The sequence below is a fragment of the Novipirellula artificiosorum genome, assembly GCF_007860135.1.
In the GTDB taxonomy this organism is placed as follows: domain Bacteria; phylum Planctomycetota; class Planctomycetia; order Pirellulales; family Pirellulaceae; genus Novipirellula_A; species Novipirellula_A artificiosorum.
This window is the reverse complement of the sequence record NZ_SJPV01000010.1, coordinates 231,676-289,346: the sequence shown is the minus strand read 5'-3', so window position 1 is coordinate 289,346 and position 57,671 is coordinate 231,676. Positions and strand designations below refer to the sequence as shown.

Here is a 57,671-nt window from a genome sequence, read left to right as displayed (position 1 = left end):
GCCAAAGCGAGCTGATCGAATTGGCATTGACCTACGGCTTCCGAGGCATGGACGTCGATATGGCTGACATGCTTCGCCGTTCACAGCGAACGAGTTTGGAGGATGCGACGAAGTATTTGCGTGCTGCTGAAATCAAAATTGGTGGTTTTGACCTGGGAATCAACTTGGATGCGGACGACGAGGCATTCACGACTCAAGTGGCTACGCTGCATCCGATGGCCGATATTGCCAAGGAACTTGGGACCCAACGAGCGTACGTGAAGTTGCCGGCAGCAACTGATCGCCTGCCCTACCACGAGTATTTCGAGATCCAGCGAGCTCGCTTAAATCAAGTTGCCGAAGTGCTCGTGCCCCGTGAAATTAAGCTTGGCGTTACGTTCGCGGCAGGAAAAGAGCTTGAAGAGGGCAAGCAGTTTCCTTTTGTCCGCGATGTCGAAGGCTTCAAGGCTCTGGTCACCAGCATTCCGGCGGCAAACGTGGGCTTCATCATCGATACATTCGATTGGGTCGTTGGATCGGGATCAATGGACCAGTTGACGGAAATTCCCGCCGACAAGATCGTAGGATTGCGACTCGGCTCGGTTGCCTCGGATGCCGAAGCGTCCACGGCAAAGACACTCGACCGCGTGTTGCCGGCCAAAGAAGGGCTGTTGAACCATGTTGAAGTGATCAAACACTTGCAATCGATTAGTTACAACGGACCGATGAGCCCGACGGCCTCCTCGTCGCGATACAAAGGCCAGACTCGCGAAAGTACCGTTCAGCAGGCTCAAGAGGCCATTGATTCGATTTCGAAAGACGCGGGCATTCCTGTCGCACCGCTACCAATGGACTTGATCGAAGATATCCCCTACGAGCCGACCCCAGCGACTTAGGGCACTCGGTGGGGGATCCGCAGCCGGGGACGCGTTTTGTTGAGGCAGGTTGAATTCCCGCGCCCCACGCTCAAGACCGCTGCAGAGAACCGAACGACTTGACCACTGCGGCAAGTCGTTCGATGTCTTCCTCGTTGTTGTAGGCATGGACGCTCGCGCGTACCCCGCCGCCTCGACAACTGACCGCAACGTGCTGCTCAAGGCCACGTTCGCGAATCCGTACTGGATCGACACCTTCGACAAAAAAGGTGACGATTCCGCTGCGGTTTGCCTCGGATGTTGCGAGTGTCGTTGTTGCGCCAGCCGCTCGCAATTGGCGATCTAACAAGCCTGCCAGCCCAACGACCCGTTGTTCAATTGCAGCGGGGCCATGATGCTCTGCCACCGTCAGAAAGATCTCCATGCTGGCGGCCAGCCCCGTCAAACCGACCATGTTGGCTGAGCCCGATTCGTAACGCGCCGCTTCATTCCGCAGTTCCATTTTGGGTTCGGTATAGTTGTGTGCGTTCTTGACCGACCCCCAGCCGATATTCCCAAGCCGCAATTTACTTAAATGCTCCGTTCGGATCATCGCAACCCCGGCGCCCTCGGGCCCGAGTAGCCATTTGTGGCCGTCGGCGGCGAGAAAATCGACCGGGACGCGCTGAAGGTCCAACGGGTACATCCCTAAACCTTGAATCGCGTCCAGGAAAACGAGGACCCCCCGCCGATGAGCTTGTTCGACTAATTCGGCAACATCCAGCCGAAAACCGCTAGCGTATCCCACCCAACTGGCGGCGATCATGCGCGTCGAACCATCCACCGCATCGATCAAGTCGCTGACATGGACCTCCTGAGACCGCCCGTTGTCGGAAATTCGTCTTGGGACGACTCGCAGTTCGACGCCTTTGACTCGCTGATTCATCCAAGGGAACAAGTTGCTTGGAAATTCTCCCTCAGGGATCACCACATTATCGCCGGGTTGCCACGGCCAGCCCTCCGCGACGTAGTTGATGCCGGTTGACGTGTTGGGGATCAAGCAGACTTCACGATCGAGACAGCCGATCATTTTTGCCGTGCTTTTCCGTAGTTGCTCGTTCCGAGCGGCCCACTGCGGCCACACCGTGTCGCCAACCTGAGCCGCTTGTTCGGCGAATTTCGCGATCGCGGACGCTGCTGGTTGGCTAAGGGGTGCTACGGCCGCATGGTCAAAATACGCCCACGGGTCGGTTACCGGCATCAGCCCCCGCCACCAGGTCCAAGGAGCCGTTTCGACGCCGCTTTGCCAATTTTTCACTTTTTCAACAACCTATGGGGTACGTTTACGAGGACAACGAAATAGACTGTGGGACTTCGTCCTCATTCTCGTTCTAACCTGCACAGCCCCCATTGTTGTTCGCAAAACGTCCATTTTGCTATGGGGCACAGGTCTGGGGGATTAGGCAAAGAGCAACTATACTCTGAGGCACCCACGCTAGTTTTACTACTTTGATTACCACCCCCTGTCTCCTATTGCGAGGTTTTCGATGCCCAAGGCTCTCTGCTTGATCAGCCTTGTTGCGTCGATCCTGATCCTGGTTTTGTTTCTCGCTGACGCTGCGATGGGACTTCTCGGGATGCAGGACATCGCTCCGCTGCGCTCTGCCAGTTTGCTGATGGATATCACCTTTGTGGTCATCGGAGCGATCATGGTATGGTTGAGTTGGAGCACTTACCGCGAGCAGCGTTAAGAACCTGTCCGAAACGGGGTCTGAGCGTATCGGTAGCGATTCGATTGGAAAACAGCGAGTTTTTGAGCAATCGAAACGTCGGTCGACAAAGGGTCAGACCCCTTTTCGGATAGGTTCTAAGGCTTCTTTCTTGCTCCGTCTGCAAACTCGTGAAAGACAGGGTCTTCACGGAGGCTTGCGGACATTCCGTCGTGTTGTCTCGGTTCGACATGATGTTGCCGCAATTCAACATCGCCCAGCGTTTTAATCGTTACTTGGCGATCAATGTCTGTCGGTAAGCCCTTGGCAATAAACAACTTAGGTCTATTTCGGCAAGGTAGGTCCCAAATCCTTCCCAAGCAGGAACGACAAGTGCATTGGATGGAATCGTTACTCTTTTCCACCCTTTTGGAACCTGTTTCATGCATTGCGTCCTGCTTGCCGATTTGGCCGCCCTTGTTTCCCAGCACGCCGATGCGATTTCGCTAGGCGACGACCAGGAAATGGCGGATTCGGTCACCCACTATTGGACCAGCACTCGGAGCCGGTTGGAACTCTGGCATCAGGTGATCGCGCGTTACCGCCGTGCCGAGTCAGTTGGGGACAGCATCACGATGAGTCAATGGTGGAATCTGCACATGACGGTTCTCGAGGAGATCCTCGTAAGCGAAACACTTTGCCGGGTCATTGCGGCCGTCGGCAAAGCTCTCGACGAAAAAAACGGTCGGGATGATGTCGCGCCGATCACCGAAACCGTCTTTCAGTCCCACCTTGAAGTTCGCGCCAGGGTCCATCATTTGATGCTATTTGGCCGCGGCAGCACCGTCCGCAACGCCGTCCGGTTGAATCGATTACGGAAGGGGGTCGAGCGTTGGACCGACGCATTGCTTGGCCGAATGATACCTCGTTGCAGCACCGCTGCGCGTTACACCATCGATACCAACCGCGCCAACGCCTATGCCGAAGAATGCAGCGGTTGGGAGCCTCTGCCGGAACGGGAAACGGCATGCTGGCTATTCAACATCGCCATGCACGACATGTTGATGCGACGAACGACCAACCGCCCGGCGCTACCAAGGTCAAACCAGCGGGTTGCCGATAGCGTTTTGAGAATGTTCCCGCGAGTTGGATTTGACAGTCTTGGAACGATGAAATCGCACTGGCTACGTCAGCTCGAAAGGGGCACCAAAACGTCCGAACATCAACCGTCCAAGCCGATTTTGGAAACGAAACATCATCCCATCGACGCCACTCGGGTATCGGGCGAAAGCAAACCCAGCTCACAGCGCTGGTACATCTAAAGCACTCGTTTTCGCAAGTTGCAACGAGGGGAATGCGGCGACCAAGCGTTCAAGACGAGAGGCGATTTTCGTGCCGGTCAATCACCAACGTCACCCCACTGCTCCGCAACAAACCGTTGTTGGTGCCGATAGCGGGCTTTGTAATTCAGATGACGATTCTCGGCGACAAACATCCCCAGATAAACGAAGGGGCGATCGGTTTCGTTCGCCCATTGGATTTGCTTCAAAACCGCGTAGGTCCCCAGGCTATAGACGCTTTCCTCCGGTCGAAAGTGCGTGTAGACCGCCGAGGTGCTCTCACGGCCAACGTCGACAATCGACAAGGCGACAAGTTTTTCTCCACGGTAGATCGCCAGTTCGCGAGTGTCGCAACAGGTGTTACAGAGAAATGCTCGATAGCCATCCTGGTCGACGGGTTCGTCGAAGCCCCCCAAGCTTCTCACCTGGCGATGGTCATTGAACATTTCAACTCGATTCGAGTCGACACTTGGGTGGCCCCAGCGACAATTGAGGTCCCGGTCGCCGCGTTTAAGAACACGGCGTAGCGACCGGGTCCATTCAAATTCGGCCACTTTGACGCGAGTCGGCTGACACTCACGACATTCGGGGCACTCCGTTCGATACACGAAATCGCCGCTGCGGCGAAAACCCATCGCAAGCATTTTGTCCATGATTTCTGGCGTGACATTGCCAATTGGCAACCTCAGCGGCATTCTCGCGACGACACCCTCGCGATAGGGACAAGGCTGCGTTTGGTCCTGAATGACGACCAAGCGACACTCGTCGTTTGGCAATCGAAACTCAGTCGGCCGACTCATGGCAATCCACAGACGCTACGCAGGAAAACAGATACGTCACTATCCTAACGTCGGCCGGCATCACCGTCGCGATGCAAATCTCTGCTCAGCAACCGAAACTCAGTCCCACCACCATTGACCACTGCCTAGTTGCGTGGGCCCGGCTTCGCTTTTCGCTTTGACGACCATGCCATCGGTGTCCCGAGTCACATGCTCGTCTTGAAGTGCCATCGTGGGATGGATGTGAACACCACCTCCCAGTGGCGTCATCAACGTAGTGCCTCGCCAAATCGCGTTGACCGCCGATTCCACTTGTTCAGGAGCGGTATAGGTTTCGACAGCCACCCTCGATTCATCCGAGAACACGGGCATCGACCAGTCCGATTGACCGTAGAAATCTTGCTCTTGGATATAAGCCGCTACGACCGCGACATCGATCAATTGACCTAGTTCCGCATAGACGCGAACCTGTTTGGCGATCGCTGGAAACGCCCGTGTGAAATCGTTACAGAACGCTTCGCTGGCGTGATTGGGTCGCCCAACGGCTCGCGTCCGCACACCATCGATGACTCGCTCGTTTTCCCCCACCAACTCAACGCCACGGTCATTGATTTTCATCGCCAAGCCATCCTCGCTTACCGAAATGGCGTCGTAATTCGGTTGGAAATACCACCGTGTCAACGCGTTCGCGGCAACCGTGCCCGGATTGGCCCGATCAACATAACTGCGAACACGGACCGGCAATTGCTCGAGTCCAATACCTACCATTTTCATTCGATAGTCGGCTTCGACCAAAACGCGAGCGAAGTGAGTCGAGTTGGGGATTCCTCGAAACGTAACCGTCTGCAACCCAAGATTGTTCTTCAACCCCATCGCGACCGCCTGAGCATCATTCGGTCGTACCCGCCCAGCAATCGACGTCAAAAACTGCTGCATCCGCTGCAAACCTTCGCTCGTCGGATCAATCGAAACACTGATCAGAGAGGTCGGTTTCGAATTTGGAGCGTATGCACGCATCGCAGTGACCAAGTCCTCGAGCAATACCGTTGGTTGGCCCGTCCGCAATCCGACAAACCGATCAGTTGGGTCCGCAACGAAACCTTCCGCTGGCCCCGCGATCACGATGTCTTTCGTGTCGGGGTAGTAAAAGACGTAGTCGATTGAGGTCAGCCCCGCGAGCGCTTTCATGTCCTCGGTGATTGTGCCGCCCGATTCAAGTTGACGAGCCAATTCGGCTTCAAGCCGTTGGAGCGACACTTTGCGAAGCGGACTCGGTTGCATCACCTCGCTGTTCACTCGCATGCGAGCCTCAGCCAATCGTTGCTGGGCCAACCGAGGGTCAAATTGGCGAACCCGCAGAATCCCCGTCGCATCCACGTCCACCCCAGCAATCGGTTGCCCGAAAATTTGTGCGGAAGCGGTGCGGACCGTACAGGTCATCGCAACGAAAAGAGACAGCAGGAGAAGGAAACGAGTCGTTTTTTTCATCTGTCGGCCAGTTGAGCGTCTTTGGCGAAAGTGGATCGTAGCGCAGCGTCACCGCAGCTTTCCCTTGACAATAATCGCAGCCGGAGCATTCATCAACAAATGAAACCTGTATATCCAGGAAAGAAGGGCGGTTTAGGACGGAATTGCCGGTTGATGCAGTCGTCAGGACCCAGCAGCAAGGGGGCGGCAGCGTTTCGAGTGGCGAAGATGCCGCCCGGAAAGGTCCGAGCAGGACGTGGGGTGGCAGCCCAGCCAACTTGACCGCCTGGGAAAGGAGCCTCCCGAGAAGGAGAGGTTCCAGGCTATTTTCGGCCAAGAGAGCCAAGAGATAGGTTTAAATCATGGCATCCCTTGCTGTGAAGGGTTGGATCCACGAAAATCACCCAAGAACGCCTAGCGGCCGGGGCGGACCGTGGGAATTCATGCTATCGAACGTGCCCTCTTAATCGGAACCGGTACGCTCGATTTGTTTGTTACAACGTGAAAAGTCGAACTGAAACCAATTGCCAATCTGGACTCGCCGAATCACGATGCGTCATTCGGTTCTCTTTTTGCTTTCCCTCTTGCCACGGTTCCCGTTCTTTTTCAAGAACTCAACATCATGAACGATCTTGCTATTGTCGGCCTCGGTTACGTTGGACTGCCCCTTGGGCTTCAATTCGCCAACAAGGATTGCCAAGTTCTCGGACTGGACATTGATCCAGAAAAGGTGGATGCCATCAATGCGGGAAAATCCTACATCCACCACATTTCGTCCGAATCGATTGCGAAACAGGTTGATTCGGGGCGGTTTAAGGCAAGCACCGACTTTTCGCTCATCGCCGAAGCGGCGGCCGTAGTCATTTGCGTGCCAAGCCCGTTAAACAAGAATCGTGAACCAGACATTTCGTACATTCTGATGACCGGTGAAGCGATTGCGCCGCACTTGCAACCGGGCATGTTGGTCGTGCTCGAATCGACAACCTACCCCGGCACAACCGATGAAGATCTGCGTCAGGTGTTGGAAAAAGGCTCGGGACTTACTGCTGGCGAAGACTTCCATTTGGCGTTTTCGCCCGAACGCGAAGATCCAGGCAACCCCGACAGCAAGGTCGCGATCATTCCGAAAGTCGTCGGTGGGCTGACCCCGTCGTGTTTAAAGAAAGCAACCGAACTCTATTCACGAGCGGTCCAGCAAGTGGTGCCGGTATCAAGCTGCCGTGCGGCGGAGGCCACCAAGTTGCTCGAAAACATCTTTCGCAGCATCAACATTGCCCTCGTCAATGAGCTAAAAGTTGTTTACGAAGCGATGGGGATTGATGTTTGGGAAGTGATCGAAGCAGCAAAAACCAAACCCTTCGGGTACATGCCATTTTATCCCGGCCCGGGACTCGGCGGGCATTGTATCCCGATTGACCCGTTTTACCTGACTTGGAAAGCTCGCGAATACGGCCAAGCCACTCGGTTTATCGAACTGGCGGGCGAGATCAACACGTCCATGCCCCAGCATGTCGTTCGCAAGGTTGCCGACGCACTCAATCTCGACAAAAAGCCGATCAATGGCAGCAAAATCTTGCTTGTCGGATTGGCCTACAAAGCGAACGTCGATGACGATCGCGAATCGCCAGGCTACTTGCTGCTGGAAATGCTAAAGGAAGCCGGTGCGGACGTCGCCTTCTATGATCCGTACATCCCTGTGATTCGACCGACCCGCGAGCACGCTCATTGGGCAGGAACTCAGTCAATTGGCTTTGACAAGAAAACGATCGCAAGCTTTGATGCGGCGATCATTGCGACCGCGCACGCCAATGTCAACTACAAACAACTCGCCGACTGGTCGCATTTGATCATTGACACTCGCAATGCCATGTCGGGTATCGAAACGAAGACCAAAGTGGTCAAAGCCTAAACCCCTCCGTTGTGACTGTCACTCGACTTCGTAAACGAACGAAATGGGTGCATCGATGCTAGGATGCAGACTTTGGTGCACCGGGCATTTTCGTGCAGCGGCTTCCAATCGTTCACGCATCTGTAGATCGTCGACGCGTGCGGCAGGAATTGTCACGATCGATTCGAGTCGTCCGATACGGCGAACGGGTTGGGCGACCATTTCCTTGGTGACGCTCACTGTCGATCCCGACAAATCAATTTGGTGACGTTCTGCCACCAGTGCAAGGATCGTCAACAAACAGCTTCCAAGGGCGGTCGCGACTAAATCGGTGGGTGAAAAGTCGGATCCTCTGCCACCGTTGTCAACCGGCGCATCGGTCGTCAAGACACGCTGGCTTGGACCGTGGGTGGATTGGACACGAAGTTCGCCGAGATAAACCGATTGAATGGCAACGGACATTTTTCTAGCTTCTCAGGTTATAGGTTTGCTTTGGATCGTCGGCGATATTGACCAGGCGTCATGTCGGTTTCTCGCCGGAAGACCACATGCATGTACTCGGGGTGATCGAAGCCGCAGAGCGACGCGATTTGATCCATGGGCAGATCGGTTTCCGTAAGCAAATTGCGAGCTCGCTTGATTTGAACGTGCCGGATCTCTTGCTGGGGCGAACGGCCAAGCAGCTTTCGCAATTGCCGTTCCAAAGTACTGCGAGACAACCCGCAATGTTTCATGACGTCTTGTACCGTAATGTCACTGCAAGCATGTTCGCGAATGTACGAAAGCGCTGCCGCAATCGATGGATCGTCAATGGCCATCACATCGGTCGATTGACGGGTTTCCACACCGAGGGGCGGCACCGTGTTGACCATGCTTTCAGCTTTGCCGCCCGACATCAGTTGCGTCAGCAGCGTAGCGGCACGAAAACCGATTTCCTCGGGGTCGACACGAACACTCGATAAGGGGGGGTCCGATAATTGGCCGAGTAGTGGATCGTTGTCGACGCCGATCACCGCGACCTCCTCGGGAATCGAAAAATCGGCTCGTGCACACGCGTCGAGTACATGTTGTCCACGACCGTCGTTACAACAAAAGACCCCAACCGGCTTGGGCAACTTTTTCAACCACTGCACCAGCGCCGTTTGCTCGTCTTCCCAAGACCGCGAATCATCGCCGTACCAGGTTGATCGATAGACCGCGCAGTCTTTGACCTTGGGTTTTGCCTTGACGGTCTCGATAAAGGCCTCCTCGCGACGACTCGACCATCCCTCGTTATCGAATCCACAGAACGCAAAATTGCGAAAACCGCGACTCAGCAAATGATCGGCAGCCATCCGGCCTACCATTTTGTCGTTGGACCGAATCAAGGGAAAACCAAAGTCTTCACCTCGGTCGGTCAACTCAACAACGGCAACCCCAGACGCTTTCGCCGCTGCAGCGAGTTCCGCCGTCGTTTGCCGAGAAATGATCCCGTGCCCTTTCCAATCCAGCAACCAAGCGGGCGGCTTCCGAGCCAGATCTCGCTGCTCTAGAAACACCGACCAGTTGTGATGCGTCTTCAAAAAACGAATGATGCCTTCAAGCAGGTCACGACCGTAACTGCTTGAGGTCTCGATCATCAGGACAACACGATATTTCTGAAGCATGATTTTTGTTTTCGAACACCGGGTAAACCGAACCTCGCGGTCCAAAAGTATCGCGATTTCGCTACAATAGCGATAGCCTCAACTCGATCCCCAAGGCCATACCTTTCTTGTGACAGCAACGCGCTGAAAAGCCCTGTCCTATTGCGGAGCGTACTGTTTGTGCACACCCCCCGTCGGGGTCTGCTCGCCCGTAGCCACTTCAGCCGCGATAAACAAAGTACCATAATCGTTCGGTTTGCACCGCCACTTGCCCCCCTTGCTTGTCCCGTCACCCATGGCGCTCCCTGTTCATGCGAATCCTTGACCTTGTCTCACCGAAACAACTCTCGCGAGTCGCGTCGCTGCAATTGCTTGCGCGTGGGATTGTCGAAGGATTCTGCTCGGGTAGGCACCGTTCGCCCCATAGGGGGTTCAGTGTCGAATTCAAGGAACACCGCCCCTATGTTCGTGGTGACGAACTGAAGAACATTGACTGGAAAGCGTTTGCCAAGAGCGATCGACTCTACATTCGAGAACACGAAGAAGAAACGAATCTGCGGTGCACCCTGTTGGTCGATCGGAGCGGATCGATGTTGTACCGAGGTGACCGTGGCGGCGGGTTAAGCAAAGATGACTACACCCAACGGCTCGCCGCCTCACTCGCCTATTTGATGCTTGGGCAACAAGACGGCGTTGGTGTGATCACCTTCGACAGCATCCCACGCAACATCGTCGCAACACGTAGTCGAGCGTCTCATTTGAAAGCGGTGTTGGCGGCGCTCGTCGGTACTCCCGAAGGCATTGAAACGGATCTCGGTGGTGCCTTGGCGACGGTCGTCCCCAAAATGGGGCGACGTGGATTGGTGGTGATCTTGTCGGACGCGATGGGTGACCTTGAATCGCTCGGCCGTTCGCTCGCACAGATTCGTTCACGAAAACACGAAGTCGTGTTCTTTCAAGTTCTCGATCCTGATGAAGTTGATTTTCCGTTCTCGGGACGGATTCAGTTTCGCGACTTGGAACAAACCGCTGAGGACCAAACCGTCGATGCCGCGTCGATCCGATCGGCCTACCTCGATCGGCTTGACACCCACCTCACTCAACTTCGCGATTTGTGTCGGCGCAATCGAGTTGACTTGGTGCCACTGCGTACGGACCAATCCTTCGATGATGCATTGCATCAATACGTTGCCCTGCGGAGACGAATTGGATGACGTTGATTAACAGCGTACTTGCGTTGGGTGCAGCTGCATTCACCATCCCGCTAGTCATTCACCTGTTTTACCGAAGTCGTTTCAAAACGGTTTCGTGGGGCGCAATGCATTTGCTTGAGCCCGTGGTCCGAATCAATCGACGCCGATTGCAATGGACACAGCTACTGCTTTTGCTGATGCGCTGTTTACTACCCATTCTGCTGGCATTCTGTTTAGCACGCCCCGTCCTGACGCACTTTCAAGCCTTGCCCGGTGACGCCCCACAGTCGCTTGTGATTGTTGTCGACGATACCCTTAGTATGTCCGCGCGCGATGAGTCGGGATTGTCTCGAATCGATCGACTCCGAAACGAACTCACGGCGTTGCTATCTCGTCTGTCGCGACGAGACGAAATTGTTTGGATCCAGACAAGCCAAATCGATCGCTTACCGGCGACTATGGGAATCGAGGATGCGATTCAACGGGTCAAGAGTTTGCAGAACACAAACGGCCCGTTTGATGTCGCGCAGACGATTCGAACCGCGGTGGCTGCCGCCGAGCAGGCTTCGCACCCGCAGCGTCGCGTCTTGATCATTTCCGATTTCCAGGACGCGAATTTTGATGCTGCTTCGAGCGAGATGCTAAGTGCATTTGCCGTTGAGCTTCGCGACAATCCTGCATCACCGACCATTCAGTTTTGGAATGTCGGTGCTGATCTGGAATCGCTTTCCAACGTTTCGGTTGACTCGGTCGAAGCACTGTCCCCCGCAATCGTTCCCAATCGCCAATCTCAGTTTGCCGCACGCGTGCGCAACGCCAGCGATCAGATGCTGAATGACCTGCGTGTCACTTGGTCAGTCGACGGACAGGAACAACCATCACGATCGATTTCACTTCCAGCTCGATCGACAGCTCTGACGAATTTCGTTCATTCGATTTCTGAGGCGGGAACGCATGAAGTCGCCGTTGCGGTTGAGTTCGCCGACGCCTTGGTCGAGGATAATCGACGCAGCATTGCGGTCGAGGCTATCGAGGAGATCGAGGTCTTGTTGGCGGATGGGCAACCGAGCAAGGCGTCGCTTGGGAGTGAAACTGATTTCTTGGCGATTGCGCTGAGCCCCTTTGCTTTTGCTCAACAAGACCAGGTGGATACGGTCAAAGCAACGGTCGTTCGGGTCGACCAGTTGTCCGAGCAAATGCGAAACCAACCGCCAGACATCTTGATGTTGGCAAATGTCGCTCCGCTTGATGCCGCGCTACAGAAAAGGATCGCCGACTTTGTCTTCGCCGGCGGGTCCCTGGTCCTATTCGATGGCGAAAACCTGAACCAAGCGGACGATCGGAGCAACGTGGATCGTGATCCTCCAGCGTTGGTTCTTCCTGCCGAAATCGGAAAAATCGTCGGCGACCGGATTTCGGGGAAGGACCATCCGATGCGAATCGGAGCCGTAAACTCAAAGTATCAACCGTGGCAACGGCTCGCCGTAGGGAATCAGCGTCCTCTCAGCGGAGTGGACGTCTATGCGTATCGGAAATTAACGTTGAACGGCCGGTCGTCTGAAGCAGAAAAAGAATCCAGCACGGTGCTGCTGTCGATGAACAATGGTGACCCGTTGGTCGTTTCGGCTCGCCGAGGACGCGGGCGAATCGTGCAGTTCGCGATCCCCGCGGATGCCAGTTGGTCGTCGCTTCCACTGCGTCGCGTTTACCTGCCGATGATGCAACAGCTGGTGCTGGATCTAATTGGAAGCAGTAAATTGATGACCGTCATGACGGGACAACCCATGGTGGTTCCGCTCAACGAGTTTGCTGGTGAAACTCTCGCCAGCGGGGACACCCCGGGCGACCATCGCAGAATACCGCCACTCCATCAGCGACGCTTTACCGTCCAACCCCCCAACTCTTCGGAGTTTGCCGTGGAGGTCATCGAGACAGATAAGGAAATCGTCTGGAAACAAACCTCGGCCCCCGGCGTGTACCGGTTCCGTCAATTCGCGAAGCCGAGCGAGGCCGAAGTGAACATGACGTCCACGGTGCGAGTGGCAGAAATCACAGCGGCAGAGTCCCGTTTGAGAGCGATTGCGCCGGCGCAATTATCGGCGCTCGCGGAACGAGTTTCAGCGACAGTCTACGAAAGAGCAGATGAAATCCAATCGGCTGAACAGACGCGTCGTTTTGGACGCGAGATCTGGCGCGGCTTGTTGGTCGCGCTGTTGATTGCCATGATCTTGGAGATGGTGATTCAACAGGTTTCGACACCCAAGCGTTTGCCCCCCAAGCCGCCATCGGCCGGCCCCAATGATCCGCTTCGGGTTGGAGAGCTGGCATGATCTTGCTATTTTTCCCGTTGCCGCTCGGATCGCTTCGGTTTGCTGGTGACCTGCCTGTCGCGGGAGTCGTTTGCGTCGCACTTCTTGCTGCAGCCGCCGTGATGGCGTTCTACCTACGCGAAACGCGCCACCTCGCTGCCCCCCATTCCTATCTATTGCCTGCGTTGCGAGGGGCTGCGGTTGCCTTGGTGATCTTCATTCTGACAGGTCCAATTTGGCACCGGCGCCAGATTGTTGGAACATTGGGAAAAGTGGTTTTTGCCATCGACACCTCCGAGAGCATGTCGGTGACCGACAGCGTTGCAACCGCGTCTTCACCTTCGCGGCTGGATCGGGCGATCCGGTTGTTGGTTGGCAATGAGCAGTACCCTGGTTTGGTCGAAGCACTGAGGCGAACACACGACGTCGAACTGGTCACGTTCGACGAGTCGCGTGTTGCATCGGTTTGGTCGACCATGATGGATCGCGAACCGTTGGAATCGGCGATCAGTCTTAACGCTTCCGGAACCCGTACGAATCTGGCTTCCCCACTTGAGTCTTCGTCGAGAAAGATCAATCGAGACGCCAATCGCTCCGATCCATCCGTTGTGCAATCCGCCATCGTGATCATCAGTGATGGCCGCCACAATACGGGAGCGTCGCCAAGCGATGCAGCACAGCGTTTGGCGTCGAGTCAGATGCAGGTCATGACGTTGGGGATGGGATCCGAAGATGAACCCGCTGACGCAGGAATCGCTCAAGTGATCCGGCCTGATTCGGTGGCTGCCGACGGGCAGTTGGCGGGACACATCCTCGTCAAACACGTTGGGCTCTCCGGTAAGCCCCTTGATATTCGAATTGAACACTTAGGGGAGGTCGTTTGGTCGCAACAGATCACACCGGATGTGGACGGTGACCAGGAAGTGCCGTTTACACTGGATGTTGAACCGCTCGTCAAGGCAGCGAGAGGGGATGTGCCTCGCGGCGTCAGTCGTGGTGCGGTCCCGTTGGACTTGCGAGCGATCGTCGATGCGGCGGGTGTAAGCCCACGGCTCGTTGTGGGGCCGGAAAGCAGCCCGCAGATCCTCTCCAAGAACAACGCGATGGCGTTTCGCGTTGCGGCGTCAACGCGTGACCGTCGTTTGTTGATTCTCGACGGGTCAAGTCGTTGGGAAATCCGTTACATTCGCAACCTGTTCGAACGCGATCCTGCTTGGAAAGTGGATACGTTGATTTTTGGACCGGGGACGGATACGCCCACGCTCAACCGAGGCGAAGGTGCCGGCGAGTTCCCGTCGACGATCGAAGCGATCTCGGCTTATGACGCGATTGTGTTGGGTGAGCTGCCGACCGATCAAGTCCGTGATGCAGACGTAGACTTGATCCGGCAATTTGTCACACGCGGTGGTGGGTTGGTGATCATCGATGGTCGATATGGCCGAGTACGAGAATTGGCACAAACGAAGTTGCAGGACCTGATTCCCGTCAATTTTGAACTTGGTCCTGCGACACGACGTGCGACAAAGGTCGTTCCAACCGGCGTCGGGATCGAGAGCCCCGTGCTCAACCTTGTCAATTCACCTTTCGAGGCGTCAACCTTGTGGGATCATTTGCCGGCGCCACAATACGCTACACCCGTGAGGGCTCAGGCGGGTGCCGAAGTTTGGGCCAGCGTGATTCTTTCCGACAACTCGCCCTCGCCCTGGTTGGTCACGCGGTTGTTCGGAGCCGGACGAGTTGTCTACCTCTCCTCGGACCAAACGTGGCGGTGGCGATACAAGGTAGCGGACCAATTGCACGCCAGGTTTTGGAACCAATTATTCGCCGCGGTGATGCAGCCTCCCTACTCTGCCAGCGATGCTTTTGTGGCTCTTGGGACCGACAAGGTTGAATATGGAACAGGGGAATCGTCAACGATCCGAGTGCGTTTGCAAGACCCCGCAGGCAAACCGATGGGCGATTCGACGGTTGATGCCTTGTTGATTTCTGGTGAGCAGATCGTGATGACCGTCCCCTTGGTCAGCGACAACCCATCGCGTGGAACGTACCAAGGTCAGACCGGGCCACTGCAAGCAGGTGAGTATGAAATCCGCATTCGCGCGAGCGGCTTTGACTCCACCGCCCTGCAAGCATCCGCTCCGATTTGGGTCGGCACGGCTGACACTCGCGAGTTGACTCGCGTTAGCCTTGATCGAAACTCGCTGATGCAAATCGCCGAAAGGGGCAACGGCCAGTACTTCCATGAATCCTCGGCGGAGGAGTTGCTCGATCGCCTCAAGCCGCTTTCGAGCGGTTCCATTGTCGAATCCGATATTTTGGTCTGGCAATCTTTTTACTGGTTTTGGCTGATCGTATCCCTGTTGACGATGGAATGGCTATTACGCAAACGGGTGGGGTTAGTTTAACCAAGATGTCAACCGTAGAACGTCTCATTGATGATCACACCGATCTGGATCCGATCACGGCAGATACGCTTGATGAATTTGCAAGGCGCCGGCGATGGTTGGTCGCAATTCGATGCTTCGCAGTCGCGGTTCTCGCGTTTTTTTCTTCCATCCTCGTTGTGGCCTTGTGCGATTACCTGTGGTTGGTTCCTGGTTATGCTCGATTTCTGTTGAGCCTTGCTGCGTATGCTTTCACCGCCACCATGCTATGGTTTTTCGGACTTCGCTACTTGCGGCGTCCTAGTCCAAGTGACCTGGCGAGGCAATTCGAAGCAACGGAGCCACGCGTGCGCGATGACTTGTTGTCTGCCGTCGAGTTGGCGGATCCGCAGTTCGCAAATGGGTCGGCCCAACTGCGAGATCGATTGCAATCCATCGTGGCACGGCGGTTATTGCTGCTGGATATCAAGAAGCTGTTGCCGATGCAGCTCGTTCGACGATGGCTCTTGGTTGGCGGCGGCGTGTTCGCTGTCTGTTTTCTACTAATGTCGGTGCCGTCGCTGCAATTCAGCCGTCGCTTGGCTCGCGCCGCATTGCCGATCGCTGCGATCGAGCGTGCCTCGCAAACGCGAGTCACGATCCTCGAGCCCTCGCCACCGAGTCGCTATGTGGCCCAAGGTGATGCCGTTGCAATCGTCGTTCAGATTGGTGGCAGAACAACAAATGAGGTAACGTTGCAGTGGGAGACTGAGGACGATTCCTTCGATGCTCCCATGTTGTCCCGCCAATCGCGTCTTCGATCGATCACTTCGACAACGGACGCATCGACCCAGAATCGCGAACAAGGTGCCACGGAAACGGAAGGTAACTCGAACCGAAACGCCCAGTTCGCCGCGAATGTTGGAGTCGGCTCCAGCGAAGTTCGCTATCGTGTGCTCGCTGGTGATGCCGTGACCTTGTGGCATACGCTCAAGCCACTGCCTCGGCCTCGAGTGACACGATTTGAAAAACGGTATGAGTTTCCTTCGTACACTAAGATCGAAGATGTACTAGAGACAAGTGAGCACGGTGACCTGAAATCACTCGCGGGAACGACAGCCCATCTGACCGTCCATTTTGATCAGCCTGTTCGTGATGCGAGCTTTCGATTTGGAAACCGAGGCGTGATCGTCGAGTTGGAATCCCTCGACTCGTCCAATCAAACGTTTACGGGCTCACTGCCCATCAAGACGCCGGCGCAGTACCAAGTGGATGCTATCAGTATCGAATCGGAACTCGACAACCCCTTTAGCCCTCAATACACGATCACCCCCGTCATGGACTCGCCCCCGATCGTGCGATGGAAGGAGCCAACCCCATCAACAATGCTGGTGTCGCCTCTTGATGTATTAACGTTTGCTGCGTCGGTTCAGGACGACGTACCGATCGATCAAGTTCAACAAGAATACTCGGTCAACGCGGGGCTGTTTACAGAACAGCGACTTGCAGTGAGCGAGGCAGCGATGGCATTGACGGTCGAGTGGAAATGGGACCTGTTGCATCGTGACGATCCGATTCAAGAATCGGAGAAATTCAAACATGGCGATTTGATTCAATTTCGTCTTGCCGCAATGGATCGCCGTGGCCAACGCGGCGTCTCGAGCTTAGTTCAGATTCTGATTCTCGACGAGACCTTTGACAAAGATCGTCATGCACGAGTTGATGCGCTACATGACCTTGTCAAGCAGACAATCGCATGGGCCAACAGCGGGAAACAGCTTGCTTCGCAAGGGTTGCTGCCGTCTGGTCGACAACCAACCAAGGACGCGTTGATCGACGGGGAAACCGACGCCAAGCCATTCGACCAGTGGAGACAAAGTAAAGAGGCTCTACTGGGCAATTTGAAAACCGCACTTCTTGGCAGCGTCCATGATGCAGAAGCCACCAATCTGGAACTCCTCGGTCGTGCCGTGATCGATTTGGAATCAAAATTCAGGTTGGCGACGTTCCAATCGAAACAAGAAGCGTCACAGTCGGACGAGCGTTCCGAGAAGCGGCGGACTGATCTTGCAGGACAACCGAAACGAATCAGTAACGAGTTGACTCGGCTCGAGAATCTCGCTCGCTATCTGTTAGCCCAGCAAGTCGCTGTGGGCACACTCACCGACGTTGCGTCGTTGTACCAGAGTCTATTGCCAATCGTCGATGATGAAACCTCCATTTCGACGAAACGTCTTCCTCGATACGTCAAATTGGCTCAAGCTCGACTTGAATCGATCGATCGCTTCATCGATCAATATCGTGAGGAATTACCCGATTTTACTTTGGATCGGCTCGGTACGTGGTTCGATCACTCCGATTCGTGGCAGATCCAGTTTCGCCACGCTTTAAGCAACCCGCCCGGCGACGAAAACCTACGAGCTCTGGTGAAAGATTTCCTCGAGCAATTGGAAGATCGTCGCGACGACAGCATCATTGATGGCGACTTGTCATCAAGGCTTCGCAACGAGATCCGCGATGTCAACCGGCAGATTGCCTCCACACGCGACTTGGTCAATCGATTCAATGAGGCCGGGAGAGAATCGATGTCGGCAAGCGATCAAATCAAGTTGTCTGACGATGCCGAGCAAATTGCAGTTCTCTCTCGAAAAGCGAATCAGGAACGCGAGTTGTATCAATTTCAGCTCACGGATTACCTTAGTCGGCTTGAGCAGAATGAGAGACTGCATCGGTCGCGACCCAATGTTGATCTCCCGTATGCTGCCGATAGCGAATTGATGCAACGCGCATTGAAGAATGTGAACGAGAACGGGTTTGTCGATTATCGCGGGAATGCTTTGGCTCCGATTCACGACGAACTTGCCAAGGCGTTCGCCTTAATACAGAGCGTTCATGATGCAAAAATATGGCACGATGAATTGAGCCTGCTGCTCGCAGCGGAACGGCGTTTAGCGGCTTACGCGGACGCACGCATCGAACATCCGCATTGGATCGAACGGATTCGTATTGGGCTAGAAGATGGATCGCAGCGGATGCGGCACAATGGCGTCGATCCATCCTTGGCAGAAGCGGTCAATCGCATTCGTAACAGTGGCGCTTACAACCAGGCAAACCATCAAATCACGCAGCGTCGATGGTCGGGAGACCCCCCGCTTTCCGCCGAACTCTGGCTCAACACCATTGCGGATGATTTGGCCGAAGCCGTCAAGGACTTGGAACCGGCGGCCGTCAACGCTCGTGATACGATCATGCGGTACGTTCCGACGCTCGCCGAACAAGCTCGCCGTGCCGCCGAACAGGCAGCCGAAGCCAAGCAACGCACCGACGACCGGCCAGACGATTCGCCACAGACGGTGCAGCAGCTTTCCAGTGAACAGCAGGCCGCCGAGCAAGCTGCTGCCGAAACGATGCAGGCGCTTGCCGACCGAGCCAACCGCACAGACATGACCGAAACCTCCGAACGGGAACTCGCTCGCGACGCGGATGCCGCATCGGCACAAATCGGTGACGCTCTTCAACAAGCCGAGCAAAGCATGGCAGCGGCACAGCAATCACCACAAGACACACAGCGTCATCAGAATCTGGACAAGGCCTCCGCCGCACTCGAACAACTGAAGCGATCATTGGAGCAGACGGCAGAACATTTCGAACGTGCCGATGCTGGCGAAGATGTTACGCGGTCTCGTCAAACAATCCGAGAAGCGGCCGATGCATTGCAGAGTGATCAGGAGTTGCAACAGAAGTTCGACCAAGCAGAGGCGATGGCCAAAACGGCCAGTAGCTCGCCGGAGGAACTGCTCAAGCGACTCGAGGATGAACTCAAACGCAATGTGCCGATGCAGGAAGAGTTATCAGGAATCGCCGAGCAGGCTGTCCAAAATGCCGCCAGAACCCTCGGCAACGCAGCACAACAAGAGAAAACGCTCAACAATGAATTTGAGAAATCGGATCCACTACTGCGAGAGCGAAAAACGCGGATGCAGCAACGACTCGAGGCACTCGCCTCTCGGCTTGGCACCGTTCAAGATGCACTGCTCAATCGCGCGGATCGAGCGACAGCAATGGCCAAGCAGGACGCACTTCGCCGACGAGTGATCGATGCCAGAGAAACGCTTCAACAAACCACGCAAACGATGCGACGTGAAACGTCGGGGGATCGGCTGCTGTCCGAGATCGAGCAGGCAGCGCTGGAAGCAAGTGATGCGATTGATGCCACCAGGGAAACGATGGCCGGTATTAAAGAACAGGCACAAGAATCTGCGGCGGAGCCTGTTCACGAGCGTCCGGAGGCTCGGGATCGCGCCGAACGCGATGCCAAACAAGTACAAACGGAGTCTCGCAACCAACGCAGTCGTGAAGCCCAAAACGAAGCCAGCCGGTGGTCGCGACATCAGAATGATGCAAGACGACGTATCAGCGACACACAACGTGAGCAGCGTGAAGCGAAACAAAGCATCCAAAACTCGCAAAAGCAACTCGAAAAGAATAGCGATAACCCATGGCATCGGGACGAACTCGTTCGTGCGAACCAGCGACTGCAACAAGCAGAAGACGCAGAACAGGCAGCAAGAGAATCGCAAGACTTCGCAAAACAAATGCAGCTCGATGCTGATCGTCGCAAACGCGAGATCGAACAGCAGCGGATTGAGCCGCTACCGAGCGAGAACCCACCGGCAGAAGTGGCGGCCAGATTAGTGGATCAGGTTGAGGAAGAGTTGGCAGAGATTCAGGATGAGATCGCCACAATTGCCACGCAAGCAGAAGACATTGATTCCTTTCGCGTGAGTACTCCATCGGCCACATCCGCACAGCAGCAGCAAGCCTTCATTACCGAACAAACCGAAGCGGTAACGGAGCAGCTAGCCCGGGCGGCGCGACACGAGGGAAGACTCGAGAAGCCTGAAATGCAGCAAAGGTTGAGACAAGCGGCTGAGTCGGTCAAGACCAACGCGGTGGCAAGCTCCGAAAAGGCCGAGGCGAGCATCGCTGCGGCAGCGCAGGATGCCGAAGCATCGCCGATCGCCGATCGACAGATCGCGGAAACAACCCAAAAATTGCAAGCAGAGGCCGATCAATTGTCGGCGATGGGATCGCCGACCGAGGCTCAATCTCAAGACGCCGCCCAAGGCATGAAGACATCATCCGACGACACTCTCCAACAGCGGGCCCGACAATTGGCAGAAACGCTCGATGATCTCGACCGATCCCTGTTTGCTCAAAACTCGCAAGCGGACAACTCTCAAAACGGCCAGCCGCAGCAAGCTCAAAACGGCCAATCGAGTCAACAAGGTGACTCGTCCGGCGAGGGACAGCCCGGCCAGCAACCCAGCGCTGCAGACAAATCGCAGACGCTTGCCTCCGCGATGAATCAACAGAATCAACAACTGGCCCGAGAGCGTCAGCGTCAGATCGACGCCTCCTCCCTATCGTCAGCACAGGACCGCGACTCCAATGCCGCTCGGCAATCCTCACCATTGCCCGACCCAACCACGCGGTCGACATCGACCACGATCGCTGGCGACAGTGGTATGCTGGATGCACGCGGCGTTGACCGTCAAGGAACTCCATGGGGACAGCTACGCGAGCGACGAACGGATGATGCGATTGAAAGCGAGGCCTCGCTCGGGCCACCGGAATATCAATCGCAGATCGAAGCTTATTTCAAGGCCGTTGCCCAACGTGCTGCGGCACAAGAGTGATCCATGACGCATTCAACCTTCAATCGTCGGCATGTCCTTCAATCCGTGGTCGCTGCGAGTTGCGCAAGAGCGTTTTGGATCGGTCATTCCCCCGTCAAGGCTCAAGAACCCCTCAGCACGCTGTACATTGCTGATGGAGTGGACCGAGCGGTGCAGCAAGGGGCAAACCACTTGGCCGCCAGCCAGCGGGACGACGGAGCCATTGCCGATCGCAGTCACCATGTCGCGATGACCGCATTGGCGATCATGGCGATGGCGTCGATTGGAACTCAACCGGGTGATGCATCGGCGCTGGGCAAGGCGATGCAAAGAGCGATCGATTTCGTCCTGCTGCCGAATCACCAAGATGCGAAGGGCTACTTCGGAGAATCGGATGGATCGCGAATGTATGGCCACGGAATCATCACCTTGATGCTGACCGAAGTGCTCGGGATGGGAGCGACCGTCCAACAGAACACTCGCATTCACGCTTCACTGGTCCCAGCATTGCAACTCATTTTGGCCGCCCAGCAAGAGCCTAAGCCCGAATCGCATCGAGGTGGATGGCGATACACTCCGACCAGCCACGATTCGGACTTAAGCGTATCCGTATGGCAACTGATGGCGCTGCGGAGTGCAAAGAACGACGGTTTGGATATTCCCGGCGAAGCGATCGATGCTGCGATCGGTTACTTGAAAGCTTCCTACGCAGGTCGCCGGGGGCGCAGCAATGAGGTTCCCGAGGTGAGCGGGTTCACCTACACACCGGGGTCGCACCAACCCACGTTCACCATGACGTCCGCCGGCTTGCTCGCGATGCAGGTGTGTGGTTTGTACGATTCCCCGATGGTTTCCGGCGCGGCGGAGTGGTTGCTACAGCATCCGCCGCAAACCAATGAACGGTTTTTCTTCTACGGAATCTACTATTATGCTCAGGGCATGCATCAAGTAGGTGGCAAAGCCGCCAAGACGTCCCAATTGATGGTCGAATCACTGCTCCTAGACGCTCAACGCAACGACGGTTCCTGGTGGGCCGCGGGTGGCGAAGAAAAAAATTATGGGACCGTCTACGCCACGTCATTGGCCGTGCTCAGTTTAAGCGTCCGCTACCATTACCTTCCAATCTATCAACGATAATTTATGTTACAGCATCGAGTCGGAATGACTTCAGCAACCCCTGCCAGCGGGATGTTCCGAGCCAAATCGGGGCTGCATCCCCTTCGCGTCGAGCACCTTGAAGGAACCGGCGAGCAATCGCTCGAACTGCATCTCGAACGAATCGAGGGTGATGATTCGAAGGCAGCCGAGCTTTCTATTCTTTTACCTACCCAATACTAGCGAGTAGACAGCATGACGCCTCGAATTCAAATTCAAATCCAGTTTATCGTTCTCGTTCTTTCTGTTGCAGTGATTGCGGCGAACGTCGACGCTTCCGAACGCCCCAATCTGGTCATTCTGTTGGCCGACGATCTCGGATTTGGTGACGTTGGTTTCAATGGTTGTCAAGATATTCCGACGCCGAATATCGATTCGCTCGCTCGCGACGGCGTGCGTTTTTCCAACGGTTACTCGTCACATCCGTTTTGCAGTCCGATGCGAGCTGGCTTAATGGCGGGGCGATACCAACATCGATTTGGCTATGTCAACAACATGCCATTTGATCCGCACAACCATGTGATGGGATTTCCCCAGTCCGAAAAGACGATCGCATCACGTTTGAAACAGGTCGGCTATCGAACGGGCATGGTCGGTAAATGGCACCTCGGTGCCGCAAGCGAATTTCATCCGCTCCGTCGCGGTTTTGATTTCTACTACGGATTCTTGGGGGGCGGCCATGACTATTTTACAGTCGACACCACAGCGGCTTTGCACGAAAACTACAAAGCAGCGATCGATGACAATGGCAAGCCTGTCGCCTTTGACGGCTATTTGACCGAAGTTCTGACAGACGAAGCGATCCGGTTTATCGACCAATCAGCCGATTTGCCCTATTTTCTATACGTCGCTTACAACGCGCCCCATACTCCGCTGCAAGCTCCGGAAGACAAGATCCAGCAATTTGAGAGCATCAAAGACAAGAAGCGACGGACCTATGCAGCAATGGTTTCCTGCATGGATGACCAAATCGGACGCCTGCTGCAGAAAATTGACGATTCGGGCGATCGCGATCACACGTTGGTTGTTTTCTTGAGCGACAACGGCGGACCTGAGAGCAGCAATGGTTCGGACAACGGCCCCTTTCGTGGTGCGAAAGGTGATGTGTTCGAAGGGGGCATCCATGTGCCGTTTGTCATGCGCATGCCCGGAACGTTGCCCGCTGGAAAGGTCTTCGATGATCCCGTGATTTCGTTCGATGTCTCACAAACCGCACTTGAACTTGGTCATGCAGACCCAGACGACCTGCTGGAAGGCGTAAACTTGGTTCCCTATGCAACGGGTCAAAAAACGACTCGTCCCCACGACGCTTTATATTGGCGAACGCACCAAGATGCTTTACACGCGGTTCGCCAAGGTTCCGAGAAGTTCGTTCTCGCCAACGACAAGGCAATGCTGTTCGACTTGGGGCTCGACGAAGGGGAATCCAACAACCTCGCCGAGACGCACCCGCAGAGGGTCGCTGAATTGACCGACGCGTTTACTCAGTGGAACTCGAACAACCAGCCCAGTTTCTTTTATGGTTTTCGAAGCTACCATGAGCAACTAAGAGCCTTTCATCAACAACTGCGACGTGACAGCGAAGCGACCGACGTGATGGTTGCTCCCTGACAAAACACTCGCCCCCCTTGGCCCGTTTCTTTACCTTTGGAGCATTGCGATGCGTTTTTCCGTTGTTTCTTTTCTCGGTTTGCTTGTTTGCGTCGGGTGTGACTCGCAAGCACCCTCCACAGCGGACTCCACAAAGAAGTTGGAAGCGGCGGCGGAAGTCGTCACAGAACGACCTCTTGATGACCCGACTGCGACCGCCGCAGTCGAGGCGCTAACGGAGAAGCTTCGCCGAGATGGCGATGGCGCGATCATCGAAATCGATTTTCGTGGCCTGGAAATCGCTGACACTGATTTACAACCGTTGAAGAAATTGCCGAGGCTGCGTTCCTTGCTGCTGGCTGACTCCAACGTCACCGATGAGATGATGACGACGGTTGGCCAGATCGCAACGTTGGAGAATTTAGACCTGCGTGAATGCGGCATTAGTGACAAGGGGGTGGCGTCGCTAACGTCGCTCGCCAAACTCAAAGCCCTCAAACTGTCGGGAAAAAATGGGAAGTGTAGTGTTAGTGATGACGGAATGGAGCCGATTGGCCAGCTAACCAATCTGAAAGTGCTCGGGCTTGATTTTCTATGGATTAGCGAAGACGGACTTGCGAAAATCAAGGGGCTGAAGAACTTGCAAGAACTCTACATGGCCAAAACAACGATTGGCAACGAGGCGATTGCCGTGATGTCCTCGTTTCCAAGTCTGAAGAAGCTTCGAATCGCTCAGACTCAGATTGATGGCGACGGGACAGCGGCGTTCGTGAATTTGAAGCAATTGGAAGAACTTGATATGAGCGAATGCGCGCAGCTGACGGATGAAGCCATGCAACCGCTTGCCGAGCTGGCCAAAATGAAAAAGCTGAATCTATGGCGAGTGAACGTGACCGATGCTGGAATCAAACCGATCGGCAACTTGGTAGCACTCGAATCCTTGAACTTGGACAATACACGTCTTAGTGACGAGGGAATGCAGTTCTTAAGCAAACTGAACCAATTGACCTTTTTGCATCTCGGCTCGACACAAATCACGGACGCGGGACTGGTGCACCTCGAAGGTCTTTCTTCATTGAAAGATCTGAAAGTCACTCGAACGGCGGTGACTCAAGAGGGTGTTGACAAGCTAAAGGAGAAATTGCCTAACACCGAGATTCAATTGAAGTACATCGCGGGCCAATAGCGTCGCGACAAATCGCACTTGCCCTAATGGGCTTCGAGCCAATTTTCGCCGACGCCCATTTCGACTTCGATCGGCACGCTCATGGGCATCGCCGTCTTCATCGCGTTTTCGATTACTGGCATGACCGTTTCCGCTTCGGATCGGTGCATGTCAAATACGATTTCATCGTGAACCGACAACAGCATTTTCGTTTGAAACCCGCCCTCGCGTAAGACGCGATGCACGTTAATCATCGCCAACTTCAACATGTCCGCTGCGGTGCCTTGGATTGGGCTGTTCATCGCCAAGCGTTCGGCCGCACTGACCACCGTTTTGCTCTGCGAGTTGATGTCGCGAATGTATCGACGACGGCCGGTTCGCGTGGCCACGTAACCGTGCTTCTTTGCAAACGCGATCGTGTCGTCGATGTACCGTTGAACACCCGAGTACTTCTCAAAGTAGTTCTTGATCAACTCGTTTGCCTCGGTTCGCGGGATGTTCAACCGTTGCTGCAAGCCGAAACCGGAAATGCCGTAAATGATCCCAAAGTTGACCGTTTTGGCCTTGTCACGCATCTCGCGTGTTACCTCGTTGATTTCGACCTTATAGACCTTGCTTGCGGTAACGGTATGAATGTCCTCGCCGCTTCGGAACGCTTCCTGCATGGCTTCGTCACCACTGAGTTCCGCCATCACTCGCAACTCGATCTGTGAATAGTCGACCGAGAGCAACAAGAAATCGTCATTACGAGGAACGAACGCAGCTCGGATTTCACGGCCGCGTTGTTTACGTACCGGGATGGTTTGTAAATTCGGATCGTTGGACTGAATCCGCCCGGTTGATGTCCAAACCTGATCATAACGTGTGTGGATGCGGCCCGTCTTTTCGTTGACCGCTAATGGCAGCTGGTCAACGTAAACCGACTTCAGTTTTCTTGCGTTTCGATAATCCAAGACATCGCGAATGATCGAGTGCCTGCCCGCTAACCGTTCGAGTTCGGATTCTCGTGTTGAATACTGTCCCGTTGCCGTCTTCTTGGGGTTTGTTTCAAGCTGCAACTCATCGTAAAGCACGACCCCCAACTGTTTTGGCGAATCAATATTGAACTCATGCCCAACCGATTCGAAAATTTTGCCTTGCAATTCTTCGATCTCGCCGCTGAGTTGCTGCGAATAGCTTGCGAGTGCGTCGGTATCAAGCCGAATGCCTTCGTGTTCCATGTCCACCAAAACCGAAACCAGTGGAAATTCGACGTCATAACAAACCGTGTCGACGCCCGATTTCTCAAGATCCGTTCTTAAGATGTTTGACACTTGCAGTGTCACGTCTGCATCTTCGCATGCATACTCGGCCACTCGTTCCACCGGAACATCACGCATGTTCTTTTGGTTCTTGCCTTTGGGGCCGATCAAATCCGTTGTGGGAATCGGACGGTAGCCCAAGTACAACGTCGACAGATAATCCAACCCATGTCGCATCTCAGGCTCTTTCATGGAATGCGCCAGCATGCTGTCGAACAGTGCGCCGCGTACTTCGAATCCATTCCAGCGGAGCATGGAGAGATCGTACTTCAGGTTGTGGCCGACCTTTTCAATTTGTTCGTTTTCAAAAACGGGTCGAAACTCGTCGATGACCGCTTGAGCCTGTTCTGGATTTTGGGGAACGACGACGTAGTAAGCGCTGTGTGGCTGGAAGGAGAACGAGATGCCAAGTGGGCTGGCCGACCGCGGATCAAGTGAGGTTGTTTCCGTATCAAAGCAAATCGAAGATTGCTTGGACAGTGTCGCAATCAAATCGGCACGCTGTTTGGCGTCGTAAACCGTCTCGTAGTGATGTGGGGTCTCTTGAATCGTTTTTTCTTCGATCGGTTCATCGAAAAGTGTCGCCTGGATCTCCGATTCGCGTTTTTCACGAACCACATTCGCTCGAGCGGATGCCGCAGAAAACGATTTCCCAAACAGTCGTTTGCCTATCGCATCAAATTCCAATTCTGTCATTAACGCCTTAAGCGTCTCGGCGTCGTGCGACTTGTACGCCAACGTATCGATGTCAACATCATGAGGAACATCCAACTGGATCGTCACCAGCCGCTTGGACAGCATCGCTTTGTCATGGTTCTGCTGCAGATTCTGCTTTTGTTTCCCCTTCAATTCATCGATGTGCTCATACAGGTTCTCAATCGATCCATACTGGGCGATCAGTTTCTGCGCGGTTTTGGGTCCAATGCCTGGAACACCCGGAATGTTGTCGCTCGCATCCCCCATCAATCCAAGGATATCGATGACCTGTCTAACTTGCTCGATCTGCCACTTTTCTAATACCTCTTTGACTCCGAAAACCTCGTTGTCGCCTCCTTTTCGGCCTGGTTTGTAGACAAAAATGTCATCAGTGACCAATTGATCGTAATCTTTATCGGGAGTCACCATCCACGTTTGGAATCCCTTCGCGGCGGCTTGATGAGCGAGCGTTCCAATCACGTCATCGGCCTCGTAGCCGGGTCGTCGGATGGTGCGGACGTTGAGCGCATCAAACAGCCGGTCGATCAAGGGCAACTGCTTTGAGATGTCTTCCGGCATCGCTTCGCGCTGTGCCTTGTATTCGGGAAAGACCTCGTGTCGTTCGGTGGGTTCCGAGGTGTCAAACGCGACGGCCAAATGCGTGGGTTCTTCGCGGCGAATCAGGTCCAAGACGGTATTGAGAACGCCAAAGACGGCGGAGGTGCAGATTCCACCGGACGTGAAGCGGGGGCTGCGCACCAGAGCGAAGTGAGCGCGATACGTTAGCGCCATTCCATCGAGGAGGAACAGCTTTTTTTGATTCGAAAACAGATCGTTTGTCATATCATTATGGGGTGTAGGATTCGTCGTCGATGCCGATTTCAATGCGTCCGTCGCGCTCACGTACCTGGAAAACTCGCTGCAGTGGTTTCTTATTGATGGTTTGAATTCCAGTTGCTAATTCGTATTGCCATCCGTGCCACGGACATGTGACGCAGCCGTCGTGAACCTCGCCTGTTGCGATCGGACCACCTTGGTGAGCGCAAACACCGTCGATAGCATAGAGCTGGCCTCGTTGGCGGAAAATGGCAATCACCTGATCCTCAGCGACCACTTCTACAGCCTGCGATTCCGACAGATCGTTGGAACTTCCAACGTCGATCCAACGCGATGCTTCGGACGGATTCATCTGGATTTTCCCTCTCTTTTCGTTGATTCCGGTGTAGCGTGAAGAACCTTTGTGGTGAAAGTGTGCGTAGTTTACCTTGGATTCAGGTTTCACTCACGCCCATTATCCCGATCCAGCCGACCGCGTTACAATATTCGGCTTGATCTTCACAGTTTTTGACTCATCAATACGGAGCCTTGCTGAGATGCTGTTCAGAATTCAGATCCTGTTCCTCTCGCTTTTGATCGTCACGGCGGCGCTGGCGGACGAATCGACCTCGCGACCACAGGAATCACCTCAAACGGAATTAGAAGAGAACATGACAGTACCCGAACCAGTGGTTGAGATCGAGGGGATTTCGGAATACCGCCTTGATAACGGTGTCCGTGTGTTGTTGTTTCCCGACGAAAGCAAGGAAGTCGTCACGGTGAACATGACCGTCTTTGTTGGCTCGCGACACGAAGGTTACGGCGAAGCCGGCATGGCCCACCTGCTGGAACACATGCTCTTCAAAGGCACGCCGACATTTCCCGAAGTGCCTAAAGTGTTGCAAGACCGTGGCGCTCGATTCAACGGAACGACCTGGCTCGATCGTACCAATTACTACGAAACCCTGCCGGCGAGCGATGAGAATCTTCGTTTTGCGTTGGATCTCGAATCGGATCGTTTGCTCAACAGTTTTGTTCGCGGCGAAGATCTGGCAAGCGAGATGACGGTCGTGCGAAACGAATTCGAACGCGGTGAAAATTCGCCGCTTCGTGTCTTAATGCAACGGATGCAATCGGCCGCTTACGATTGGCACAACTATGGACAATCTACGATCGGAAACCGCAGCGATATCGAACGAGTTCCCGTTGTTAAACTGCGTAAGTTCTATCGTAAATACTATCGTCCCGACAACGTCATGGTGATCGTGGCGGGGAAGTTTGAACCGCAACATGCACTACAACAAATCGAGGAAACGTTTGGCAAACTGTCGAATCCGGATACGCCAATCGATGACACCTACACTGTCGAGCCACCCCAGGACGGTGAACGGACGGTCGTGCTTCGCCGAGTCGGCGATGTCCAATTTGTCGGAGCGGCTTACCACATTCCCTCGGGAAGCCATGATGACTATGCGGCAATGAAAGCCCTCGTCTATGTCCTCGGTGACGAACCGAGCGGTCGGCTCTACAAAGAGATGGTCGAAAAAGAAATCGCCAGTAACGTCTACACCTTGGCTTACGGGCTCACCGAACCTGGCCTCTTCATGGCATTGGCGGAGATCCCAAAGGACAATTCGATCGAGCAAGCACGCCAGAAGTTGATCGACGTCATCGAAGAATCGCTCCGTGACAATCCGATCACGGAACAAGAAGTGGAACGGGCTCGGCAGCAGATTCTGAAGGAACGTGAACTGGCCTCAGCCGATACCGACCAAATCGCCGTGTCGCTTAGCGATTGGGCCGCTCAAGGCGATTGGCGGTTGTACTTGTTGTATCGCGACCGCATTGAATCGTTGACGGTGGAACAGGTTCAACAAGCAGCGGAGCGGTACTTTGTCCAAAACAATCGCACCGTTGGACTCTTTATTCCATCCGATGAAGCCCAGCGAATTGATATCCCCGAATCGCCTGATCTGATCACACTCTTCAAAGACTATCAGGGTCGAGAAGCCGTTGCAGCGGGCGAGCAATTTGATCCTTCACCGCTCGCGATTGAAGACCGCACGACACGCGGTGACTTTGTCGGCGGCATGCGATATGCCGCACTCCCAAAGAAAACGCGTGGTGAGAGCGTCTCGCTGGTCCTAACCCTCCGATTTGGAACCGAACAGACATTGCAAGGAAGGATCGGCGCAATCGAATTGCTCGGCATGCTGATGTCACGGGGAACCGATGAGTTGGACTATCAAGCGTTGCAAGATGAACTCACTCGACTGCGTGCGGAGCTTTCGGTTAGTAGCACCGTGGGACTGTTGCAATTGCAAGTCAAGACAAAACGCGAATTCTTGCCAGAAGTGGTTGAACTGATCGGTCAAATCCTTCGCAAACCGCGTCTCGATGCGAACGAATTGGAAGTCATCAAGCGACAGGTTGTTACCAGCTTGCAACAGAATTCGAATGAGCCTCAAGCTGTATCGCCGCGATCCGTGCGCAAGCGATTGGCGCCGTACGCACCCGACCACGTTTTGTATGTGCAATCGATCGACGAGGAAATTGACATGTACAAGAAGGTCACCGTTGAAGAAGTCCGCGACTTGCATGAACATTTCATCGGCAACCAAGCGGGCGAGATTGCGGTTGTGGGCGACTTCGACATCGAAGAACTCGGCAAGCTCGGTCGCGAACAACTTGAGGGTTGGACAGCCGACCAGCCCTATGTCCGCGTTGATCGCGTCCCACATCCCAACGTGGAAGGGTCCATGGATGTGATTGAGACACCGGATAAGTCCAACGCATTCTTTTTCAGTAGTCAGCAGTATACCATGGACGATTCCGAACCCGAATTCGCAGCATTGACGCTGGGGAATTTTATTCTTGGTGGTGGCGGACTGAGCAGCCGGTTGGCGGACCGCGTGCGTCAGCAAGAAGGGCTGTCCTACGGTGTCCGTAGCAGTTTATCAGCCAGAGCGAAGGACCATCGAGTCGATTTGACGATCTATGCGATCACCAATCCAGCGAATCGGGAGAAACTCGTTCGTGTCATTGGCGAGGAGCTCGATCGCTTGATTGACGGTGGTGTGACCAAAGAGGAGTTGGAAAAAGCGAAAGAGGCCTATTTGCAGCGAAATCGCGTTACACGAGTCGACGATGCCGGCCTCGCCGCAGAACTCTTGTCGACGATCTTCAATGATCGAACGATGGAGTACTATGCCCAGCACGAGCAGCAGATCCAAGACGCGACGGTCGATTCGGTCAATGAAGCGATTCGTAAATACATTGATCCCGATCAATTGGTGATGGCGATTGCAGGCGACTTTGCAAGCGTCAAGGAGTAGCCAAACGCGGCAAATCGGCGTGATCGTCAGCGTTCGATGAAAACGTGAACTATGTTTCAGCAGGGGTCGGCCCATGGTCGGCCCCTCTTTTTTGCTGAATCATTGAAACCGTTACAATCGGAACTGGACGAGTGCGCACGGAGCTTTCCGTCGAAACGAAGCAGACATTCCAGGTCATTGGCCTGTTGGCTACGGTGTTGGTCGTTGCGATCCACTATCAATCGGCGATGCCCACTTCGGCAAATGTCCATGATGCATCCTATAACCAACTCCTGCAAGGGTTTCTGATCGGCGGCGTTGCGCGTGTTGCCGTGCCCCTGTTTGCATTTGCCGCCGGATTCTTCTATTTCCGAAGTGACGATGGTTCATTCAAGACCTATTTCAATAAGTTGCGTCAACGATGCCGTACGGTACTGATCCCCTATCTGGTTATAGGCGGAATTGCGATGCTCAGTTGGGTCAGTGTTCGATCCATCGAAGGCGATCCTGTTCCGTTTAACCTTGCTGAATTGACATGGACTTGGCTTGTGCATCCACCCGCCGAGCAGATGTGGTTCTTGCGTGACTTGATGGTCTTGGTTGTGATCGCGCCGTTGCTTCGAATGGCCGTGGACAAAACGGGTCATGCTTTTGTGATCCTCGTCGCGATGCTTTGGCTCAGTGATTGGCAACCGATGCCGATCGTCGGTGGTTGGTATGTCCTCCATACCGAAACGCTCTTTTTCTTCACGCTCGGTTGTGCCGCAGTCCATCGCGTGGATCTGCTTGAGCGTCTTGGGCGAGCTGGTACGTTCACGGCAATCAGTATGATCCTTGTTTGGATCGGTCTTTTGATTGCCCGTATCATGCTTCAACCCAATTTTGATAATTGGTATGTCACCGAGTACGACATTCAAAGTTTGTTGATTCAGAAGTGCTCGATTTTAGCCGGATGTTTGGCAATTTGGTCCGTCGGCTATCGGTTGCGAACTCCCTTGTTGTCTCGGTTGTCCGGAGCTGCTTTCTTTGTCTACTTGGTGCACGAGTTTCCGCTGCGAGCCATCGTTCAACGGACCGCAGCGCTGCTCACCAGCGAACCAACTTCATTTTGGATGATCACGCCAACGGTCGTGTTGAGCTGTTTTGTGACCGCGTTGCTGTTCAGTCGCTATGCACCATCGGTATTCGCCTTCGTGACGGGTGGCCGCACTCCGCAATCGGCATCTCGCTTGACCGACACGATCCGGATGTCCCCAAATTGCGTTCCTTATTCATCGTCGATCGCTGGCTGATAGGAGACCAAGAACATGATTCTAATGATCGCACTCTTCGTGCTCGCTGCGATTCTTTGGATCGTCCCGCTGCTTCAACATGGACGAACGCCGGTCATCGGCGCATTGGTTCTGTTGACAGGGACCGTTTTTGGCCCCGCGTTCTTTTCGATCGACGGCCCAATTCAAATGAGCCTCGATCGTTTGTTGTTTGTTGCCTTGTTGGGCATGCTTGCGATTCGTTGGCGACAAGGGCAACTGCAATGGTCTCGCTTCACTCGAACGGACTGGGGGGTTGCAGTGTTGCTGATGTGGCTGCTCGTAAGCTCCTTGATCAGTGGTCCCGCACCGCAAGGACAATCCCCTATCTCGGATTGGCTGTCATGTTTTGCCATGCCCGTCGGGATGTACGTGGCTATCCGGTTGAGCGATATCCGCGCAAGCGACATGCTGTGGGTGCAACGAATGCTGCTTGGCTTGAGCGTGTACTTGGCGATCACAGCCGTATTCGAAGTCACGGGCCTTCACCGTTTGGTGGTTCCACGCTACGTCGTGGACCCCACCGAGTGGGAGTTCTTTGGTCGCGGTCGTGGGCCCCTCATGAATCCCTCCGGCAATGCGATTGTCATCAGCATTGGTTTGGTGATTGCGGTGCTGGGAATCATTCATTCGACTCGGCGCATGAAGCTCGTTTATTCCCTGTTGACGATCACGCTCTTGGCGGGCGTCTACAGCACGCTAACACGGAGTGGTTGGCTTGGTGCGATCGCCGCAATGGGCGTGATCGTGCTGGTCTATTCTCCTCGCTGGGTCCGTGTTCTCGGCTTGGCCAGTATCGTGGTCCTTGGCGGCGCGAGCGTTGCAGGGTTGAAAGACCAATTTCTGAGAATGAAGCGAGACAAGAACCTGACCTCCGCTGACGCGGAAAAGTCCGTTCAACTACGTCCGCTACTGGCCATCGTTGCATGGGAGATGTTTAAGGACAAACCCATCTTTGGTCATGGTTACGGACACTATTTTGCGTGCGCGGATTCCTACCACAACATCCGAACCTACGACATGCCTTTGAATCAAGCACGTCCCTATGCGCAACACAACGTCTTCTTGTCGATCTTGGTTGATTCTGGCTTAATGGGGCTGACGATTTTCGTTTCCATCCTGATCACGATTTCATCGCTCGGGTGGCAACTGGCTCGGAACACCAGTCTGTCGATTGCTGTGCGCAATGGCGGTCTACTTTGGTTGGGCGGATTCGCAGCCTACTTCTGCAACGGGATGTTTCAAGATGCCTCGATCATTCCCATGGCAAATATGTTCCTCTTCTTCTTGGCAGGGATCGCAATGACGCTCCACCAGCGGGGTCTTGCGAAAACGCCTACGCTCTCGCCACCAGTAGCCATTGCTGGCACGGGATTGCCGGCGGCACTTAGTCATTAGAACGACTGGTTGCTAATAACAACCGATCGACAATGAAATCCCAAGCAGGCGGAGCATGGCCGTCCGCGGTCGGGTCAAAGAAATCGACGTGTGAACGATCGACAATCACGAAATCGACGTGGGAGCGATTGACAATCACGAAATCGTCGATGCGACGTCGCTCCAAGCAACGATTCCATCTTTGGATGGAACAATCATCTCGATCAGCGGTTCCCCAGAACGCTCCGATACCGACGCCGTTCCCGGGATCACCGGCGGTTGAGCCATCAGCGAGGATACGCTCAGCACAAAAAGGAAGCAAGCGATCCAGGGTAACCGAGCGAGGTTGGTCAAATCAGTTTGCCTTCAATTTGTAGCACATCAACTTATCCTGCTCTCGCAAATACAGTTTGCCATCAGCGATTACTGGGTGGGCCCAACTCTTGCCTTCCTGATACGCAGGTTCGAAGACGCTGACGATTTCAAGTTCCTCGGGGTTCACCTTGGTCAACATGATGGTGCCGTCCTCACGACGATACAGAATGTGACCATCCGCGTGAATCAAACTGGCCTCGCCTTTTCCCTTGGCTCGCTCGGGACCCCAAGTGATTTCGCCGGTCGCCATGTCAACGCACGTGGGCATCCCTTGGCCGTTGCCGTGCCCACAGTAGATGTAGCCATCGATCAGGGTCATGCCTCCGTGCTTGTTCTGGAGCGTCCGGCCTGTCAACCAGTAGACCTCTTCGACATCAACATCGTTGGTTCCCGCAGCCACCAACTTCAACAGCGCCGAACCGGTATTGTACCCAGTGCTAGTAAAGACATACTCACCGTCGATGACCGCTGTTGGGACATTTGCGGTGTCGTTCGCAACGCGGTTGTATTGCCAAAGCAGCTTGCCATCTTCTGCCCGAATGCCGATCAAGCCACGTCCGACAAGTTGGACATATTGCTTGACACCGCCACCGTTGGTGATGATCGGCGAGGAATACCCCGCACCTTCCTTCAGTGGTTTTCCATCGTTCTCAGGGGTCGGGTCGGACATCGTGCATACCCAAATCTCTTCGCCGGTCGTTTTGTCCAGCGCGACCACCATGCCTTTGTCACCCCCCGGTGTGCAGATCACCTTGTTGCCATCGACAAGCGGTGACTCACTGAACCCCCATCCGCTCATCATCTTTCCATTCCAATCGCTAAAGTCGCGGCTCCAAATTTTGTCTCCGTTGCTCACATCCAGACAGACGATCTTTCCGTCGCTGCTGACCATGTACAATCGATTGTCGTCGATGGTCGGTGTGGTGCGGCTGCCGGGGTATCCATGTTTGGGAACTGACTCGGTGATCGCAGTTTTCCATAGGATGCTTCCATCGGTCGCATCCACGGCGATGACCGATTGGCTGTCTTCCAAATCGCCTGACGTGTAGATCCGGTTCCCAGCGACCGACACATTCGCATATCCACTGCCGAGTCCCTCGGCCATCCACGCCAGCTCGGGACCGTCTTCGGGCCAAGCCTCGAAGAGCCCGGTTTCCGGCGAGTGGTTCGCACGATCTTGGCCTCGCCATTGCAGCCAATCTTCTGCCTCGACAACGTTGCAAAGCGAAGCGTATGCAAACGAAAAGGCCAACACGCAGGCGAAGGAAAATGCACAATGGGGCCGCAGCAATATTCGAGTCATCAAAGGATTTCCTAGTGTTTTCAAGGGGAGGGGGGCAGACAGAGACGTGTGTCCATCTGAAAACGGTGGGCAAGCTGGCAAACAGGGGTAAAAAGATCGCCATGAATACGATCTGCTAATTGTAGGCAGATTGAGTCCGGTTTCGCTAGTTGCAACGCATAAATTGCCGACAAGCTGATTCACCGACGAAACACACCCCGCTCGCCAATCGGCATGAGACAAAACGCCGCTGCGACGAATCGGATCGTTTTTTGTGGGAGATTTGCGAACCACAGCGAACCGAAACAAATCTTTTCTGCCACGAGACGCAAACCAACCGCGTGAAGTGTGCAAGAATGGTCGACAAAATCATTTGGCCTTTCTTCACTAGGATCCCAATCCCGTGCGCTATACAAACTGTTGCACCCTGCTCATCTTCTTTTTCTCCGCGATCACGATCTCAAGCGAAGCGTCCGGCGAAGCAACCATCAAGGTGAACGCTGCGAGCGCCCCGGCGGCATTCGGTGCTGCGGAGATTCGCCATTCGCTTGAGACGCGACCTGTCGAGGGCGACTGGCAGATTCATCTAGGGGTCGACGCGTCAAACGGCAACATCAGACCCGAAGGGTTTCAGTTAGAGGTTAACAAGTCCGAGAACCGAATCGACGTCATTGCGGTAGATCCCGCAGGGCTGCTTTACGGTGGATTAGAAGTCGCTGAAGTGATTCGTACCGCAGGAATCGATGCGATCAAGCCGACGCTGCAAAACCCCTACATGCAAATGCGAGGCACCAAGTTCAACATCCCGCTGGATGTGCGCACCCCAAGCTACACCGACGTATGCGATGCCGCGCAGAAGAATATCCCAGAGATGTGGAGTTTTGAGTTTTGGAAAGAATACATCGATACACTCGCTCGCTATCGCTACAACTTTGTCTCACTTTGGAACCTGCATCCGTTTCCATCCATGGTTAAAGTCCCAGCCTATCCGGATGTCGCGCTAGAGGATGTTTGGCGATCGAACGTTAAATGGGACGAACACTATTCACTGGAGGGGAAAGACTTTGTTAACGAGGAAATCCTTGCGGACGTGGAAGTGGTTCGAAAGATGACGATCGATGAGAAAATCGACTTCTGGAAACGCGTGATGGCGTATGGCAAATCTCGCAACGTCAATTTCTATGTTGTCACATGGAACATCTTTACCTATGGGACCGATGGCAAGTATGGGATTACCGACGACCCACATAATGAGACAACTCGCGACTACTTTCGCCAGAGCGTCAAAGAGTTACTGCTGACTTACCCCGACTTGGCAGGCGTTGGGTTGACCACGGGGGAAAACATGCACGGCATGGATTTTCAAGAAAAAGAGGATTGGGCGATGGCTACTTACGGCCAAGGAACGCTTGATGCTGCCCAGCAAAAACCCGATCGTAAGATCACCTTCATCCATCGACAACATATGGCCAAGGCGCAAGATATTTCGCGAACCTTCGAGCCACTCGCCCAACAATCAAACGTCAACTTCATCTTCAGTTTCAAATACGCAAAGGCTCACGTCTATAGCGCGACGACTCAGCCCTACCACGACAACTTCGTCAAGGACTTGGGCGATATGAAGACAATTTGGACACTCCGCAACGACGATGTTTATTACTTTCGTTGGGGTGCCGCTGACTTCGTCCGAGAATTCGTTCGCAACATCCCTCATGACGTCTCGCTTGGCTACTACTACGGTTCGGACCAGTACGTTTGGGGTCGCGAGTTTCTTCAGCGAGATGTCGAGGGTACTCGTGAGCTCGAGATCACAAAGCATTGGTACCAATGGATGCTGTGGGGCCGGCTGGCTTATGCCCCCCAACTGAGTAATGAACGATTCCGCCAGATCATTGCGGAACGATTTGCCTTGTCGCCATCCGATGCCAGCAAACTCTTTGATGCATGGCAGAACGCATCGATGATCTATCCAACAACGACCGGTTTCCACTGGGGACCCCTTGACTTCCAATGGTACATCGAAGCGTGCCAAAGCCGTGAGAGTTATGCAGAAAACGAGACGGGCTTTCATGATGTGAATCGTTTTATCAGCCTGGCGCCACACCCCAAGAGCCGGTTTCAATCGATCAAAGACTTTGTCGCGGGAAAACCCAAACCCGATGACGTGCTGACCCCGTTTCAAGTCGCGGATCGTCTCGACGAGTATGCTTCCAAAGCCTTAGATTCGAGCAGCGACATTTTGTCGCAGAGCACGAGTGGCGAGCTGCCAAGAACCCTTGCAGATATCAAGATTGTCTCTGAACTTGGTGCTTACTACGCCGACAAGATTCGCGGAGCGACGGAGTTGGCAAGTTTCCGAAACAGCCCGACCCCGGCTTCGAATCAAAAAGCCATCCGACATCTTGTTGACGCTGCCCGTCATTTTCATGCCTACGTGTCACTTGCGACACAGGACCACCTCAACCCACTTTGGACCAATCGTGTCGGGATTGTCGATTGGAAGCAAACCTACGCCTACACGCTCCAGGACATTCGGATCGCGGGTGGCGACCCAGCGGATTTCGAGCTGCCGCCCGAGTTCTGATCGATTGCCGCGGGACCTTTTGGCAGCAAGAACACGGGCTGCCGCTAAACCGTGACCGTCGTTGCAAGCGAGTTGTGTTGGAGGATTCAGGCGTGGCGAGTTCCCAATGCCCAGGGAACATGCTCGGTCGAGGCATAAGTGGTTGGAATCTCCTCCGGCCACCTGCTATCTTAGCGTTCATGGCTGATGTACCCACCATTCTATCTCAGATCGTTCAGGGTGACTGCGACGCGGCGGAGCGGTTATTGCCACTGGTCTATGACGAGCTTCGCCGACTTGCCGCAGCCAAACTGCAGCATGAAAAACCGGGGCAGACATTGCAAGCAACGGCACTTGTCCACGAAGCCTATCTTCGCTTGCTCGGTACCAACGGAGAGCAATGCTGGGATAGTCGCGGTCACTTCTTCGGCGCTGCCGCCCTGGCCATGCAACGTATTTTGGTCGAAAACGCACGCCGCAAGAAAAGGTTGAAGGCGGGCGGGGATCGCAAGCGAGTTGACATCTCCGCTGTCGAGCCCAGGATTTCCGGTCCATCGATCGATCTTTTGGCACTTAGTGAAGCTTTGCTCAAGCTGGAGGAGAAGGATCCACGCAAAGCAGAATTGGTGAGACTGCGTTTTTTTGCGGGACTGACACTCGCCCAAGCGGCGTTTGCGCTCGGCATTTCGCAGTCAACGGCCGACAATGATTGGGCTTATGCAAAGAGCTGGTTGAAAGTGGAAATGCAGAAGCATGATCTTCCCTAGATATTTTTGGCTCATCCGGCGGAAGCGTGCGCAGGAGGTTTTCGAGGCATCTCTCCGGTGTCCCATGATTGCTGGCAGGAGCTATTTTCACTTGTTATCGTGCAGTTGCCGGTAGAAACGGAGTCGAGCTCTGCAGAGGTGCAACTTGACAAGGGATATCCCGGTCGACGGTGCGCCAAGGGTGCTACCGGTTCCCGGCGGACGACCGACCGTCGGGGACTCTTTTCTAAGAGATCATTGGACACCGGAGCCATACCTCCAAAAAAACCTCGAGTCTAGATTCCGCGCGCTTCCGTCGGATGAGCCATATTTTTTTGGGTGTTTTGATTCGGAGAATCGCATTGAGTGTTAGAAATCAACCCGCTCGATCCCTACGAAGTCGCATGATATGAACACGAATCCGCGCGATGAAGAACTCATCTTCAACTCCGCTCGCAAAATCGCTTGCTCTGAAGCAAGGGCGAAGTACGTTGAGCAAGCATGCGGGGGTGACGCCAGTCTGAGGAAGCGAGTCGAAGTTTTGCTGAACACATTGAGTTCGGGGGCGCTGTTTCTGGAGTCTCCCGCGTTCGGCCCCCCCGCCGACCGCCAGGATCTTGATGAAAAGCCTGGCATCGAAGTGGGGCGATACAAGTTGATTCGGAAGATTGGCGAGGGGGGATTCGGAGTCGTCTACCTAGCGGAACAGAGTCATCCGATTCAGCGCAACGTCGCGTTGAAAATCATCAAGCCGGGTATGGATACTCGCGAGGTGGTGGCAAGATTCGAGGCCGAACGCCAAGTCTTGGCGCTGATGGATCACCCAAATATTTCCAAAGTGTTTGATGGTGGGGCAACCAGTTCGGGACGCCCCTATTTCGTGATGGAGTTGGTCGAGGGGGTTCCGCTAACAACGTACTGCGATGAGAGTAAACGGTCGACGCGACAACGCCTTGAGCTGTTCATCACCGTTTGCAATGCGATCCAACACGCTCATCAAAAGGGGGTGATTCATCGCGACATCAAGCCATCCAACGTGCTCGTCACCGTTCAGGACGGTGAGCCTTTGGTCAAGGTGATTGATTTTGGTGTATCAAAGGCGATTTTCCAGCAGTTGACCGAACAGTCGGGGGTCACTCAGTATGGACAGATGCTCGGAACACCTCAGTACATGAGTCCCGAACAGGCAGGTGCGAGCGGCGTTGACATCGACACCCGCAGCGACATCTACTCGCTGGGGGTTTTACTTTACGAATTGCTGACCGGTGCGACTCCGCTCGATCCGTGCAAGCTTCACCAAAATGACTACAAAGAAGTTCAGCGATTGATTCGAGAAGAGGACCCACTCAAGCCTTCGGTTCGATTTTCAATCTTGAACGAACAGTCAGCATCGCTCGCCTCCCTTCGCGGATCGGTTCCTAAGAAGCTGGGAAGCTTACTTCGCGGTGAACTGGATTGGGTGATCATGAAGTCGCTCGACAAGGATCGTGATCGACGGTACGAAACGGCCAATCAATTTGCTGCCGACATCAACAACTACCTACGAGGCGATGCCGTCGAAGCATGTCCCCCCTCATGGCGTTATCAGCTCAAGAAGTTTTCCAAAAGAAACCGGGCGACGATCCTCACGGGGGCGGCGTTTGCGAGTGTGCTTTTGGCGTCAACGATCGTGAGTACGACGCTGTACCTTTCAAAGTTGGAATCCGAAGGCGACGCCGTCAATGCCAAAACAGTCGCAGAGCAGGCGCAACGGGATGCTGTGAAGGAGGCGGCGAATAGCCGGGCACTCGTGAATTCACAGCGGCTTCGAATCGCAATCGGTGCCTATAACAATGGAAACATCCATCAGGCCATGGAGCTGCTTGGAGACTTTGAGTATCAACCGGGAGATTCAACGGATATTGCCAGACGCTTTCTGGAGAGTCTTTGCAAGGATCAGTCGGGCGAGGTGATATCGATCGACGTCAGCCCAATTCAGGGTTTTGCGATCGATCCCGCGGGTGAGTTCTACGTGGCAGCGGAATTTGGCAATCGAATCGTATTGAGGTCACTTGGTGCAAACGCGCGCGAGCAACTTGTTATCGACGAAGAGACCGTTGCGGGTTCTCGAATCCGTCAGCTAACGATCAGTGCCGATGGTCAATGGCTGATCGCAAAATGTCGCACCCCTAGCAATACAGGTATCATTGCCGCTTGGGAAATCACAAGAGACAACAAGGCCATTGCGATGAAACGGGTTGCCCAGCAAATGCTTCATGATGCCGTTATCGCAAACGTCGATCTGCATGTTGGGACAAATCGGATCGCAAGCTTGGATATCGAAGGAAGGATCAAAGTTTGGCAACTCGATACTGGCGAGCTCGTTAACGAAACCAGGACAAGTTTTGGAAACAAATCGAATATTTGTTTTTCTCACGATGGTAGGCTCCTTGCGACTCACGAATTACGCAAGGGAGAGATCCATCTGTATGCCGCGTTGACGCTTGAGGTCGACAGCGTGCACCACTATGCCGGACACATTTCCAGTCTCCGTTTCTCACCAACGGAGATGGCGTTGGCGATCACGGGTCACAGCGGTACTGAAATTTGGAATCTGACCCACCCGACGGCTTTGCAGGTTCGCCGACTTGATTGGCGCCGATCCTTTTCGTGTTACTATTCGCGAGACGGACAGCTGCTGAGCGTTTATAGTCCTGACGAGAAAGCGGTCAACGTGTTTGATGCTGCTTCGGGGAAGATGCTCTCTCGGTACCGAGGCGAAATGACAGACGGTTGGAAAAACAGTTTAGCGTTCTATGACGATTTGCAACTTGCCGGGTTGGGCGATCACGAGCTGAACGTCTTTGATGTTGCCAAAGCGACACGCGGATTCGTCCGCACGGCGAGACAATGGCACGCCCCGCTCGGAAGTGCGAACCACCATGCGAAAATCGCCTACCCGACTGAGGAGGAGTTGATCTGTTCTTGGGATATCGTAGCAGGAACCAAGACGATTCTAGGATCAGCTGAAAACGTGGCGCCCGTTCAAGCCGTCGCTTACTCGGAAGACGCCACCCGGATCGCCGTGGCAAGACGTATCGGAGAAACAGCGCCACGCAAGCACCTCGTGGAAATTTGGGATGTGAATCGTCGAATCGTCTTGGACCAGTTTGAAACGGAGCCTGTTTGGACGTTGCATTTTTCTCCCGTCAGCAGCGATCTGCTGCTGGTTGTTGGGCAAATGAGCCAATTGAGAAACCTGAGTCGCGTGAGTCCAAGCACGCAGACACTTACAGACAGGAACACGATCTCGGCTGCGTTTTCCGACGATGGAAGTCGCTTGCTGCTCGGTGGAGGTGTGCCATGGGGAGAAGCACCAGACAAATTCAGTGAGGCGAGGCTCTGGCAGATCGATGCATCGAACCAAGCGGTCGACGAACAGGTGATCCCGACGTATCGAACCTATTCCAGTGCATTCTCGTCCGACGGGAAGCTGCTGGCATGTGTTGACTTGAACAGCGACAGCATCTTTTTGTGGGATCTCAAAAGGGGAGAGAAACACTCTGAGATCAAGATGAGCAGCCCACGAGTGATGTCGGTTGATTTCTCGCCCGGCGACGAATGCATGGTGGTGTCGAGCCCGGCAGGTGAGATCACGTTCGTGGACTATCGGAAGGGTGAGGAAATTGGAACGTTCCAGGTCAATCAGTCGTTTCGCCACGTTCGCTTCTTGGATCATGACGATCGGATCGTCGCTTCGACCATGGACGGTGCGATTTTGCAATGGGCTTATTAGTCACCCATCAGTGCGCCACGTAGTGTCCCCTGCTGCAAGTCGGACATGCCGTTTTCCACTGCTTGCGGATGACCCAGCCGAAACAGGGCCACCGCGAGATTGCAGGTCCGTTTGCTGGAGCGGATATCGTTTGTCGTCATTCAGAAACTCGACCAACGGGCTGAGCAAATGGGGTCCAACTGGCTCAAACGCCTCACACCAAAGGTTGATCCAGGCCGGATTCTCGGCGATTAAGAGGCGAACCAAACGTGTCGCAGAATCAGTGTCCTGTAGAACACCGCGGCGATCCGGATCATTGGCAAGCAAGCATGCTGCACGCAGCAAGGTCAGCGGTGCAGCGGGCCGGCAACGGGTGCTCCCACCGATTGCCGGGACGGCCTTGGAAACGATCGTGTTTTCACAATAGATTGTTCCCGATGAACCTGTTTATCGAAGCTTCATCCGCTGACTCAATGAAACCCTCTGCTTCATCATGCATTTGAATCACACCTCTACCACTTTGACTGCCGCTCTGGTCGGTTTCAGCTTTCTGCTCTCCCGTCCCGCGGAAGCATCACAGCCGATGAAGCCGAAGCAGCTTGGGGCGTGTACGCTGCCAGGGCGATCGCCCGGCGCGGTCCAATGCGACGGGAAGCTTGTCTTCGCAACCAATTGGAACGCCAACGCTGACACGCAACAACTTCAGATCTTCGATATCTCGAATCCCGCCTTGCCACAGCGTCTCGGCTTTTTCCGAACTCGCGGACACGCTTTTAAGATTGCGGCGACCGGTCATTGGGTATTTGCCGAAGTGCACGACAACGGAACTCAAGAAATCGTCATGCTATTCGATAGGACGAACACCGAATAGGAAGGATCGTCCACCATGGAAGTCACAAACGCGTTACTCCGGAGCAAACTCCGCAAAACGCTGCTTTTCGCTTGCTTTCATGTAGGCGTCGGCTCCATCAATGGTCTTTTCATCCACCAAACGCTGCAAGGAGTCGTCCATCAACAACATCCCTTCGCGTCTCCCGGACTGAAGGACCGAGGTGATTTTTTCAATCTTGCCCTCGCGGATAATGTTCGCCACGGCGCTCGTTCCGAATAAAACTTCATTCGCGGCCACGCGTCCTTGACCTCCTTTGCGAAGCAGCAACTGTTGCGCGACGATGCCTCGAATCGATTCTGCCAACATCGTCCGAATTTGAGCCTGTTGATCGCTGGGAAATACGTCGATGATTCGGTCAATGGTTTTGGGTGCACTGTTCGTGTGCAACGTCCCGAACACCAACGTGCCCATGCTGGCTGCGCTGATCGCCTGGCTGATGGTCTCCAGGTCCCGCATTTCGCCAACCAAAACGACATCCGCATCCTGTCGGGTGACCGTACGAAGTGCGCTGGCGAAGGATGGCGTATGCTCACCTACCTCGCGGTGGGTAATGATCGATTGGCGGTTCGCATGGACAAATTCAATCGGGTCTTCGATCGTGACGATGTGCTTGCGCTGCTGTTGGTTGATATGGTCGATCATGGCAGCCAACGTCGTCGATTTCCCACTCCCCGTGGGACCCGTGACCAACACCAATCCGCTACGAAGTTCGGTGAGTCGCAATAAGACCGGCGGCAGCCCCAATTCCTCGACGGTTGAAATCCGAGTCGGGATCAACCTCATGACCGCACCATATCCGGTGCGTTGAAAGAAGTAGTTGCAGCGAAATCGCGCCTCATCACCGATACCGTAAGCAAAGTCAAAATCTAAATTCTGTTCGTAGCGACTGCGTTGGCCCTCACTACACAATTCGAACATGTACTCGGCCAAGCGTTCTCGAGACAAAACGTCATGATCCTTGATGATTTGAATCTGCCCATCAATGCGGTATTTGGGGGGCTGTCCAACGACGAGGTGCAAGTCCGATGCATTGACTTCCTTCATCCGCAGCAGCAGGGGATCGAGATATGCCATCGGTTACACTCCCTCCGAAGCCAGTTCGGCTTTGACGTACTTAGCATTGTGAGCGTATTCGCCGGCGACCTCGGCAGTGATCCGCCCCGCCTTTGCCAATCGAATCAGCGAGTCGTCCATCAAGATCATGCCGTGTTGCTTGCCGGTTTCCATCACCCCGTGGATCTGATGAACCTTCTCTTCGCGGATCAGGTGCCCAATCGCTTGAGTGTTGACCAAAACCTCAACCGCAAGGGCCATCGATTCGCCATCGGCACCCGGCAGCAGCAATTGCGAACAGATGCCGCACAGAGACTCGGACAACATCGCACGAATCTGTGGCTGCTCTTTCGGCGGGAATTCATCGAGAATGCGACCAATCGTTCGAACGGCGTCGGGCGTGTGGAGCGTGGCCAGCACCAGGTGTCCCGTCTCGGCGGCCGTAATCGCCAGCGATGTCGTTTCCAGGTCGCGCATCTCTCCCACCATGATCACATCGGGCGCCTCGCGTAACGCAGATCGCAATGCATTGGAGAACGAATGCGTATGCGTGCCAACTTGGCGTTGATTGACGTGTCCTCGTTTGCAGGGATGCACGAACTCAATCGGATCCTCGAGCGTGATAATGTGCTCTGCTCGTTGACGATTGATCCGGTCTACCATTGCGGCAAGTGTCGTTGTCTTTCCGCTGCCTTTGGGGCCGGTGACGAGCACGACCCCAACACGATGCTCCGTGAATCGCTTCACGGCATCAGGCAAATTCAAATCCTGGAACGAAGGAATTGTCTCGGGAATCAATCGGAAAACTCCGTCCACTCCGCGATGCTGAAACAGCAAGTTGGCTCGGTATCGTCCTAGCTCTTCGCCACCGTCATACGAAAAGTCCAACTCGAGCTTGTCGTAGAAAGTCGTCTTTTGCTCTTCCGTCAAGACCGACAAAAGAGATTGCTTGGCGACGTCGGCCGACAAACGTTCGCAAGGCAGTTCGCGAAGGAGGCCATTCACTCGAACGACCGGCACAATGCCAGAGATCACGTGTAAATCCGAAGCTCCCAACTGGCGCGCTTGCTGCATCAAAGAGTGGATTCGTTCCACGCCGCCCAGAGCAAGCGACCGAGCTCGATCGTGCCGAGTGACGTTGACTTGCTCCTCCGTTCCTGAATCACTGACGGCCGGTAGGTCTGCAATCGGCGAAGCGGGAGCGGAAGCTGCATGGGACGGTTTCGCTTGCTCTGCATCGCAAGGCGGTTTCGTCTCAAGAGTTTCCTCCATTTGACCGATTTGCTCGGCAAACAACTTGTTCACTTGCTTTTTGAAAACCGCTTCGAATTGAGACGCGGTGTTCTGCGACATAACCTGCCGCTCAACCAGTTGCTTCAAGGCTTCAAGCGGATCGGAAAAATCAGACAGGAGTGCGTCGAGTTCGTCCTCGGGAAGCAACTTGTTGTGAATCGCAATCCGCCGGAATACCTGCTGAGTCACTTTCGACATGACGGCCTCGGTCTTAGGTGGGGAAGTTGGGGCTTGTCGAAATCGGGGTTACTCGCAGTCTAACCGCTCGGCCAACCAATTACAAAGAGATTCCGGTTCCGCGAATGCACGACCCGATAAGGTCAGCCGAAGTCCCAGTCAATTCGGAGCCGAACGCGGTATTCGTCGTGCGGAAATTCATGCCGAGTGCGAACGACCAAGATACCCCGTTGCACTTCCATCTTGGACACGATCCTTTCCTCAAGCAAAGACCGCATCGCATCCTGCAATGGCATTGGTATCGTCACACCGTCATTCGCCACGGAGCAAGCGGCAATTGAATCATGGCATCACATTGTTATCTGTCGTCTTGGTCGACGCTGATCTTCCACGAAACGCCAAAGCGGTCAATCACGATACCATACCAAGCCGTAAACGCGGATTTGGCAAGTGGAATCAGCGTCTGGCCTCCGTCAGCCAACGCATCAAAAACGCGTTTCGCGTGGTCCAAGGATTTCAATCGCAACGCCAGAGAAAAGCCAGCAAAAACCGCCGCAGGTTCACCGTCGAGGTAACCGACGTCGCTCGCCATGAATTCAGTGCCGTCAATCCGAAATGTCGCATGAAAGATCATGTCTTCCATGCCCGGCTTCATGTGTGATTGGTCTGGGCTATCGCGGAACCGCATCAAGAATACCGTTTCGGCGTCGAGCGCGTCGTGATAGTGCTCAAGCGCCTCTTCGGTCCGTCCCGCAAATCCAAGTGTTGTAATGGTGGCCATTGGGTCGAACCGGGGGATGATTTTGGAGAGGAGAAAACGCCGCAACGGCATCGTGGTTTACTGCTCGGACCGTTTCATGTCAATAAGCTCGAGCTCGCCCATTTTGTTGAACGTCGACGAGTGCGTTTCCCACAGCTTTTGGTCGTTCCCGCAATGACCCGATCGCGGACCCACGAAGCTCTGATCCATCTGGGTGTCATTCGTCGAGCCCATACACGATGAGAGGTGGATCAACGAGGCTAGGCGTTTTTCTCCATTGCCGATATCGAGCTCGGTCGATTGCATGTCCAAGGTCAGCGAAAACGGTACTCGCGATCATCAACGTAACGACCATCAGCAAAGAAATCGCCCACAGTTGCATCGCAGCCCGAATTCCTGGTCGCGTTGACACGTCCAGAGAGGTTCCGTCTGCCGGTGCCGTCAGCCCATAGACCGCAATAACCACCGGCAATCCAAAGAGGATACACGCCGCGACCGTCGGCAACGTAACATACACGCAGAGGATCGCGAACGAAGCCGTTGTTACGAGCAGGGTGGAAATTCCGAAGGTCTTCATGGGTTCGCTGGGCACCATTGGGCACTTCGAATGGTATCGATCTTGAGCACCCAATAATCCTTCCCCACTTCCTCCACACTACCGTCTGGGGTCTGAATCACACCAACCACCAGATTATCACGTTCGATGCGGAATCGTGCGTCGACCCGGATGTAGTTCTTTTCAAACGTCCCTGCTCGGCGCTCTCCCTTAGTAACCGGCAATACGACGCGTTCAAATGTGGGATTGTCCATCACCAACGGCATGCCGTCGGTCAATCGGAGTTCGTTACCAGTTTGGTCGACAACCGCCACAAAAGCAAAATCTGGATACAGATAAACAACGGCGTCTTGTGGCTCCCGAGTGGACTCGATTCCCGTTATTCCGTCGCTACATCCTGACGCAACCAACAAGATCGCGATCAAGCACGCAAGGAACGAACGGACAATCGATGTCGTCGCGTAAAGGAGTGCGGCAACCCAGCCCCATCCTGCAACGAACGAAGTGAAATGGTGGATCGTTCGACGCTGGTGTTGGAGGTCCACCCAGCGGTCGTCGCTATCGCTTGGCATTGGCTTGCTGTGTTGGTGAGCGGCCTTGCAGTTGTGTCGAGGTTATAAGTTGAGCAGGAGCGTTACCCTTCACGTTCGATGTCCGGTAGATTCTCGTTCACGTCGGACCAATGATCGTACCGAAACAAGCATTCCGTCACAGCGGAATGCGGGAATTCCCATATCCCTATCAAGTCGCGTTCACCGTCCACCGTGATCGGAAAGGCAAGCTTCTCAATCGGCGGCGTGAACTGGGCATCCACATCCGAGCGGTTTCCGCGAGCGTCGATGCGATACCACCCGTACTCAGACAGATACACGGCGTTCAAACCATGAAGGCAAAATGGCGGTCCGTGACCGTCAAGGGAAAGTCGCTGGTAGCACAGCCCGGCTGGTATTCCGCTTGCTCGGAGTAAAGCACAGAGCAGATGGCTTTTTGCGTAGCAATATCCCGTTTTGTGTTGAAGGACATCCGACGCGCGACAGGTCACTGGATTTTGCCTGTGGTCAGCGCTGTGCTTTATCGTGTCCCGAACGAATTCAAAACAGTTTCGAGCCGTTTGTTCATCCGAATCACACACAAGTCGTTTTGCCTGATCGGCAACATTGACTGCGTCCGTGTCGATCACATCGCATTTACCGACGAACTGACGCGGGTCAGGTTCCACAATCGCCTCCCCTCAAATCGAGCCTCTTGCATTCATTGGTTTGTCCGTATCGTGCCACGGACGGATTGACCGTCATCATCCGCGTTCATGCAAGTCTATCGTCCGACTTGCACGGTTGCAAATTGCGAACGAAAGAAAGGAAAGCTAAAACACAGAGGCACGACTGGCGATTTTCCCAAGCGAGTGATTCTGTGCCGGTATCGATAGGTATGTAACTAAAAACAGCCAAGTTGGGTTGCCAAAGATGCGCGAGCGGCATTCGAGGGGAAGAGCGTTTTGCAAAACCTCTATTGGGGCAAGATGGATCGAGATGGATTCATCACGGATCGCGTAGCAGACCGATGGCTTGGTCGTAGTACGCCGATTCCCATCCCATTTCATGTTGCTTGCAAAACTGACTCAGTTGTGTGTATCGCTCAATCGGGTCGACTCCCATGGCCCAAGCGATCTTGGCGTGGCATTCGGGACAAAGGTAAAGAGGCAACCGATCCGATTCCTGCAAATGGTTTGCACCACACATATTGCACTGATAGGCGATACAGTGCGCAAGCGAAAACATGTGACCCGTTTCATGGGTTGCAATTCGGAGCGTACGACGAAGACAAAGCAGGTAGTCTGCTTTGCTGTTGCTCGGATCACCGTTACGGTACATCGACCAAACGCCCACTCGATCTCGTAGCGAAGCTTGACCAAAGACGAAGTTCCAACCTCGACCTGGCCAAAGATCGGTCGTGGTAAAGGCAATGTACGCCGCAGCATCGTCTGGCAATCGAGGCTTGAGCACGTTCTTCAACAGGTACGTTGAGAGCATCTGCGGCACCTTCCATTCGGGGTGTTCGCGACGTGCTTTTTGGGGAACCGTCGTCGAAGGCAGCACTTTGCAAAGACGGACCGTCGTATGCATGTAAAGGGCTAGATATTCAGAGGCAAGCTCGACGATCTCGCTTTGCTTCGCGTCGAACTCACCGATGGGCTGGACATAGAGAATGTGTCGTCGTCCTGTCGGTCGGACGGGGTCCGAGGCAACGTACTGGCGAAACGTTTGACCTACTTCCTTTTGCTGGTCCAACCAATCACCGGGCGACGGCTTTCCCAGTTTACGATGAATCCGTTCTAGCTGTCCGATCGTCCTCTGTAGGGATTCTGGGTCGATTTGCTGGAAGCGTCCCAGATCAACGGGTTCAAACGTCTTAACGATCCTTGGTCGGGAACGATCCTCACTTCGCGCGACCTGGCTGACCAAACCGAGAACCACCAGAAAACATAATCGAAGAACTCTTTCCATCTCTCAATCCCGGTCGGGGTATCGTTTCCGCTACTACAACATTGTCGGTTGAACTCGAGACACAAACAACCGCGACGGCGAGAAACCCATCGAAATCGACAACCGTGCATCGGCTGCTCCATTCCTCCACTTCCAGTGGATCTGAAATGACGTACCGTCCGGGGGGATGAATGTGGTAGCGAATCGCAGTAACATTCTCTTTTGAGCTAGAGTGCCATCGATACGCTTGTGCCGGAGAAATGCAAACATGAATTTGATGTACACCGAGAGTGAAGTTCAGACATTGAAGGCCCAGGAAGCCAAGGACTACTGTGTTGCCTTGATGCGGCAGCTTGAGGCCAGATCAGAAGGGCCGATTTCCGCAGGCGAGGTCCAATTGCAGGAATTGCAGTATGAGTTGGAATTGAAGCAAGCTGAGACGGAAGACAATCGGCAACGCGAAGCACACCTGGAACGGATCAAAGATCTTGAACTCGAGATTGAACGCGAAAAGGCAGAGTTCTCACGATCGGAGAAACAAACTGACGAGGTTCGCCAGCGGCAAGTGCAAGTGATTCAGCAGGTGTCGGAGTCGCAAGAAAAATTGAGCATTGCTTTGGACCGTGCGACGCGAGAACATCATGTTAAATTGCAAATGATGCAGGCGGAACATGATGCCAAGCGAGAAGCTTTGCAGAACGAATTGCACGAATTGACGGACAAACGTGACACGCTGATTGAGCAGATTGGGAAATTAGCGGACTTGAGTACTGCTGCGGATGATGTGGATCGATTGAGAGCCGAAATCGAGCAGAAGCGACTCGAGGCGCTAAGGCAACAAAAGGATCTTGATGAGCAAACCGAAACGACTGTGTTCGAGAAAGAAAAAGAGCTGAAGCGGATTCGACGTGAACACGACATTGCGCTCGCGGAACGGAACGCTGCTCACCGCAAGCTGATGCTTGATGCGAACCTTGAGGCTGCCGATGGACTGCTCTCTGAACTCGGATTCACTCGCATTGCTCCAGCGGAATACGAACACTTGAAACAGCAGGCCGAAAGCAATCAAACCCGGTCGGAGCAGGAAGTTCAGGCCATTGAAGCTGCGGCGATCGACGAGTTTAGGAAACGATTCAGTATCAGTTCGAATGACCCCATCGATGTAACGGAGTTGTACTACCGCGAGCGAGCTTTACAGGAAGAGAATCAGTCGCACGAGCAGCAGATCGCCAAATTAGAATCCGAGATTGCAAGAATGCGCACGCATATCGAAAGTGAGTCGACACGCGTGGCCAAGGCGATTGAAGCCGCCCGAACCAACATCCAAAACAACATTGAGCCCGGCGTGAAGCGATAGTCGTTGGGTTCTCGCCATCATCGGCGTGGTTCACCACCCAGACCGTTCTCGGTGTGCTGTTATGCTAAGCAACTCTTCGCAAGGGGTAGATTGTTTCAACGCTTCGGATCTGTTGCTTGGCCATATGCATCGCCGAGGCAACGACTTGGTGCATGTCGAAGTAGCGATACGTTGCCAAGCGACCGCCGATGAGGTAGTTCTTGGGCAACTTTGCAGCGTAACGTTTTTGTAAAGCTTCGCCGGCGTCATTGTTGACCGGATAATACATTTCGTCCCCCACCGACCAATCTGCGGGATACTCGCGAGTCACGACGGTGTGGTCGCATTCAAGCGGTTCAAAATGCTTGTGCTCGATACATCGCGTGTAGGGTGTCTCGGCATCGGTGTAGTTGACGGCCGCGACGCCTTGATAATCAGGTTGGCTGATCAATTGATGCTTGAAACGTAAGCCTCGCCAATCGCTGGCCCCCAGTTCATAATCAAACAACCGGTCAAGGGGGCCGGTATAAACAATGGACTTTCCCATCGACTCGAACCGGCATCGATCGGAAAGAAAATCCACTTCCGTTTCGACAGGAATCCCTTGCAGCATCGACTCGAAAAGCTTCGTATAGCCGCCCTCGGGGATGCCACAGTAGCGATCGTTGAAATAGTCGTCGTTCCATGTCAACCGAATGGGCAGCCTGCGGATGATGGAGCAGGGTAATTCGCTCGGTTCGCGGCCCCATTGCTTCTTGGTGTAGCCGTACACAAACGTCTCGTAGAGCTCACGCCCGACTTGAGACAACGCCCATTGTTCCAAGTTCGCCGGTTGCTCGATCTTAACCCGTTCCGCCTCCAGCCGTTCCTTGGCCTGCTGGGGTGTTGTGACGCCCCACAGTTGATGGAGTGTATTCAAATTGATTGGGAAGGAGTACAGCTCCCCGCGGAAATTCACCTTGGGACGATAGCTGAACCTGCTGAAGCGTGCAAAGCGATTGACGTATTGCCATACAGCGTCGTCATTGGTGTGAAAGATGTGGGGTCCATAGCGGTGAACGTGGATACCGCCCAGGTTGGCGGAATAGCAATTGCCACCAATATGATTGCGCTTTTCGATGATCAAGCATTTGGCCCCTGCATCAGTCATTTGCCGGGCGAACACCGATCCGAACAGTCCGGCTCCAACGATCACATAGTCATACATCCGCTTCTCGAACTCCCTACATCCGTTATCGGGCGAATTCTTGTCTTCTGCGACGACTTGGCACTTCGGATCAGCCCGAGTGTGCGGTTTGTATCAGTTGAATCGACGGGATCACTCCAGCAGCTTCAACAAATAACTTGACTTTTCTGATTCGGCAAAGTTGTATGAATGCTCGGATGCAGTACACGTGTACAATTCGTCATTTTCGGTGGAGCTGTCAATGCTGCTCCATTGTGACCATCAATTGGTCCATCATCGGTTTTTTGGAGTGAATTCGAATGCTTCCCGCAAAACGTCGTCGTCGGTTCGCCAGCAACAAAGCGGCGGGGCGCAGAGAGCGCATTTCATGGACGTTGTCGGCACTCGAGCCCCGTTTGATGCTGGCGGCGGACGCTGGGGTGGCGACGGAGGCGGTTGCCAATTTCGTCGAAATCGGGCCCGCAGCAACCTCCACAACGAATACACATGCGGAAACGCAAGCCACGGATTCTGCTGCCGGCATCTTATTCCTTGACAGCGAAATCGAAGACTCGGACTTGTTGAATGAGTTCGCCGAGAATGCCGAAGTGATTTTACTCGCTGCCAACCGAGACGCGATCACCCAGATCAGCGAGACGTTGGCGAAGCGCCAAGATGTCGCTTCCATCCATATCGTTTCCCACGGAGATGCAGGCCGATTGAGATTGTCGGGCGAAACGATCGATTCGACAGTCATTCGCGACCGCGGTGCCGAAATCGCAAAATGGTCCTTTGCCCTTGCCCCAAACGCAGACATTTTATTGTATGGATGCAGCGTTGGTGCGGGATCGTCAGGCGACGCGTTACTGAGTGCGGTTGCCGAATTAACCGGCGCCGATGTGGCGGCGTCGATCGACACCACAGGATCGCGTTCGCAAGGAGGGAATTGGGAGTTGGAAAAGGCGATCGGACGTATTGAGTCTGGACTGGCATTTCAAGCAACAGTCATGGCTCGATATCAGCATACACTCCCCATCACCGGCACCGAATCCAATTTTAGCTTCAACAGTTTCGCCTCCACAGACCCTTTCGATCTAAATGGCGATGCATCGATCAGCGGAGATAAACTTCAGCTGACGTCGGAGGAGACCTACCAAACGGGGTCCGCATTCTTTACCGATCCAATCGCAGTCGACAGCAACAGTTCGTTCCAATCGAGCTTCAGTTTCGAGATGGCTGGCGGCTGGGGTGCTGGTGGTGCGGACGGGTTGGTGTTTGTGCTGCAGAATTCGCCCTCTGGCAGCGGTGCGATCGGTAGCGGCGGGTTCGATATTGGCTATGGCGGGATCGGCAACAGCGTCGCGATTGAGTTTGACACTTGGTTCAACTCAACGGACAAGTACAAAGATGAGGTCGGCGTTGTGATCAACGGCGTTCCTCAGAATCATCTGGTTCAAGCCTATTCGCCATTCGATTTGAATGATGGCGGCACCTACCACGCTTGGGTCGACTACAACGGCGAGTCGGATCAGTTGACGGTGTACCTTTCGAACAGCTCGAACAAACCGGCGCAGGCGATTTTGTCGACGACGTTGCAATTGGACCAGATTGTTGGCAACCAGATGTACGCTGGCTTCACCGCGGCCGACTTCGACCGTCCCAATGCACACCGGATTTTGTCATGGTCGATGGACACGGCCGATCCGGGCAATAGTGGCCCGGCGACGATCAACCTTGATGCTTCCCAAGTGACGGTAAGCGAAACGGGTGGCGAAGCGGTCGTGAAGCTTGTTCGTACGGGCAATGCCAGCGAAACGGCGTCGGTCGAATATGAGACCTCGAACCAATCGGCGCGGGCTGGCGACGACTATTCTTCTCGCAGCGGCGTTGCCAACTTCGCAGCAGGCCAACGTACGGCGGAGGTTCGGATTCCGATCCTTGATGACACCGTTGAAGAAGGCCCCGAGACGTTTCAGTTGACGATCCGCAACGCGGTGAACGCCGATCTTGGTTCGCAGCAAACGACGACGATTACGATACTAGACGACGAGCAGTCCTTACCGAGTTTCGTCAGTTTCAGTGACACGCCGCTGATCGATCTCAATGGCGGAGCATCAATCACGGGCGGGAAGCTGCAGTTGACTTCCGAAGCCACCTATCAAACGGGCTCGGCTTTCTTTATGGATCCGATTGAGGTGACGAGCAACAGTTCGTTCCAATCGAGCTTCAGTTTCGAGATGGCTGGTGGTTGGGGTGCTGGTGGTGCGGACGGGTTGGTGTTTGTGCTTCAGAATTCGCCCTCTGGCAGCGGTGCGATCGGTAGCGGCGGTTTCGATATTGGCTACGGCGGGATCGGCAACAGCGTCGCGATTGAGTTTGACACTTGGTTCAACTCAACGGACAAGTACAAAGATGAGGTCGGCGTTGTGATCAACGGCGTTCCGCAGAATCATCTGGTACAAGCCTATTCGCCATTCGATTTGAATGATGGCGGCACCTACCACGCTTGGGTCGACTACAACGGCGAGTCGGATCAGTTGACGGTGTACCTTTCGAACAGTTCCAACAAGCCGGCGCAGGCGATTTTGTCGACGACGTTGCAATTGGACCAGATTGTTGGGAACCAGATGTACGCTGGCTTCACCGCGGCCGACTTCGATCGTCCCAATGCACACCGGGTTTTGTCATGGTCGATGGACACGGCCGATCCGAACAACGCGGGCCCGGCGACGTTCAAACTCGATACTGTCCAAGTCACCGTCAGCGAGACGGTGGGAGAAGCGGTACTAAGGATCATGCGTACGGGTGATGCCTCGGAAATCGGATCGATCAACTATCAGACCTACGACCAATCGGCCGTCAGCGGCGACGATTATTCGTCTCGCAGCGGCGTCGCCTATTTTGCGGAAGGGCAACGCGTCGCGGAGGTTCGGATTCCGATCCTCGACGATGATTTGGAGGAAGGGGTCGAGACATTCAGTATCACGATCGATAATCCGGTCAACGCAGAACTTGGGGCACCGCGGACGACCACGATCACGGTATTGGACGATGAACAAAACTTGCCGAGTTTCACCAACTTCAACAACGGTGCGATGATTGATGTCAACGGTGGTGCAACGGTCACCGGCGGAAAACTTCAACTCACATCGGAGGCCACGTATCAAACCGGATCGGCTTTCTTTACCGAGCCGATCGACGTGACGAGCGATAGTTCTTTTCAAACGAGTTTCAGTTTCGAGATGACTGGTGGTTGGGGTGCGGGTGGTGCCGACGGGTTGGTGTTTGTGTTGCAGAATTCGCCCTCTGGCAGCGGAGCAATTGGCGGAGGTGGGTTTGATATCGGTTACGGCGGGATCGGCAATAGCGTGGCAATTGAGTTTGACACTTGGCTTAACGAGACGGACAAGTTCAAGGATGAGATTGCGGTGGTGGTCAACGGCGTCCCGCAAAACCATCTCGTCCAATCGCGATCTCCGTTTGACTTGAATGATGGCGGTGTCTATCACGCTTGGGTCGACTACAACGGCGTGAGCGATTCGTTGGCGGTCTATCTCTCGGATTCGGCCGAAAAACCTACGCTTGCGGCGATGAAGACCACGGTCTCGTTGGATCAGATTGTGGGCACGCAGATGTACGCTGGCTTTACGGCGGCCGATTTTGATCGACCCAACGCTCATCGGATTTTGTCATGGTGGATGGACACCGAAGCGCCGGCGCTTGACCCGCCTGTGTTGCCGTCGGGTGAGATTCAGACGGAAATCGTCCAAGGTGGGTTCAACCAGCCGACCGCAATTGCGTGGTCCGCGGATGGCCGAAACATGTACGTTTCGGAAAAAGGGGGTCTGGTCAAGGTCATGCGTGACGGTGTGTTGGTGTCAACGCCGGTAATCGATATTTCCGCGATTGTCAACAATTTTTCGGATCGTGGACTGCTTGATGTGGCGGTTCATCCCGATTTGGAAAATCAGCCATACATGTACGTGCTCTACACGTACGACCCGCCAGAGGTTTGGAACTACGTTGGCAATCAGTTCGCGGGTCCGGATGCCACGGGCAATCGAGCCGGACGCTTGGTTCGTTACACACTCGATGCATCGACCAACTACACCAGCGTGATCGCGGGTTCAGAATTCGTCATGATGGGGACTGCCAGCACTTGGAACAACTTCAATGCATTCACCAACAGCGTCACCGATATGGCGGAACCGCCAGCAGGCCAATATCCCGATGGCTCTTACCTTCGAGATTTCATCAATAGCGACAGCACGACGCACTCGATCGCCTCTTTGGAGTTTGCTCCCGACGGCGCGCTAATGGTTTCGATTGGTGATGGCGGCAGTTACAACCAGATGGACCCACGCGTCGTGCGAGTGCAAGACATTGATAGCTTGTCAGGGAAAATTCTGCGAATCGATCCCGTGACCGGCCAAGGGTTGTCGGATAATCCGTTCTACAATGGAGACGGCGACGCGAATCGTTCCAAGGTCTACCAGCTTGGGCTGCGGAATCCGTTCCGATTCGCGATCGATGATGTGACGGGGCGGCTATTTATCGGCGATGTTGGCTGGACGCGTTGGGAAGAAATCAACACCGCCGATCCTGGGGCGAATTTTGGCTGGCCCTATTTCGAAGGCGGCCAAGGTGTCAATATTGTGACGCCTGGAGGCTACATCAACTTGCCGGCTGGCCAGCAGTTTGTCGCCAACGGGGCACAGGCGGAACCGGCGATCATAGCGCTGAGTCATACGGCGGATGGAATCGATGCCGTCGTCATGGGCGATGTGATTCGAGGTGGCGACTTGGGGTTGCTCTTTGAGGGCGATATCCTCTTCAACTCACTCGGCCAAGGGGTCGTGCGTCGAGCATCCGTCAACGCCGAAGGGCAAGTTACTGATGTGTCGGTGTTTACCACCGGGGCGCAATATGTCGTCGACATGCGGCAAGGTCCCGATGGCGAGATGTACTTCGTCGACCTACTCGATGGACAAATTGGACGCTGGACGGTGGTTTAACGCGAAATGTTCACCCGACCCCTGAGAGGTCGGCGTCTAAACGCCGGGAGAGGGAAAACGAGCTTCGATGACAGCATGAAACTCCAACACCGTTTCGATACCGGCCCTCCCCCTCGCTGCGCTCGACCCCTCCCGCTGCGGAGGTCGTGCAGTTTTTAAGTTGTTGATTGAAAAAGACTTACAAGATTTACCTCTCCCTCTGGGCTCGTTGTACCACATAAGTCCTGCGTTTTGCATGCATTGACGGGTTGGTTTTGTGTGCAACTCCACTGGACTTTTTGCTGGACGCCGCGAATTATCCTCAATTGAGGAT

39 protein-coding genes (1 of these 39 running past the window's edge) are annotated in these 57,671 nt (G+C 54.4%); 21 read left to right on the top strand and 18 right to left on the bottom strand.

Annotated features, from left to right (window positions below; genetic code table 11):
* A protein-coding gene (locus Poly41_RS24270; RefSeq protein ID WP_146529757.1) for a TIM barrel protein crosses the window boundary here: on the top strand, positions 1-875 show its 3' portion. 43 nt of this gene lie to the left of the window's left edge; 875 of the gene's 918 nt are visible here — the last part of the coding sequence; its start codon lies beyond the left edge, outside the window; its stop codon occupies positions 873-875.
* Between the two features lie 70 nt (positions 876-945).
* On the opposite strand, the gene Poly41_RS24265 is transcribed toward Poly41_RS24270, so the two are convergent.
* Positions 946-2,151, bottom strand: a complete 1,206-nt coding sequence (locus tag Poly41_RS24265) for an aminotransferase class V-fold PLP-dependent enzyme (protein WP_231615890.1) — start codon at positions 2,149-2,151, stop codon at positions 946-948.
* A gap of 229 nt (positions 2,152-2,380) precedes the next feature.
* On the opposite strand from Poly41_RS24265, the gene Poly41_RS24260 reads away from it, so the two are divergent.
* Together Poly41_RS24260 and Poly41_RS24255 are read left to right on the top strand one after the other, a co-directional pair.
* Complete coding sequence (locus Poly41_RS24260) at positions 2,381-2,584, top strand: hypothetical protein (protein ID WP_146529755.1); 204 nt, start codon at positions 2,381-2,383, stop codon at positions 2,582-2,584.
* 401 nt (positions 2,585-2,985) lie between these two features.
* A complete protein-coding gene (locus Poly41_RS24255; protein WP_146529754.1) occupies positions 2,986-3,864 on the top strand; it encodes a hypothetical protein in 879 nt (292 codons plus the stop codon).
* A gap of 77 nt (positions 3,865-3,941) precedes the next feature.
* Here the strand turns inward: Poly41_RS24255 and Poly41_RS24250 are convergent, their stop codons facing one another.
* Positions 3,942-4,682 (bottom strand): arginyltransferase, encoded by a 741-nt coding sequence (locus Poly41_RS24250; RefSeq protein WP_146529752.1) that lies wholly within the window; start codon positions 4,680-4,682, stop codon positions 3,942-3,944.
* Positions 4,683-4,781: 99 nt separating this feature from the next.
* Entirely contained in the window at positions 4,782-6,101 is a 1,320-nt protein-coding gene (locus tag Poly41_RS24245; protein ID WP_390621478.1) for a DUF1598 domain-containing protein, read from the bottom strand.
* Positions 6,102-6,750: 649 nt separating this feature from the next.
* Between Poly41_RS24245 and Poly41_RS24240 the strand changes: the two genes are divergently transcribed.
* Positions 6,751-8,037: a nucleotide sugar dehydrogenase gene (locus Poly41_RS24240; protein ID WP_146529748.1), complete on the top strand. Its 1,287-nt coding sequence runs from the start codon at positions 6,751-6,753 to the stop codon at positions 8,035-8,037.
* 18 nt (positions 8,038-8,055) lie between these two features.
* On the opposite strand, the gene Poly41_RS24235 is transcribed toward Poly41_RS24240, so the two are convergent.
* Both Poly41_RS24235 and Poly41_RS24230 read right to left on the bottom strand, forming a co-directional pair.
* A complete protein-coding gene (locus Poly41_RS24235; protein ID WP_146529746.1) occupies positions 8,056-8,478 on the bottom strand; it encodes an OsmC family protein in 423 nt (140 codons plus the stop codon).
* A 17-nt stretch (positions 8,479-8,495) separates the two neighbouring features.
* Positions 8,496-9,662, bottom strand: coding sequence for an AraC family transcriptional regulator (locus tag Poly41_RS24230; RefSeq protein WP_231615889.1), 1,167 nt, complete (start codon positions 9,660-9,662; stop codon positions 8,496-8,498).
* A 290-nt stretch (positions 9,663-9,952) separates the two neighbouring features.
* On the opposite strand from Poly41_RS24230, the gene Poly41_RS24225 reads away from it, so the two are divergent.
* The 8 genes from Poly41_RS24225 to Poly41_RS24195 are packed head-to-tail and all read left to right on the top strand — an operon-like array spanning position 9,953 to position 25,115.
* Positions 9,953-10,855, top strand: coding sequence for a DUF58 domain-containing protein (locus Poly41_RS24225; protein ID WP_146529744.1), 903 nt, complete (start codon positions 9,953-9,955; stop codon positions 10,853-10,855).
* Positions 10,852-13,164, top strand: a complete 2,313-nt coding sequence (locus tag Poly41_RS24220) for a BatA domain-containing protein (RefSeq protein ID WP_146529742.1) — start codon at positions 10,852-10,854, stop codon at positions 13,162-13,164. The genes Poly41_RS24225 and Poly41_RS24220 overlap by 4 nt, the downstream gene beginning before the upstream one ends.
* Positions 13,161-15,548, top strand: a complete 2,388-nt coding sequence (locus Poly41_RS24215) for a VWA domain-containing protein (protein WP_146529740.1) — start codon at positions 13,161-13,163, stop codon at positions 15,546-15,548. Before Poly41_RS24220 ends, Poly41_RS24215 begins: the two co-directional genes overlap by 4 nt.
* Positions 15,549-15,553: 5 nt before the next feature.
* Positions 15,554-21,205, top strand: coding sequence for a hypothetical protein (locus Poly41_RS24210; RefSeq protein WP_146529738.1), 5,652 nt, complete (start codon positions 15,554-15,556; stop codon positions 21,203-21,205).
* Between the two features lie 3 nt (positions 21,206-21,208).
* A complete protein-coding gene (locus tag Poly41_RS24205) occupies positions 21,209-22,321 on the top strand; it encodes a prenyltransferase/squalene oxidase repeat-containing protein (protein ID WP_146529736.1) in 1,113 nt (370 codons plus the stop codon).
* A 24-nt stretch (positions 22,322-22,345) separates the two neighbouring features.
* Positions 22,346-22,522 (top strand): hypothetical protein, encoded by a 177-nt coding sequence (locus Poly41_RS34340; RefSeq protein WP_197231594.1) that lies wholly within the window; start codon positions 22,346-22,348, stop codon positions 22,520-22,522.
* 12 nt (positions 22,523-22,534) lie between these two features.
* Complete coding sequence (locus Poly41_RS24200; protein ID WP_146529734.1) at positions 22,535-23,950, top strand: sulfatase-like hydrolase/transferase; 1,416 nt, start codon at positions 22,535-22,537, stop codon at positions 23,948-23,950.
* Positions 23,951-23,999: 49 nt separating this feature from the next.
* Positions 24,000-25,115, top strand: a complete 1,116-nt coding sequence (locus Poly41_RS24195) for a leucine-rich repeat domain-containing protein (RefSeq protein WP_146529732.1) — start codon at positions 24,000-24,002, stop codon at positions 25,113-25,115.
* Positions 25,116-25,138: 23 nt separating this feature from the next.
* On the opposite strand, the gene polA is transcribed toward Poly41_RS24195, so the two are convergent.
* Complete coding sequence (gene polA / locus Poly41_RS24190) at positions 25,139-27,934, bottom strand: DNA polymerase I (protein ID WP_146529730.1); 2,796 nt, start codon at positions 27,932-27,934, stop codon at positions 25,139-25,141.
* A 4-nt stretch (positions 27,935-27,938) separates the two neighbouring features.
* Positions 27,939-28,280, bottom strand: coding sequence for a Rieske (2Fe-2S) protein (locus Poly41_RS24185; RefSeq protein WP_146529728.1), 342 nt, complete (start codon positions 28,278-28,280; stop codon positions 27,939-27,941).
* Positions 28,281-28,464: 184 nt separating this feature from the next.
* Between Poly41_RS24185 and Poly41_RS24180 the strand changes: the two genes are divergently transcribed.
* From Poly41_RS24180 to Poly41_RS24170, 3 genes are all read left to right on the top strand, one after another.
* Positions 28,465-31,242 carry a M16 family metallopeptidase gene (locus Poly41_RS24180; RefSeq protein ID WP_146529726.1) on the top strand — a complete coding sequence of 926 codons (2,778 nt, stop codon included), beginning with the start codon at positions 28,465-28,467 and terminating at the stop codon, positions 31,240-31,242.
* Between the two features lie 131 nt (positions 31,243-31,373).
* Positions 31,374-32,513, top strand: a complete 1,140-nt coding sequence (locus tag Poly41_RS24175) for an acyltransferase family protein (protein WP_146529724.1) — start codon at positions 31,374-31,376, stop codon at positions 32,511-32,513.
* 15 nt (positions 32,514-32,528) lie between these two features.
* Entirely contained in the window at positions 32,529-33,929 is a 1,401-nt protein-coding gene (locus Poly41_RS24170; protein ID WP_146529722.1) for an O-antigen ligase family protein, read from the top strand.
* Positions 33,930-34,064: 135 nt separating this feature from the next.
* Here Poly41_RS24170 and Poly41_RS24165 read toward each other — a convergent pair whose 3' ends face one another.
* Positions 34,065-34,262 carry a hypothetical protein gene (locus Poly41_RS24165; RefSeq protein ID WP_146529720.1) on the bottom strand — a complete coding sequence of 66 codons (198 nt, stop codon included), beginning with the start codon at positions 34,260-34,262 and terminating at the stop codon, positions 34,065-34,067.
* 1 nt (position 34,263) lies between these two features.
* Positions 34,264-35,586 carry a PQQ-binding-like beta-propeller repeat protein gene (locus Poly41_RS24160; protein WP_146529718.1) on the bottom strand — a complete coding sequence of 441 codons (1,323 nt, stop codon included), beginning with the start codon at positions 35,584-35,586 and terminating at the stop codon, positions 34,264-34,266.
* A 382-nt stretch (positions 35,587-35,968) separates the two neighbouring features.
* Between Poly41_RS24160 and Poly41_RS24155 the strand changes: the two genes are divergently transcribed.
* From Poly41_RS24155 to Poly41_RS24145, 3 genes are all read left to right on the top strand, one after another.
* Positions 35,969-38,149, top strand: a complete 2,181-nt coding sequence (locus tag Poly41_RS24155) for a carbohydrate-binding family 6 protein (protein WP_146529716.1) — start codon at positions 35,969-35,971, stop codon at positions 38,147-38,149.
* Between the two features lie 179 nt (positions 38,150-38,328).
* Positions 38,329-38,895: an ECF-type sigma factor gene (locus tag Poly41_RS24150; RefSeq protein WP_146529714.1), complete on the top strand. Its 567-nt coding sequence runs from the start codon at positions 38,329-38,331 to the stop codon at positions 38,893-38,895.
* 388 nt (positions 38,896-39,283) lie between these two features.
* Complete coding sequence (locus Poly41_RS24145; protein ID WP_146529712.1) at positions 39,284-42,649, top strand: WD40 repeat domain-containing serine/threonine protein kinase; 3,366 nt, start codon at positions 39,284-39,286, stop codon at positions 42,647-42,649.
* Here Poly41_RS24145 and Poly41_RS34335 read toward each other — a convergent pair.
* Complete coding sequence (locus tag Poly41_RS34335; RefSeq protein WP_197231593.1) at positions 42,646-42,789, bottom strand: hypothetical protein; 144 nt, start codon at positions 42,787-42,789, stop codon at positions 42,646-42,648. The two genes, Poly41_RS24145 and Poly41_RS34335, sit on opposite strands and share 4 nt — an antisense overlap.
* Before the next feature lie 332 nt (positions 42,790-43,121).
* Here Poly41_RS34335 and Poly41_RS24140 point away from each other — a divergent pair, with 332 nt between their 5' ends.
* On the top strand, positions 43,122-43,499 hold the full coding sequence (locus tag Poly41_RS24140) for an LVIVD repeat-containing protein (protein WP_146529711.1): 378 nt from the start codon (positions 43,122-43,124) through the stop codon (positions 43,497-43,499).
* Between the two features lie 33 nt (positions 43,500-43,532).
* Here the strand turns inward: Poly41_RS24140 and Poly41_RS24135 are convergent, their stop codons facing one another.
* The 7 genes from Poly41_RS24135 to Poly41_RS24105 form a co-directional block, all read right to left on the bottom strand.
* Positions 43,533-44,594 carry a type IV pilus twitching motility protein PilT gene (locus tag Poly41_RS24135; RefSeq protein ID WP_146529709.1) on the bottom strand — a complete coding sequence of 354 codons (1,062 nt, stop codon included), beginning with the start codon at positions 44,592-44,594 and terminating at the stop codon, positions 43,533-43,535.
* A 3-nt stretch (positions 44,595-44,597) separates the two neighbouring features.
* Positions 44,598-46,064, bottom strand: coding sequence for a type IV pilus twitching motility protein PilT (locus tag Poly41_RS24130; RefSeq protein ID WP_146529707.1), 1,467 nt, complete (start codon positions 46,062-46,064; stop codon positions 44,598-44,600).
* Between the two features lie 337 nt (positions 46,065-46,401).
* Positions 46,402-46,824 (bottom strand): VOC family protein, encoded by a 423-nt coding sequence (locus Poly41_RS24125; RefSeq protein WP_146529705.1) that lies wholly within the window; start codon positions 46,822-46,824, stop codon positions 46,402-46,404.
* Positions 46,825-47,020: 196 nt separating this feature from the next.
* Positions 47,021-47,380 (bottom strand): hypothetical protein, encoded by a 360-nt coding sequence (locus Poly41_RS24120; protein WP_146529702.1) that lies wholly within the window; start codon positions 47,378-47,380, stop codon positions 47,021-47,023.
* Complete coding sequence (locus Poly41_RS24115) at positions 47,377-47,931, bottom strand: hypothetical protein (protein ID WP_146529701.1); 555 nt, start codon at positions 47,929-47,931, stop codon at positions 47,377-47,379. The genes Poly41_RS24120 and Poly41_RS24115 overlap by 4 nt, the downstream gene beginning before the upstream one ends.
* A gap of 62 nt (positions 47,932-47,993) precedes the next feature.
* Complete coding sequence (locus Poly41_RS35460; protein ID WP_261344912.1) at positions 47,994-48,491, bottom strand: transglutaminase-like domain-containing protein; 498 nt, start codon at positions 48,489-48,491, stop codon at positions 47,994-47,996.
* Between the two features lie 406 nt (positions 48,492-48,897).
* Positions 48,898-49,863, bottom strand: a complete 966-nt coding sequence (locus Poly41_RS24105) for an archaemetzincin (RefSeq protein ID WP_146529699.1) — start codon at positions 49,861-49,863, stop codon at positions 48,898-48,900.
* A gap of 247 nt (positions 49,864-50,110) precedes the next feature.
* On the opposite strand from Poly41_RS24105, the gene Poly41_RS24100 reads away from it, so the two are divergent.
* Positions 50,111-51,199: a coiled-coil domain-containing protein gene (locus Poly41_RS24100; RefSeq protein ID WP_146529697.1), complete on the top strand. Its 1,089-nt coding sequence runs from the start codon at positions 50,111-50,113 to the stop codon at positions 51,197-51,199.
* A 64-nt stretch (positions 51,200-51,263) separates the two neighbouring features.
* Here the strand turns inward: Poly41_RS24100 and glf are convergent, their stop codons facing one another.
* On the bottom strand, positions 51,264-52,385 hold the full coding sequence (gene glf / locus Poly41_RS24095; protein ID WP_146529695.1) for a UDP-galactopyranose mutase: 1,122 nt from the start codon (positions 52,383-52,385) through the stop codon (positions 51,264-51,266).
* Positions 52,386-52,663: 278 nt separating this feature from the next.
* Here glf and Poly41_RS24090 point away from each other — a divergent pair, with 278 nt between their 5' ends.
* Positions 52,664-57,358: a DUF4347 domain-containing protein gene (locus Poly41_RS24090; RefSeq protein WP_146529693.1), complete on the top strand. Its 4,695-nt coding sequence runs from the start codon at positions 52,664-52,666 to the stop codon at positions 57,356-57,358.
* The last annotated feature ends 313 nt before the right edge of the window (positions 57,359-57,671 follow it).

Excerpts from the sequence above, each read along its gene's own strand:
- Poly41_RS24260 (WP_146529755.1), top strand. The coding sequence starts at position 2,381 with ATGCCCAAGGCTCTCTGCTTGATCAGCCTTGTTGCGTCGATCCTGATC.
- Poly41_RS24255 (WP_146529754.1), top strand. The coding sequence starts at position 2,986 with ATGCATTGCGTCCTGCTTGCCGATTTGGCCGCCCTTGTTTCCCAGCAC.
- Poly41_RS24250 (WP_146529752.1), bottom strand. The coding sequence starts at position 4,682 with ATGAGTCGGCCGACTGAGTTTCGATTGCCAAACGACGAGTGTCGCTTG.
- Poly41_RS24245 (WP_390621478.1), bottom strand. The coding sequence starts at position 6,101 with ATGACCTGTACGGTCCGCACCGCTTCCGCACAAATTTTCGGGCAACCG.
- Poly41_RS24240 (WP_146529748.1), top strand. The coding sequence starts at position 6,751 with ATGAACGATCTTGCTATTGTCGGCCTCGGTTACGTTGGACTGCCCCTT.
- Poly41_RS24235 (WP_146529746.1), bottom strand. The coding sequence starts at position 8,478 with ATGTCCGTTGCCATTCAATCGGTTTATCTCGGCGAACTTCGTGTCCAA.
- Poly41_RS24230 (WP_231615889.1), bottom strand. The coding sequence starts at position 9,662 with ATGCTTCAGAAATATCGTGTTGTCCTGATGATCGAGACCTCAAGCAGT.
- Poly41_RS24225 (WP_146529744.1), top strand. The coding sequence starts at position 9,953 with ATGCGAATCCTTGACCTTGTCTCACCGAAACAACTCTCGCGAGTCGCG.
- Poly41_RS24220 (WP_146529742.1), top strand. The coding sequence starts at position 10,852 with ATGACGTTGATTAACAGCGTACTTGCGTTGGGTGCAGCTGCATTCACC.
- Poly41_RS24215 (WP_146529740.1), top strand. The coding sequence starts at position 13,161 with ATGATCTTGCTATTTTTCCCGTTGCCGCTCGGATCGCTTCGGTTTGCT.
- Poly41_RS24210 (WP_146529738.1), top strand. The coding sequence starts at position 15,554 with ATGTCAACCGTAGAACGTCTCATTGATGATCACACCGATCTGGATCCG.
- Poly41_RS24205 (WP_146529736.1), top strand. The coding sequence starts at position 21,209 with ATGACGCATTCAACCTTCAATCGTCGGCATGTCCTTCAATCCGTGGTC.
- Poly41_RS34340 (WP_197231594.1), top strand. The coding sequence starts at position 22,346 with ATGACTTCAGCAACCCCTGCCAGCGGGATGTTCCGAGCCAAATCGGGG.
- Poly41_RS24200 (WP_146529734.1), top strand. The coding sequence starts at position 22,535 with ATGACGCCTCGAATTCAAATTCAAATCCAGTTTATCGTTCTCGTTCTT.
- Poly41_RS24195 (WP_146529732.1), top strand. The coding sequence starts at position 24,000 with ATGCGTTTTTCCGTTGTTTCTTTTCTCGGTTTGCTTGTTTGCGTCGGG.
- polA (WP_146529730.1), bottom strand. The coding sequence starts at position 27,934 with ATGACAAACGATCTGTTTTCGAATCAAAAAAAGCTGTTCCTCCTCGAT.
- Poly41_RS24185 (WP_146529728.1), bottom strand. The coding sequence starts at position 28,280 with ATGAATCCGTCCGAAGCATCGCGTTGGATCGACGTTGGAAGTTCCAAC.
- Poly41_RS24180 (WP_146529726.1), top strand. The coding sequence starts at position 28,465 with ATGCTGTTCAGAATTCAGATCCTGTTCCTCTCGCTTTTGATCGTCACG.
- Poly41_RS24170 (WP_146529722.1), top strand. The coding sequence starts at position 32,529 with ATGATTCTAATGATCGCACTCTTCGTGCTCGCTGCGATTCTTTGGATC.
- Poly41_RS24160 (WP_146529718.1), bottom strand. The coding sequence starts at position 35,586 with ATGACTCGAATATTGCTGCGGCCCCATTGTGCATTTTCCTTCGCCTGC.
- Poly41_RS24150 (WP_146529714.1), top strand. The coding sequence starts at position 38,329 with ATGGCTGATGTACCCACCATTCTATCTCAGATCGTTCAGGGTGACTGC.
- Poly41_RS24145 (WP_146529712.1), top strand. The coding sequence starts at position 39,284 with ATGAACACGAATCCGCGCGATGAAGAACTCATCTTCAACTCCGCTCGC.
- Poly41_RS34335 (WP_197231593.1), bottom strand. The coding sequence starts at position 42,789 with ATGACGACAAACGATATCCGCTCCAGCAAACGGACCTGCAATCTCGCG.
- Poly41_RS24140 (WP_146529711.1), top strand. The coding sequence starts at position 43,122 with ATGCATTTGAATCACACCTCTACCACTTTGACTGCCGCTCTGGTCGGT.
- Poly41_RS24135 (WP_146529709.1), bottom strand. The coding sequence starts at position 44,594 with ATGGCATATCTCGATCCCCTGCTGCTGCGGATGAAGGAAGTCAATGCA.
- Poly41_RS24130 (WP_146529707.1), bottom strand. The coding sequence starts at position 46,064 with ATGTCGAAAGTGACTCAGCAGGTATTCCGGCGGATTGCGATTCACAAC.
- Poly41_RS24125 (WP_146529705.1), bottom strand. The coding sequence starts at position 46,824 with ATGGCCACCATTACAACACTTGGATTTGCGGGACGGACCGAAGAGGCG.
- Poly41_RS24120 (WP_146529702.1), bottom strand. The coding sequence starts at position 47,380 with ATGAAGACCTTCGGAATTTCCACCCTGCTCGTAACAACGGCTTCGTTC.
- Poly41_RS24115 (WP_146529701.1), bottom strand. The coding sequence starts at position 47,931 with ATGCCAAGCGATAGCGACGACCGCTGGGTGGACCTCCAACACCAGCGT.
- Poly41_RS24105 (WP_146529699.1), bottom strand. The coding sequence starts at position 49,863 with ATGGAAAGAGTTCTTCGATTATGTTTTCTGGTGGTTCTCGGTTTGGTC.
- Poly41_RS24100 (WP_146529697.1), top strand. The coding sequence starts at position 50,111 with ATGAATTTGATGTACACCGAGAGTGAAGTTCAGACATTGAAGGCCCAG.
- glf (WP_146529695.1), bottom strand. The coding sequence starts at position 52,385 with ATGTATGACTATGTGATCGTTGGAGCCGGACTGTTCGGATCGGTGTTC.
- Poly41_RS24090 (WP_146529693.1), top strand. The coding sequence starts at position 52,664 with ATGCTTCCCGCAAAACGTCGTCGTCGGTTCGCCAGCAACAAAGCGGCG.